Origin of the sequence: Collinsella sp. CLA-AP-H1, from assembly GCF_040092945.1 — a bacterium.
In the GTDB taxonomy this organism is placed as follows: domain Bacteria; phylum Actinomycetota; class Coriobacteriia; order Coriobacteriales; family Coriobacteriaceae; genus Collinsella.
The window spans coordinates 173,014-220,622 of record NZ_JBBNKO010000002.1 but is presented as its reverse complement, the minus strand read 5'-3'; the positions used below and the strand labels follow the sequence as shown (position 1 = coordinate 220,622).

Annotated in this window: 46 protein-coding genes and 1 other RNA gene (1 of these 47 running past the window's edge); 29 read left to right on the top strand and 18 right to left on the bottom strand. The window is 62.8% G+C overall.

The window, feature by feature from the left end; translation table 11 throughout:
• The first annotated feature begins 204 nt into the window (after nt 1-204).
• The 28 genes from AAAV44_RS02365 to AAAV44_RS02230 all read left to right on the top strand — a co-directional run bounded on the left by AAAV44_RS02365 (nt 205) and on the right by AAAV44_RS02230 (nt 22,754).
• Nucleotides 205-636: a hypothetical protein gene (locus tag AAAV44_RS02365; RefSeq protein WP_117765325.1), complete on the top strand. Its 432-nt coding sequence runs from the start codon at nt 205-207 to the stop codon at nt 634-636.
• A gap of 13 nt (nt 637-649) precedes the next feature.
• A complete protein-coding gene (locus tag AAAV44_RS02360) occupies nt 650-1,903 on the top strand; it encodes a phage terminase large subunit (RefSeq protein ID WP_349114384.1) in 1,254 nt (417 codons plus the stop codon).
• Nucleotides 1,903-3,417: a hypothetical protein gene (locus tag AAAV44_RS02355; RefSeq protein WP_349114382.1), complete on the top strand. Its 1,515-nt coding sequence runs from the start codon at nt 1,903-1,905 to the stop codon at nt 3,415-3,417. Before AAAV44_RS02360 ends, AAAV44_RS02355 begins: the two co-directional genes overlap by 1 nt.
• 50 nt (nt 3,418-3,467) lie before the next feature.
• A complete protein-coding gene (locus AAAV44_RS02350; protein WP_349114381.1) occupies nt 3,468-5,138 on the top strand; it encodes a phage minor capsid protein in 1,671 nt (556 codons plus the stop codon).
• Complete coding sequence (locus AAAV44_RS02345) at nt 5,111-5,275, top strand: hypothetical protein (RefSeq protein WP_349114380.1); 165 nt, start codon at nt 5,111-5,113, stop codon at nt 5,273-5,275. The genes AAAV44_RS02350 and AAAV44_RS02345 overlap by 28 nt, the downstream gene beginning before the upstream one ends.
• Before the next feature lie 202 nt (nt 5,276-5,477).
• A complete protein-coding gene (locus AAAV44_RS02340) occupies nt 5,478-6,035 on the top strand; it encodes a phage scaffolding protein (RefSeq protein ID WP_349114379.1) in 558 nt (185 codons plus the stop codon).
• A gap of 3 nt (nt 6,036-6,038) precedes the next feature.
• On the top strand, nt 6,039-6,920 hold the full coding sequence (locus tag AAAV44_RS02335; RefSeq protein WP_349114377.1) for a hypothetical protein: 882 nt from the start codon (nt 6,039-6,041) through the stop codon (nt 6,918-6,920).
• A gap of 17 nt (nt 6,921-6,937) precedes the next feature.
• The gene (locus AAAV44_RS02330) at nt 6,938-7,102 is read left to right on the top strand and encodes a hypothetical protein (RefSeq protein WP_349114375.1); all 165 of its coding nucleotides are present in this window, start codon (nt 6,938-6,940) and stop codon (nt 7,100-7,102) included.
• The gene (locus AAAV44_RS02325; RefSeq protein WP_281624141.1) at nt 7,092-7,451 is read left to right on the top strand and encodes a hypothetical protein; all 360 of its coding nucleotides are present in this window, start codon (nt 7,092-7,094) and stop codon (nt 7,449-7,451) included. Before AAAV44_RS02330 ends, AAAV44_RS02325 begins: the two co-directional genes overlap by 11 nt.
• A gap of 32 nt (nt 7,452-7,483) precedes the next feature.
• Entirely contained in the window at nt 7,484-7,777 is a 294-nt protein-coding gene (locus tag AAAV44_RS02320) for a putative minor capsid protein (RefSeq protein WP_349114373.1), read from the top strand.
• Between the two features lie 12 nt (nt 7,778-7,789).
• Nucleotides 7,790-8,128 carry a minor capsid protein gene (locus AAAV44_RS02315; RefSeq protein ID WP_349114371.1) on the top strand — a complete coding sequence of 113 codons (339 nt, stop codon included), beginning with the start codon at nt 7,790-7,792 and terminating at the stop codon, nt 8,126-8,128.
• A gap of 1 nt (nt 8,129) precedes the next feature.
• A complete protein-coding gene (locus AAAV44_RS02310) occupies nt 8,130-8,528 on the top strand; it encodes a minor capsid protein (RefSeq protein ID WP_349114369.1) in 399 nt (132 codons plus the stop codon).
• A gap of 2 nt (nt 8,529-8,530) precedes the next feature.
• Nucleotides 8,531-9,247 (top strand): Ig-like domain-containing protein, encoded by a 717-nt coding sequence (locus tag AAAV44_RS02305; protein WP_349114367.1) that lies wholly within the window; start codon nt 8,531-8,533, stop codon nt 9,245-9,247.
• Nucleotides 9,248-9,355: 108 nt separating this feature from the next.
• Nucleotides 9,356-9,859, top strand: coding sequence for a hypothetical protein (locus tag AAAV44_RS02300; RefSeq protein WP_349114366.1), 504 nt, complete (start codon nt 9,356-9,358; stop codon nt 9,857-9,859).
• Nucleotides 9,859-10,515, top strand: a complete 657-nt coding sequence (locus AAAV44_RS02295) for a Gp15 family bacteriophage protein (RefSeq protein WP_158551314.1) — start codon at nt 9,859-9,861, stop codon at nt 10,513-10,515. Before AAAV44_RS02300 ends, AAAV44_RS02295 begins: the two co-directional genes overlap by 1 nt.
• A 2-nt stretch (nt 10,516-10,517) precedes the next feature.
• The gene (locus tag AAAV44_RS02290; RefSeq protein WP_349114364.1) at nt 10,518-12,989 is read left to right on the top strand and encodes a phage tail tape measure protein; all 2,472 of its coding nucleotides are present in this window, start codon (nt 10,518-10,520) and stop codon (nt 12,987-12,989) included.
• On the top strand, nt 12,986-13,699 hold the full coding sequence (locus AAAV44_RS02285) for a distal tail protein Dit (RefSeq protein ID WP_349114363.1): 714 nt from the start codon (nt 12,986-12,988) through the stop codon (nt 13,697-13,699). Before AAAV44_RS02290 ends, AAAV44_RS02285 begins: the two co-directional genes overlap by 4 nt.
• Complete coding sequence (locus tag AAAV44_RS02280; protein WP_349114362.1) at nt 13,699-16,251, top strand: phage tail spike protein; 2,553 nt, start codon at nt 13,699-13,701, stop codon at nt 16,249-16,251. The genes AAAV44_RS02285 and AAAV44_RS02280 overlap by 1 nt, the downstream gene beginning before the upstream one ends.
• A 21-nt stretch (nt 16,252-16,272) precedes the next feature.
• Nucleotides 16,273-16,593: a hypothetical protein gene (locus tag AAAV44_RS02275; RefSeq protein ID WP_117637887.1), complete on the top strand. Its 321-nt coding sequence runs from the start codon at nt 16,273-16,275 to the stop codon at nt 16,591-16,593.
• Between the two features lie 3 nt (nt 16,594-16,596).
• Entirely contained in the window at nt 16,597-17,499 is a 903-nt protein-coding gene (locus AAAV44_RS02270; protein ID WP_349114361.1) for a BppU family phage baseplate upper protein, read from the top strand.
• 12 nt (nt 17,500-17,511) lie between these two features.
• Complete coding sequence (locus AAAV44_RS02265) at nt 17,512-18,420, top strand: DUF6273 domain-containing protein (protein ID WP_349114360.1); 909 nt, start codon at nt 17,512-17,514, stop codon at nt 18,418-18,420.
• 104 nt (nt 18,421-18,524) lie between these two features.
• Nucleotides 18,525-18,995: a hypothetical protein gene (locus AAAV44_RS02260; protein ID WP_229065309.1), complete on the top strand. Its 471-nt coding sequence runs from the start codon at nt 18,525-18,527 to the stop codon at nt 18,993-18,995.
• 364 nt (nt 18,996-19,359) lie between these two features.
• Complete coding sequence (locus tag AAAV44_RS02255) at nt 19,360-20,562, top strand: RNA-directed DNA polymerase (protein ID WP_349114358.1); 1,203 nt, start codon at nt 19,360-19,362, stop codon at nt 20,560-20,562.
• Nucleotides 20,559-20,804, top strand: a complete 246-nt coding sequence (locus AAAV44_RS02250) for a hypothetical protein (protein ID WP_117637890.1) — start codon at nt 20,559-20,561, stop codon at nt 20,802-20,804. Before AAAV44_RS02255 ends, AAAV44_RS02250 begins: the two co-directional genes overlap by 4 nt.
• Before the next feature lie 74 nt (nt 20,805-20,878).
• Nucleotides 20,879-21,304 (top strand): hypothetical protein, encoded by a 426-nt coding sequence (locus AAAV44_RS02245; protein ID WP_233514508.1) that lies wholly within the window; start codon nt 20,879-20,881, stop codon nt 21,302-21,304.
• A gap of 13 nt (nt 21,305-21,317) precedes the next feature.
• Complete coding sequence (locus AAAV44_RS02240) at nt 21,318-21,623, top strand: hypothetical protein (RefSeq protein ID WP_117637892.1); 306 nt, start codon at nt 21,318-21,320, stop codon at nt 21,621-21,623.
• A gap of 3 nt (nt 21,624-21,626) precedes the next feature.
• Entirely contained in the window at nt 21,627-22,439 is an 813-nt protein-coding gene (locus AAAV44_RS02235) for an N-acetylmuramoyl-L-alanine amidase (protein ID WP_349114356.1), read from the top strand.
• A gap of 3 nt (nt 22,440-22,442) precedes the next feature.
• Nucleotides 22,443-22,754 (top strand): hypothetical protein, encoded by a 312-nt coding sequence (locus AAAV44_RS02230; protein ID WP_346971874.1) that lies wholly within the window; start codon nt 22,443-22,445, stop codon nt 22,752-22,754.
• A gap of 104 nt (nt 22,755-22,858) precedes the next feature.
• On the opposite strand, the gene ssrA is transcribed toward AAAV44_RS02230, so the two are convergent.
• Nucleotides 22,859-23,222, bottom strand: a transfer-messenger RNA (tmRNA) gene (gene ssrA / locus AAAV44_RS02225).
• 238 nt (nt 23,223-23,460) lie between these two features.
• Between ssrA and AAAV44_RS02220 the strand changes: the two genes are divergently transcribed.
• Entirely contained in the window at nt 23,461-23,895 is a 435-nt protein-coding gene (locus AAAV44_RS02220) for a hypothetical protein (RefSeq protein WP_349114354.1), read from the top strand.
• A gap of 58 nt (nt 23,896-23,953) precedes the next feature.
• Here AAAV44_RS02220 and AAAV44_RS02215 read toward each other — a convergent pair whose 3' ends face one another.
• From AAAV44_RS02215 to moaA, 17 genes are all read right to left on the bottom strand, one after another.
• Nucleotides 23,954-24,469: a PIN domain-containing protein gene (locus AAAV44_RS02215; protein ID WP_349114352.1), complete on the bottom strand. Its 516-nt coding sequence runs from the start codon at nt 24,467-24,469 to the stop codon at nt 23,954-23,956.
• Entirely contained in the window at nt 24,466-24,819 is a 354-nt protein-coding gene (locus AAAV44_RS02210) for a hypothetical protein (RefSeq protein WP_349114351.1), read from the bottom strand. The genes AAAV44_RS02215 and AAAV44_RS02210 overlap by 4 nt, the downstream gene beginning before the upstream one ends.
• A gap of 143 nt (nt 24,820-24,962) precedes the next feature.
• Complete coding sequence (locus AAAV44_RS02205; RefSeq protein ID WP_349114349.1) at nt 24,963-26,978, bottom strand: heavy metal translocating P-type ATPase; 2,016 nt, start codon at nt 26,976-26,978, stop codon at nt 24,963-24,965.
• A 78-nt stretch (nt 26,979-27,056) separates the two neighbouring features.
• Nucleotides 27,057-27,302: a DUF6110 family protein gene (locus AAAV44_RS02200; protein ID WP_055250999.1), complete on the bottom strand. Its 246-nt coding sequence runs from the start codon at nt 27,300-27,302 to the stop codon at nt 27,057-27,059.
• A 780-nt stretch (nt 27,303-28,082) separates the two neighbouring features.
• On the bottom strand, nt 28,083-29,759 hold the full coding sequence (gatB, locus tag AAAV44_RS02195; protein WP_349073813.1) for an Asp-tRNA(Asn)/Glu-tRNA(Gln) amidotransferase subunit GatB: 1,677 nt from the start codon (nt 29,757-29,759) through the stop codon (nt 28,083-28,085).
• Complete coding sequence (gene gatA / locus AAAV44_RS02190; RefSeq protein ID WP_349114348.1) at nt 29,759-31,273, bottom strand: Asp-tRNA(Asn)/Glu-tRNA(Gln) amidotransferase subunit GatA; 1,515 nt, start codon at nt 31,271-31,273, stop codon at nt 29,759-29,761. Before gatA ends, gatB begins: the two co-directional genes overlap by 1 nt.
• Nucleotides 31,273-31,584 (bottom strand): Asp-tRNA(Asn)/Glu-tRNA(Gln) amidotransferase subunit GatC, encoded by a 312-nt coding sequence (gene gatC, locus AAAV44_RS02185; RefSeq protein WP_349114347.1) that lies wholly within the window; start codon nt 31,582-31,584, stop codon nt 31,273-31,275. Before gatC ends, gatA begins: the two co-directional genes overlap by 1 nt.
• A gap of 327 nt (nt 31,585-31,911) precedes the next feature.
• Entirely contained in the window at nt 31,912-32,829 is a 918-nt protein-coding gene (locus AAAV44_RS02180; RefSeq protein ID WP_157758027.1) for a class C sortase, read from the bottom strand.
• A 132-nt stretch (nt 32,830-32,961) separates the two neighbouring features.
• On the bottom strand, nt 32,962-33,735 hold the full coding sequence (locus AAAV44_RS02175; protein ID WP_349114346.1) for a hypothetical protein: 774 nt from the start codon (nt 33,733-33,735) through the stop codon (nt 32,962-32,964).
• On the bottom strand, nt 33,717-34,685 hold the full coding sequence (locus AAAV44_RS02170; RefSeq protein WP_349114344.1) for a hypothetical protein: 969 nt from the start codon (nt 34,683-34,685) through the stop codon (nt 33,717-33,719). The genes AAAV44_RS02175 and AAAV44_RS02170 overlap by 19 nt, the downstream gene beginning before the upstream one ends.
• A 512-nt stretch (nt 34,686-35,197) precedes the next feature.
• Nucleotides 35,198-36,958, bottom strand: coding sequence for a SpaA isopeptide-forming pilin-related protein (locus AAAV44_RS02165; RefSeq protein WP_349114342.1), 1,761 nt, complete (start codon nt 36,956-36,958; stop codon nt 35,198-35,200).
• A gap of 114 nt (nt 36,959-37,072) precedes the next feature.
• Nucleotides 37,073-38,737 carry an isopeptide-forming domain-containing fimbrial protein gene (locus AAAV44_RS02160; RefSeq protein ID WP_349114341.1) on the bottom strand — a complete coding sequence of 555 codons (1,665 nt, stop codon included), beginning with the start codon at nt 38,735-38,737 and terminating at the stop codon, nt 37,073-37,075.
• Nucleotides 38,730-42,254, bottom strand: a complete 3,525-nt coding sequence (locus AAAV44_RS02155; RefSeq protein ID WP_349114339.1) for an FctA domain-containing protein — start codon at nt 42,252-42,254, stop codon at nt 38,730-38,732. Before AAAV44_RS02155 ends, AAAV44_RS02160 begins: the two co-directional genes overlap by 8 nt.
• Before the next feature lie 504 nt (nt 42,255-42,758).
• On the bottom strand, nt 42,759-43,580 hold the full coding sequence (locus AAAV44_RS02150; RefSeq protein ID WP_349114337.1) for an HAD family hydrolase: 822 nt from the start codon (nt 43,578-43,580) through the stop codon (nt 42,759-42,761).
• 209 nt (nt 43,581-43,789) lie between these two features.
• Entirely contained in the window at nt 43,790-45,076 is a 1,287-nt protein-coding gene (locus tag AAAV44_RS02145) for an MFS transporter (protein ID WP_349114336.1), read from the bottom strand.
• 265 nt (nt 45,077-45,341) lie between these two features.
• Nucleotides 45,342-46,646, bottom strand: a complete 1,305-nt coding sequence (gene mobB, locus AAAV44_RS02140) for a molybdopterin-guanine dinucleotide biosynthesis protein B (RefSeq protein WP_349114334.1) — start codon at nt 46,644-46,646, stop codon at nt 45,342-45,344.
• 4 nt (nt 46,647-46,650) lie between these two features.
• Nucleotides 46,651-47,609 carry the 3' portion of a GTP 3',8-cyclase MoaA gene (moaA, locus tag AAAV44_RS02135; RefSeq protein WP_349114333.1) on the bottom strand. It continues 97 nt past the right edge of the window, so 959 of the gene's 1,056 nt are visible here — the last part of the coding sequence; its start codon lies off the right edge, out of view; it ends in the stop codon at nt 46,651-46,653.

Here is a 47,609-nt window from a genome sequence, read left to right as displayed (position 1 = left end):
AGAGCGTGCAGCCGCAGAGCGTGCAGCCGCAGAGCGTGCAGCCGCAGAGCGTGCAGCCGCAGAGCGTGCAGCCGCAGAGCGTGCAGCCGCAGAGCGTGCAGCCGCAGAGCGTGCAGCCGCAGAGCGTTTCGCGCTTTCGCCGCGCGAGCGCGATGTGATCGCGTCGCTTGGCTAGCGCGAAACTAATCAGGAAGGAGGCCGCAGGTGCCCAAGAAGGACAAGCCGCTCACGGCGAAGCAGGAGGCGTTCGCCCGCGAGATGGCCAAGCCCCGCGCCAAGCAGCAGGACGCGTACCGCGCGGCCTACGACTGCAAGCGCATGAACTACAACTCGATAAGCTGCGCCGCCTCCAAGCTGATGCGCGACCCACGAATCGCGCACAGAATCCAGGAAATCCGCGACGCGGCCGCCAAGGACTGCCGCTGGGAGCTGCAGGACGCGGCCGCCCCGCTGTTCGAGGTGCTGGACGGCGCGCTGCCCATCTTCCGCCGCCAGGCGGCCGAGGGCAGCATCAACGGCGACGCGCGCCTGGCCATAACCGAGAGCGTGAAGCTGCTCAACGACATGTTCGGCGTGGACGGCGCGAAGGCCGCCATGGCGGAGGCGGGGGTGACTATCGTTGACGACCTCGGTTAGGCTCTCGGACGTCGTGGCCTCCGTGTTCGCCGGCGTGTGGCGCTCCATCAAGGCGCACGAGTTCACGCACTACTGGTTCAAGGGCGGGCGCAACTCCACCAAGTCGTCGTTCATATCCATCGCCATCGTGCTGCTGATCATGCTCAACCCGGAGGCCAACGCCGTCGTGCTGCGCAAGGTCGGCAACACGCTGCGCACGTCCGTGTACGAGCAGATAGGCTGGGCGTGCGACGTGCTGGGCGTGGCGCACCTGTTCGACTTCGGCCTGTCCCCCATGGAGGTGACGTACCGCCCCACCGGGCAGGTCATACGCTTTGTGGGATGCGACAAGCCGAAGAAGCTGAAGTCCGCGAAGTTCCGCACCGGCTACTGCGCCGTGGTGTGGTTCGAGGAGGTAGACGAGTTCGACGGCATGGACGAGGTGCGCAGCGTGCTGGCCACGTTCCTGCGCGGCGGCGACGTGTTCTGGGTCTTCTACAGCTACAACCCCCCGCGCTCGGCGCGCAACTGGGTGAACAAGGAGGCGCGCGACCTGGAGGCCCACCCGGGCGAGGACGGGCGCTTCATATGCCACACCACGTACCTGGACGTCATAGACGAGCACCCCGAATGGATAAGCGCCACCGCGCTGGCGGAGGCAGAGCGCAGCCGCCGCAAGACGCCCGACTCGTACGCCTGGCAGTGGCTCGGCAAGGTGACGGGCACCGGCTCCGAGGTGTTTTCCGACGAGCTGCTGGAGATCAGGCCCATAACGGACGAGGAGCGCGCGTCCATCTCCCTGCGCTCGTTCGGCGTGGACGCGGGCAGCGTGCACCCGTGGGTGTTCGTCGAGGTCGGCTACGACGAGAACGAGCGCGTGCTGTACCTGCTCGACGAGGAGAGCCGCCAGGGCGTCGAGGCCGTCGACCCGAAGACCGCCGAGCTGGTGGCCTCGAAGCTGGAGGAAGCCGGCGACCCCGCCGCAGACGTGTGGTGCGACAGCGCGGCGCGCGGCATGATCCTCTACTACCAGGAGCAGGGCATCAGCGCCCAGAAGGCGTTCAAGCAGGGCCTCAACTCGCCCAAGAACCGCGTCAGGTGGATGCAGAACCTGACGCGCGTGGTCATCGACCCTGACCGCTGCCCGCTCGCCGCCAAGGAGTTCCCCGAGTTCGAGTACGTGTCGAACGGGCACGGCGACATAACCGAGACACTGCCGAAGGTGAACGACGACCCGATAGACGCGGCGGGCTACGCCGCAGGGCTTTGGATAAGGAGCAACCTCTGATGGAGAAACGAGGGAACACGGGCTACGCCGAGGCGTGGCTGCGCCGCATGGGATACCAGCCGGACACCCGCATGCAGGGCATGGTGGACGTCTGGTTCGGGTGGTTCGCGGCGAACAACGGCTGGTACCACTACAGCGAGCGGCGAGGCTTCCGCGTGTACAAGCGCGAGCGCGCGAGCCTTCACCCGGCCGCGCTGGTGGCCGACGAGTGGGCCAGCCTGATAATGAACGAGAGCACGATCATCTCCAGCACGAGCGACGAGCGCCGCGCGTGGATGGCGCGATACTTCGCCAACCCCACGGCGACCGGCGGGGACGGCCAGGAGGCGCCGGAGGACGACGCGCCGGCGCAGCAGCCCACGGAGGACGGCGACGCGCCCACATCGTTCGCCATGGACAACGCCGACTTCATAGCCCGAGCGTTCGCCATGGGGACCGGCGCGTGGGTCATCGAGCCGCGCGACGTGACGGACAGCGCCTACACCCCGGACGCCGACCTGCGCATCGTCCGATACGACGCCACCCAGATACTCCCGCTGACGTGGAGCGCCGACGACTGCACGCAGTGCGCGTTCGTGGGCCGCGTGGAGGTAGGCGGCCGCGACTACGACCAGTGCCAGGCGCACGTGCTCAAGGGCGGCACCTACCACATCCTCACGCAGCTGTTCGACACCAAGACGCACAAGCAGGTGGCGGTCGGGGGCATCAGCGCCGACATGGACACGCACTGCACCCGCCCGCTGTTCAGCCTGGTGCGCCCCGCCGTGTCGAACCGCTACTACGACTACTGCGCGATGGGCGCGAGCGTGTACTGCAACGCCGTGGGGGCCATGAAGGTGGTGGACGAGGCCGCCACCTCCCTGCTCGACCACATTCGCGTGGGCCGCCCGCGCACGTTCGTGGACAAGACCCTCATAGAGGCCAAGACCGACAAGGGGCCGGACGGCAGCCTCACGAAGACCTACTACGCCTTCGGCGAGGCCGACGACACCATCTTCAGCATGAACCCCGGCGACGAGGGGTCGGCCAAGATTCAGACCGTCCAGAGCGACCTCAAGGCCGACGAGAACGCCAGCGCCATCAACACGGGCCTGCGCCTGCTGTCGATGGCGTGCGGCTTCGGCAACGGCTACTTCTCCTGGGAGTCGCACACGGGCCTGAAGACCGCCAAGGAGGTGGCGGCCGACAACTCGCAGCTGATGCGATCCATCCACCGGCACGAGAACGCCCTGCGCAAGTCCATCGTGCGCCTCGTGAACGGCATGGCCGACGCGTGCCGCAGCATCAAGGGCGAGGCCGTGCCCTACGGCGACGTCACCGTGGACTTCGACGACTCCATCATCAGCGACACGCAGAGCGCACGCGAGATGGCCATGAGCGAGGTCGGCGCGGGCATCATGGCCCCGTGGGAGTACCGCCGCCGCTTCTACGGCGAGACCAGCAACGAGGCCAAGGCCAACGTGCCCGAGCAGCAGGGCGGCGCGTTCGACATGCTGGGCGACGGGCTCGCCTGATGCTGGGGCCGGACTACATAGAGCACTTCACCGACGCAGCGCAGGGGGCCATGGACGAATACACCCTGCGCCTGGTGTGCATCTACGCCGCGCTCATAGGCTCCATCGACTTCGAGGGCGACAGCGCCTACTCGCAGGCCGCCCGCAAGGCGGCGCTTGCCGCCAAGGACGTGCAGAAGGCTATGAGCGAGGAGGGCCGCAGAGCCGCGCGCGAGGCTGCCAAGGCTGCGGCCGAGGCCGTAGCCAAGAGCGCCGAGGCCGACCTGGCCACGCTGGGCACGGCCATGGGCGCGCTGTCCAAGACGATGCAGTGGAGGCTGCACAACTCAGCGCGGGCCACGGCGGCGGGAGTGCAGGACGTCGTGAGCCGCGACAACCTGAAGATGCCCGTCAACGTGCAGCGCGCCTACCTCGAAGTCGTGGCGCAGGCCGTGGCTCGGGTGAACTCGGGCATGGCGGGCTACGAGCAGGCCACCCGCGAGGCCGTGCTGAAGCTGGCGCGGCGCGGCGTGTCCGTCGTGGACTACAAGAGCGGGGCGTGGGCGCAGCCCGACGTGGCCATGCGCCGCCACATTCGCACGCAGGCGGTGCAGGCCGGCAGCCGCAACACGCTGGAGCTGCTTGAAGAGACCGGGCACGACCTCGTGCAGACCTCCTCGCACGGCGGGGCGCGCGAGAGCCACGCCAAGTGGCAGGGCCGCGTGTTCAGCCTGTCGGGCAAGTCCAAGAAGTACCCGCCGTTCTACCGCGAGACGGGCTACGGCTCTGTCGATGGCCTGTGCGGCGCGAACTGCAAGCACGACTTCGGCATCTACGTGGAGGGCCAGCAGCTGCGGTACGAGCGCGATCCCGATGGCGGCGACGAGAAGCGCGAGGAGCGATACCAGGCAGAGCAGAAGCAGCGCGAGCTTGAGCGCGGCATACGCGCCGCCAAGCGCGAGGCAACGGCCCTGGAGGCCGCCGGGCTCGACAACACCAAGGAGCGCCTGCGCCTGGGCAAGCTGCAGAAGCGCCAGCGCGAGCACATAGCCGCCCATCCCTACCTGTCCCGCGAGCGCACGCGCGAGGCTGCCGTGGAATCGAAGGATCGCATCTACCCGCTTGCCACGGACAAGACCTGGGTGCGCGAGAAGTTCATGCCGGGCAAGGGCGCGGGCACCGCCGCAGACGTGAGCCGCCGCGCCGTGAACGGCAGGGCCTACCACGACAAGGTGGCGTCCCTTCCCATCCCGAAGCGCGCAAGCGAGGCCGTGTACGCCGAGAGCCGCCGCATCCTGCGCGACCGCGACGGCACGGGCTACGAACGCATGTCCGTCGTGTCGTGGAAGAAGGGCGAGCGCGTCACCGATACCTTCGGGCACGGCCTGAAGAGCCAGGCGTGCGGCCTGACCGCCAAGCAGGTGGAGGCGTGCAGGCGCACCAAGGGCGGCGTGGTGCTGATCCACAACCACCCCATGAGCTCGCCGCCGTCGTGGACCGACATTCGAACGGTGGCGGAAAACGACTGGGTGCGCAGCTCGGTGGTGGCGTGCCACGATGGTACAATCTACGAAATCAAGGTGACCGACCCCGGCGTGGTGAAGGCGTACGAGAGAATGCGGGAACTGGCGAAGGCCAGGCACCCGAATGCCGACGGCAGGTTCATAGAGGACTGCGCAACCGAAATGCTCTACCAGGCGAACGAGGAGGAGAAATGGTTCAGGCTGACAAAAAAGAAGTGACGCCCGAGGACTGGGTGCTGGTCATCGACGACAGCGCCTCCGAATCGAATGCCGCCGAGAAGCTGACCAAAAAGGAACGCGAGGAGCTTTACGCCGAATGCCGCAAGGTCCTGCGCGAAGAGGGCCTGATGCACTAGGCACCGGCGACAACCGAATAGTGACACGGCTACCGGGCCGCCCACGAACGGGCGGCCTTTTCTTTTGCCTGGCGACACCTCGGGGAAGATGCGGTCACGCGATGGGGCGGCGACAACATGCCCCGCACGCGACCACGGCGACAACGGTGGGCCATCCAAGCGCGCAGGGAAGCGCGACAACCAAACACGGAAGGAGCAAGCGATGGCTGAAGACAACAAGCCCCAGGGAAACGAGGGCGGCGAAGGCCAGCAGACCGAGCCCCAGAAGGAGGTCGTGTCCTACGCGAAGTACAAGCGCGAAACCGACGAGTACCAGGAGCAGATGAAGGCCCTCAAGGCCGAGCTGGAGCAGCGCGACAAGCAGATCGAGGAGTTCACCTCCAAGGCGGGCAACGCCGAGGAGCTGCAGGCCGCGCTCGACAAGGCCAAGGCCGACAACGAGGCGTACAAGGCCGACGCCGAGAAGCGCGAGGCCGACATGCGCCGCGACTTCGCCATCGACACCAAGCTGGCGCAGATGGGGGTGCGCAACGCCAAGGCGGCACGCGCGATCATCCCGAACATCGCCGACGCGAAGCTGGACGAGCAGGGCAACCTAACGGGCATCGACTTCGAGGCCCTGAAGAAGGACAACGCCTACATGTTCACCGACCAGCCCCGCGAGAGCGCGGGCGGCGACCCCAAGGGCGGCGCAGGCTCCGACGGCCTGGCCGACTTCCGCGCAGCTTTCGGACTCACCGACGAATCTTCAAAGGAGTAAATCATGCCAAACAACATCGAACTGCCCAAGGGCTACGAGAACGTGCTCATGGAGGCGTACCGCAAGGAATCCCTGACCGCAGTGCTTGAGAGCGCCGCGCCGCAGGGCAACATCGCGCAGATGGAGCAGCTGGGCCAGTTCTACTACCCCGTCTACTCCATGGGCGGCCTGGGAGACGTGCAGGCCAACGGGCGACTGCCCCAGAACAGCGGCGTGTCCATGACCTGGAAGCCCATCAGCGCGAACTACGACCGAGGCACCATCCTGGAAATCGACGAGAAGGTGGACGCCCAGTCCTTCAACCTGGCGTTCGGCAACGCGGCCGCGCACTTCAACCGCGAAAAGGTGGTGCCGGAGGGCGATGCGTTCGTGTTCTCCACGCTGTGCGCCGGCACCGGCATCACCAAGGAGCAGAAGACCTACGCCGACGGCGCGGAAATGCTCAAGGGCCTCAACGCCGCCATGTGCGACATGAGCGAGAAGGAGGTGCCGAAAGAGGGCCGCGTGCTGTTCATCACCCCCACCCTGCTGGGAATGGTGAAGGACCTGGACACCACCAAGTCCCGCGAGGCGCTTGACGGCTTCTCCTCCATCGTGGAGGTGCCGCAGTCCCGCTTCTACAGCGCCATCGACCTTTTGGACGGCGCGACGAAGGACGAGGAGATCGGCCACTACAAGAAGGGCACCGGCGCGGTGGACATGAACTTCCTGATTGTCCACAAGGACGCCGTGGTGCTGCGCTGGAACTTCGCGAAGGGCAAGGTCATCCCAGCAGAGGACAACCAGCAGGGCTTCGGCCACCTGTTCAAGTACCGCAAGTACGGCGTGTGCGGCGTGCGCGAGAACATGTCGCACTACATCACCGCAAACATCAAGGCCGCGTAGAAGGAAGGGAGCGCGTTATGCGAACCGTTGGACTGACCTTCGAGAAGAAGGCCGCCGCCAAGAAGACGAGGCCCGCCAAGGGCAAGACCGAGAAGCCCGAGGCGGAAGCGGCGGAAGACCAGGCCGCCGAGAAGGCCGAGCCCGCAGAGAAGCCCGAGGCGGCCGAGGGCGATGGACGATAGCGCACCGGCCTACGAGGACTACCGGGCGGCAGGGCGCGGGGAGCTGACCGCAGAGGAGTACAAGGCGGCGCTCCCCCATGCGCTGGCCTGGGTGCGCGAGCTGACGTTCCCCAACGAGCCGGACGGCTCCGAGGAGTGGGCGCGCGCGGTCATGGCCGCCTGCGAGGTGGACGCCGCGTACGGATGCTCCGGCGGGGCCATGGAGGGCGGCGGCTTCACCGTCGGCTCGTTCACGTGGTCGCCGGGCACGGGCGACGCGAGCACCTACCGCAGCGACATGGAGGCCGCGATACGCCGCGAGCTGCTGGGCACGCCGCTCCTGTTCTCCGGCATCGGGGGCGCGAGATGATGCGGGTGCCGCGCTCGGCGCGGCCCTCCACCATGTTCGTCAAGGTGCCCAGGGAGGGCGGCTACGGCGGCGAGTTCGAGAATCCCGTCGAGGTGCGCCGCGTGCGCTTCGAGCCCGTCTCGGCGTGGCTCGTTCGCGAGTACGCCCTGGGCGACGGGGCGCAGGGCCTCGTGATAGCAGACGGCGCGGACAGCCCGGGCATGTTCGACGTGCCAGTGGGCAGCCGCGTGAGCATCGACGGGGGCGAGTGGATGAACGTGGCGAGGTGCACGCCCCGCCGCGCGTTCGGTACGCGCCCCCACCACTGGGAACTGGAGGTGAGGTAGATGCCGGCGGCGGTGACTGTCGACCTGACCAAGCTCATGAAGCGTTTCAGCGCGAAGGAGCTGGAGGCCAAGCAGGTGAAGTTCGCCATGAGCGTGGCCGAGGACATGAACGTGTACACGCCCGAGGACTCCCAAGACTTGCACAACTCCATGAAGGCGGCCTCCGACTTCAGGCAGGGCCTCGTGATATGGGACCCCGACTACGCCGCATACGTTCGAGACCTGCCCGATTCGAGAATCAAGCACGGCAAGAACCCGAGGGCGCGGGCGGACTGGCCGAAGGCCGCGAAGGATGCGCACGGCGAGGACTGGAGGCGCCTGGCGGTCGACCTCCTGACCGAGGGGGCGTGACATGGCCCCGGACGTGATGGAGGCGGCGAAGGCCGCCATAGAGGCCCTGGGCTACGGACCCGTGCTCCTCACCCGCCTGGCCGCCTCGCGCGGCCACGACGACGCGGTGGTGCTGCGGCCCATGCCCACGGCCGACGTGGTGCGCCACATGGACGGCACCCGCCGCGTGGGCTACGTGTTTCAGGTCATCGTGAAGGCGGCCTCGGAGATCAAGGCCATGACCGACGCCTACGACCTGGCCGACGCGCTGGACGGGGCCGACCTGTCCTCGCCCACGGGCTCCTACGGGTTCACGAGCGCGGCGCTGTACACCGAGCCGCAGGAGATAACGCCCCCGGAGGGCGGGCCGTACCTGTGGGAGTTCCGAATCAAAGCGATCATAACCATAGAGAAGGGATAACGATGGCAAAGAACCAAGACCTGGGCTTCGCGCCCAACTACATGAGCGCGCTGGAGATCGACACCACGCCAGACGCGGCCAGCCCCACGTGGGCCATCTTCTCGCGCGGCATCACCGAGGTGAAGCCGACCACCAACGAGACCACCGAGACCAAGGACTACTACGACGGCTACGGCACTCCCACCGACAAGGTGAAGAGCGTGCAGCCGCAGTACGAGGTCACAGGCGACCGCTGCTACGGCGACCCCGCGCAGGACTTCGTTGCCAGCCTGGCGCTTGAGACCGGCGAGGGCCGCACGGGCCACTTCCGCCACACCGACCCCAACGGCGACGTGGTGGAGGGCGACTGCACCTACCTGGGCCTGACCGTCGGCTCGCAGCAGGGCGCGGCGTCCGACCCCGGCGCGTTCTCCTGCACAATCTCGGGCGCTGGCGCTATGCGCTACATCCCCGCCAACAAGCTCAAGCAGCCCACGGGCGTCACCTGCACCGCGCCGACCGGCCCGGCCGTGGGCAAGTCCATGAAGCTCGCGCCGACCGTCACGCCCGCCGAGGCGAACGCCAAGTGCTTCTTCGCATCGGGCAACACCGACGTGGCCACCGTCGACAGCGACGGCAACGTGACGGGCGTGGCCGCAGGCGAGGCGGTCATCACCGTGCGCTGCGCGTCCAAGCCGAGCATCTGCACGCAGGTGAAGGTCACCGTGGCGTCGAAGTAGCCGCAGGCGACACCAGACATAACCTCCTGGACATGGGGGCGCGGGCTAGTGAGCGGCCCGCGCCCCTTTTCTATGCCCGACGCTCACCGCTCACGAAAGGGGCAGCAAATGGAACTTCTGAAAAACATCCGCGAGTACGAGGACGTGTTCTTCGAGGACCCCGAGGAGAACCCCGACACGCCGCGCTTCCGCGTGTGGTTCGACGACAAGCACATCGAGGAGTACCTGGCCAAGGTCGGCAACGCCATCGACCGCGCGCAGGCCAACGAGCAGATGGCCCGCGAGGCCGACACCCCCGAGAAGGCGGCCGAGGCCAACGCCGCGCAGGCCCGCCTCATGAAGCGTACCATCTCGACGTTCATCGGCACCGAGGGCTGGGAGCAGCTGCTCGCGTGGATGGGCGGCGACGAGGGCCCCATCGCGCCCGAGGAGAACATCCGCATCCTGGGCGAGGTCTTCGCCACGTTCCTCAACATGTTGGCGCGCCACGCGACCAGCGAGCAGCTGATGGCGTGCGGCCTTGCATACAGCGAGCGCGCCGATCAGGTCCAGGCGCTCAACCGCGCCCAGCGCCGCGCCAAGGCCAAGCGCAAGAAGAAGGGCGGCAAGTAATGCTGCCAGCCGCGCTCACGGCCGAGCGGGTGCGGCTGCCCGATGGCACGAGCGCCACGCGCTACCCGTGGAACGGCGAGGAGGTGCTGGTGCGCGACGACGCGCTCACGATCATCCGCGTCATCGAGGTGCTGACCGATGAGGGCAAGTCCGACGACCAGCGCCGGGACGAGTTCCTGGCGCTGTTCTTCGTGGACTGGGCGGACGCGTGGTGCGCATGCGACTACGACGCCGCCGAGTTCGTGCGGATGCGCGACGCGGCGGTATGGGACATGTGCGGACTCGACCTGAGCGGCGACCGCCCGCACGAGACCCCGCTGTGGGACTTGGAGGAGGACGCGGCGCGCATACGCACCAGCTTCCGCCAGGCCTACGGCATCGAGTGGGACGAGGTGCGCGGTCGCATCAGCTTCGCCGAGTTCGTGGCACTCGTGGGCGGCTGCCCGCAGGACACGCCGCTCGGCGCGGCCATCCACTACCGCAACCCGGCGACCAAGCCGAAGCCAACCAAATACAACAGGCAGGAGGTCGAGGCCTGGAACGCCGCCCACAAGGCGTTCGAACTCGGCAAAGGCCGCAGCTCACACGGCTCTGAGGAAGGAAGCGACGCGGCGATGCGCGATGTGTTCGCCGCGCTCAAGAGAGCGACGAGGTGAGCATGGACGGCAACGTCATCATCAAAGCGGTGCTCGACACCGTTGACGTATCCAAGAACATCAAGGCCCTGGAGCGCGACCTCCAGGGCATCTCCTGGAAGAACATAACCGAGGGCGACGAGAAGGCCGCGAAGCTGTCGTCCTCGTTCAAGAAGGCCGGCACGGCCGCCACGGTGACGCTGACCGCGCCCGTGGTGGCCGCCGGCAAGGCCGTATTCGGCGTGGCCAGCGACTACGAGCAGGCCAACGCCCGCATAGCCGCCGCGTTCGGCGTGTCCGGCGAGGAGGCCGAGCGTTTCAGCGGCATAGGCAAGCGCATATACGAGGGTGGCTGGGGCCAGTCCCTGGACGAGGTCAACGATGCGCTGATCCAGTGCAAGTCCACCCTTCGCGACGTGTCCGACGAGGACCTGCAGACCGTCACCACCAACGCACTCATGCTGTCGGACACCTTCGGCGCAGACGTGAACGAGTCCATACGCGGCACCAACGCCCTCATGGAGGGCTTCGGGCTGTCCGCCACCGAGGCCAGCGACCTGCTGACGGCGGGCATGCAGCGCGGCCTGAACTACACCGACGAGCTGGGCGACAACCTGAGCGAATACTCTGTGCGATGGGGCGAGGCGGGAATGAGCGCCAGCGAGTACTTCTCGCTGCTAGAAGCGGGCACGTCCAACGGCGCGTACAACCTGGACAAGGTGGGCGACTACCTCAACGAGTTCCTGACGGCGCTGTCCGACGGCCGCATGGAGGAATCCATCGGCTCGTTCAGCGAGGGCACGCAGGAGGTCTTCGAGAACTTCAAGAACGGCAGCGCCACCGCCGAGGACATGCTGCAGGCGGTGCTGGGCGACCTCACGCAGATGCCAAACGAGTACGACAAGGCCGCGCTGGCCTCCACCCTGTGGTCCTCGCTGGGCGAGGACAATGCCATGGGCATGATCGAGTCCCTGGCGGGCGTGCAGGACAGCTTCGGCGACGTGGCGGGCGCTGCGCAGCAGGCCCAGGAGGCCGCCTCCGACAGCTTCGCCGTGAAATCGCAGGAGGCCATGCGCGAGCTGCAGGGCTCCATCGAGCCTCTGGGGCAGCCTCTCCTCAACATCGCGACCGGCGTTGCCGGCGTCGTGCGCTCGTTCTCCGAGTGGTTCGCCGGCATCGGCGAGGGCGGCCAGACAGCCGTGCTGGCCATAGCGACCATAGTGGCGGCCATCGGGCCGGTGCTGTCCACCGTCGGCACCATCATCAGCGTGGTGCCGCAAATCGGTGCTGCCTTCTCCGCCGTGGGCAAGGCGGGCACCGCCGCGCTGGGGCTTATAGCCGCGCACCCCGTGATAGCGGCAATAGCGGCCATCATCGCCGCAGTGGTGCTGCTGTGGAACAACTGCGAGGAGTTCCGCGACGCCGTGACCGCCGTGTGGGATGCCGTGTGCGCCGCGTTCAAGGTGGTCGTCGGCGTTGCCGGCGGGGTCGCCGAGTCGATAGGCGCGTTCTTCTCCGGGCTGGGCGCGACGCTCGCGGGCGTGTGGGACGGCATCTGCAACGTTGTGCAGGTGGCCGTGATGCTGCTCGCGGAAATACTCAACCTAGCCATCGAGACGCTGCTCATACCCTGGAACTTCGTCTGGGAGAACTTCGGCGGCGTGCTCACGGCGGCGTGGGACCTCATATGCGGCGCGGTCGGCACGTACATCCAATACGTGAGCGACGTGATAAGCGCGGCCCTTGAGGTGATTCAGGGCGTGTGGGACACGGTGTGGGGTGCCGTCAGCTCAACCGCTTCCAGCGTGTGGGATGCCATCACCTCGGCGATAGGCGCGGCCATCGACGCCATCAGCTCCACCATATCGGCGGTGCTGTCGGCGATACAGGCCGTGTGGGACTCCGTTTGGGGTGCCGTGAGCACCACGGCGTCGAATGTGTGGAACGGCATCAGCTCGACCATATCCGGCATCGTCAACGGCATCCGCGACACCATCTCCAGCGTGTTCAACGCCGCCCGCGACACCGTGGCCGGCATATGGAACTCCATCAAGAGCGCCATCGAGACGCCGATAAACAGCGCCCGCGACACTGTGCGAAACGTAATCGACTCCATCAAGGGGTTCTTCAACTTCTCGTGGTCGCTTCCCCACCTGAAGCTGCCGCACCTGTCCATCTCCGGCGGGTTCAGCATCAACCCGCCGAGCGTTCCGCACTTCGGAATCGACTGGTACGCGAAGGGCGGCGTGTTCAACGGCCCCAGCGTCATCGGCGTAGGCGAGGCCGGTCCAGAGGGTGTCGTGCCGTTCAACGAACGCGGCGCGCGCCCGCTGGCCGAGGGCATCGCCAAGCTGCTCGACGGCAAGGGCGGCGCGGGCCACGGCGACACGAACGTGACAATCAACGTGTACGCGACCGTGCGGGAGGAGGCCGACATAGAGAAAATCTCCCGCCAGATAGCCAAGGAAATCAAACGGCAGGAGTGCTTCGCATGATATACAACGGCTTCGACTTCGCGCCGTGGTTCGACACCCGGCTCGTGACCCGCTCGCTGCTGCCCGAGTACGAAATCGCCACGCGCGACGTGCCCGGGCAGCCCGGCTCGCGCTTCATGCGCGCAGAGCTGAAACCCCTGACGATAGACGTGGCGGCGGCCTGGAGGGCACGCCCCGCCGACGATATGGCGGCCCTTCGCCGCCTCATGGCCTCGCGCCTGCTGTGCCTCAAGGAGGCCGAGCTGTGGCTGGACGACGAGAGGCACCTGGGCCTGCGCTACATGGCCGTGCTGACCTCGCCGGGCGCGCTCGACACGTTGTGGCACACCGGCGAGGCCACGCTGACATTCACGGCATACGACCCCGTGGCCTACGGGGCCGAGGGGCGCGCAACCGTGTCGGACACCTCGGGCGTGCAGGTGGGCGGGACGTTCCGCACCTACCCCACCGTGACCGTCAGGCCCGGCGGCAGCACGTCGGCGCTGCGGCTGACGAACATGGGCACGGGCGAGTTCGTGCAGATCGACAAGGCGGTGACGGCATCGAGCGCGGTGGTCATCGACATGGCCGCCCCGCAGGCCACGGTGGACGGCAGCCCCGCGCCCGTGACCTTCGAGAGTGACTTCTTCCCGCTGGAGCCGGGGGCCAACAGCCTCAAGCTGTCCAGCGGCACCGCGACGGTACAGTGGACGGAAAGGTACGTAGGCTGATGATTCTGTGGGCATGCGACCGCTGGGAGGCGTACAAGGGACCCATCAAGACGCTGTTCGAGTGCGAGGACACGCGCGAGGTCAACGGCGAGAACGCCCTGAGCATCACAACGCTGGCGCGCCTGGACAAGGGCGACCGCCTGGTGTGGCGCGACCTCAAGGGCCGCTGGCACGAGAACATCGTGGACGGCGTGGAGGAGGAGCGCGCAAGCGCGGGCATCCTCTACACGTACTACTGCCCGACCTCGGCGCAAATCGAGCTCCTGGGCGACTACCTGGAGGACAAGCGCCCCTATGACGTGAGCGCCTACGCCGCGCTGGCCTCGGCGCTGTCCTCCTCGCGCTGGCAGGTCGGAACCGTGGCTGACCTCGGGCAGGCCGGCACGAACTTCTACCACACCAACGCATGGGCGGCCATCCACGACGTGGCAGACACTTGGGGCGGCGAGCTGTCGTTCGAAATCCAGGTGAGCGGCACCAAGGTGACCGCACGCCGCGTGTGCATGGCCAAGCAGGTCGGCGAGGACAACGGCAAGCGTTTCACCTACGCCAAGGACCTCGTGAGCGTCAAGCGCAGCGTGGACGAGGGCAACGTGTGTACCGCCCTGTACGGCTACGGCAAGTCCCTGCAGACCGCCGACGAGGACGGCAACCTGACGGGCAGCTACGATCGCAAGCTGACCTTCGGCGGCGTGAACGGCGGGCAGAACTGGGTGGGGTCGGCCGACGCGCTGGCGCGCTGGGGACGGCCCGACGGCAAGGGCGGCAAGGCGCACGTGTTCGGCGACGTGGAGTTCTCCGACTGCGAGGACGCCGCCGAGCTGAAGAAGCTCACCGAGGCGCAGCTGGCGAAGTCGTGCGTGCCCACCGTGTCCTACACTGTGGACGCCGTGGCGCTTGCGCGCGCCGGCGAGGGCTTCGAGGGCGCGGACGAGGGCGACCTGGTGACCGTGGTGGACAAGGTGTACGACCCGCCGCTGCGCGTGCGCACGCGCATCACCAAGGTGGTGGAGGACCAGCTGCGCCCCGGCGAGGTCACCTACACGTTCGGCAACTACCAGACGGTCGCCGAGCTGATGGCCGCGCAGAAGTCGGCCGCCAAGTCCACCGCCTCGACCATCCGGGCGACCGTGACCGAGGCCGTGAACGCCTCGAACAAGGCATCGACCGGCAAATGGGGCGAGAGCCTGGCGGCCGCCGAGGAGCGCCAGAAGGCGTACACCAAGGAGGTCGGCGGCGCCGCCCAGGACTACACCGACCAGATAAGGGACGAGCTGGACAAGGCCCTCAAGGAGTACGCCGACAACGGGGACACCACGCTGGAGGAGGCGCTGAAGAAGTACTCCGACGACGGCAACCTGGCCCTGGACGAGGTGCTGCGCCTGTACACCGACACGTCGATAGAGCAAAGCGAGAGCGTGCTCAAGCAGATAGACGAGGCCAACAAGAAGTACCTGGAAGGCGTCACGGGCAAGTTGAACGAACGGCTGACGAGCGCCGAGGGCGAGGTGGATGGGCTGCAGAAACAGCTCGACCAGCTGCCGACTGATATCCGCAAGAAGATCGTTGACATGCTCAACAGCGAGGTGAACACCACGGGTGGCTGGGTGTACGAGGAGCCCGGCCAAGGCATCCTGGTGTACGACAAAAAGCCCGAGAGCGCCACCAAGTGCGTCAAGATAGGCGGCGGAATCATCGGCGTGGCCAACTCCAAGTACTCCAGCGGCGCGTGGAAGTGGCGCACGGCCATAACCGGCGACGGCGTGACCGCCGACGAGCTGACCACGGGCCGCATCAAAGGCGGGAACTCGTACTGGGACCTCGACAGCGGGGCCTTCTACCTGCGCGACGGCTCCATCTTCATGACCGACAGCAACGGCAACAGGGTCTATATCAACGCCACCAACGGCTTCCAGATATACGACAAGAACGGCTCCATCATCGCGGGCACCGTGCTGGTTGGCAGCACCTCCATGTTCCGCTGCAACATGGTCGGCACGTCGTCAACCAACTACATCACCACCGGCACGACGACGAACAACCACCCGGGAGCGTCGTTCGTGAACGGCTCGACCGAGTACTGCACCATCGAGGCCGTCCACGCGAAGGACAGCCCCACGGCGAGCTCGACCGACGGCGTGGGCATATCCGCCTGCGGCTACGGCTTCCTGGCAGTCAACCGCTACTACCGCCAGACGTGGCTGACGACCCCCTACTACGCGGGCTACATGAGCCATCCCGACGAGCAGCTGTACATGAGGAGCGGCAACAGCAACGCGGGCGGCTCGGCGTACGTGAAGCTGCAGGAGAACTCCAACAACTACGTGTACCTGGATAGCAGCCGCGCAGACATTGGGTCGTCGGGCACCGCCAGGATACTCGCCCCGAAGTTCGCCATAGGAACCAGTCCGAGCAGCGGCGGCACCTACGGGTACACGGGCTCCACGCAGTTCATCGGGTGCATCACCAACAACGGCAACAACTGGACGTGGGGCACCATCAACGTGGTGAACGGAATCATCACCGGCATGAGCAGCATCACGGGAAACTAGACCAGCGAGAGAGGAAACGGAATGTTCTACCACCTTGTGCAGCAGCCCGAAGCGCCGCAGGCGCTCGACGGTGCGCCGAAGCCGCCCGAGGCGCTTCCGGTGTTCGAGTGCATCAGCGACCCGGCCACGGCGCGGGCCATCGTGGAATCGGAAGACGTGTTCGAGTTCGACGGCAAGGGCGGCTTCACGCTCGTGTCCAGCCCCGTGGCCGTCATGGACGCGGAAGGCGGCGAGGCTAACGCCGTGGACTTCTCGGCGCTCACCGACGAGGAGATATGCGGGGTCCACAGAGCGCAGCCCGGCGACATATCGCGGACACTTGCGGCCGAAGGAAAGGAATGAGGCATGGCAACGCACGAGCTTACGCTCAACCTCAAGAAGACCAACATAGCGCCGCCCGTCATCACCGTGCACCAGGGCGACAGCGCCGAGGTCCTGAAGGCCGCCATCTACGACGGCGACAAGAAGGCGGCCCTGACGGGCTGCAAGGTGCACCTCATGGCTGCGAAGCCCGACCACACCTACGTGGAGCAGCAGTTCACTGGCATCAGCGACAACGTGGCCACCGTGACGGTCGACCCCGCCGTCTTCGGCGTGGCCGGGCTGCTCAAGGTGTGCTACGTGCGCGTGCGGAACGCGGCAGGGCTGGACGCCACCACCGAGAACGTCCTGGTGAATGTGTTGCCCTCGGCAAGCGCGTCGGGCGAGATATCCGGCCCGTACGTCGATGCGGTGGAGGCGATCATCGCGAACCTCGAAGGGCAGCTAGCCGACGTGAGCGCGCTGAACGCGCAGATGCAGAAGGCCGAGGCCTCCCGCGCGAGCGCGGAAAACCAGCGCGCCACGAACGAGAAGGCACGCCAGACCGCCGAAACCAAGCGCGCAGAGGCCGAGAAGAAGCGAGCCAAGGCGGAAAGCGACCGCGTGACCGAGGCGTCGCAGCTGAAGACGGCCTCGCAAGCCGCCACGGCTGCGGCAAACGGCGCGGCCTCGAACGCCGACGCGGCGGCAAACATCGCCCTGCAGATAGCCAACAGCGTGGCGCAGGGCAGCGCGGGCAGCTCGGACATGGCCAAGCAGAAGCAGCAGATAGCCGACCTGTACGGCAAGCTGGCCGACGCCACGGACGCGTTCATCTACGACGACGGCACCGTGTACTGCCCCGCCTCCAAGGCCAGTGCATCTGGCAGCACCATCACGTTCGGGAGCACCTGCACGGCGTCCGGCACAACCCTCAACCTCAAGTAGAAAGGCAACGAAATGGCACAAGCGAAAACCCTGTCGGTGGGCGGCATCGGCTACGAGGTCATCGACGATACCGCGCGCAGCAACGCGCAGACGGCGCTCAACAACGCCGAGTACAACCGCCAGGGCCAAATCGGCAAGTACGGCGGGCAGAACATCGCCACCATCCTGGCGGGAGAGATCGGCAGCGGCAGCGTGTACGACGCGCTGCACAGGCGAGCCGCCAACGGCAACTTCGCGGGCCTGCGCGTGGGGGACTACATCGACGTGCCGCTGGTAAGCGCGTCGGGCGTGGCGGCCCAGCAGTCCGTGCGCTTCCTCCTGGCGCACTTCGACCCGTACTACTGCTGCGGCGACAGCTCCAAAGGCCACCACATCGCCTTCGTGGCCTCCGCGCCCATCGCCGTGGCCAAGACCGTGACCGGCGTTGCCAACGACAGCTTCCTGATGTGGAACACGACCAACACGAACCAGGGCACCGCCGACCAGAAATGCCCTTACCCCAACAGCAACCTCAAGGCGTGGGAGACGGCCTTCGAGGCGTGCCTGCCCGAGAGCCTGACCAAGTACCTGCTGACCCAGCGCGTCCTGCTTGAGGAGCGTTACAGCGCCAGCGGCGCGCTCAACGACTCCAACTCGTGGAGCTGGCAGGATATCGGCAAGGTGTTCTCGCTGTCCGAGATGGAGGTGTACGGCTGCCCAGTGTGGGGCACCAAGGGCTACAGCGTCGGCTTTGACTGCCAGTGGGACTTGTTCAGGGACACGGCGCACCGAGTCAACGGAAGTCGGTGCGATTGGTGGCTGCGTTCCGTTACGTCGGGCTCCGCGTCCAACGTGTGCTGTGTCACCACCACCGGCTCTGCCAACTACACCTCGGCGACGTACGTCTGGGTTCGCCCCCGCCCCGGCTTCCTCGTCGGCTAGCCAGCCGAGTGCTCTATACTCTGCTTTTAGGCGACCGCCTTGCGCGGTCGCCTCCTGCCCGCGAAGCGGGCCGTTTTTTTCGCCAGTTTCCCCAGGAGGTGCACGTGAGCGGCGTCTACCAGCGCAACCGTGAGGTGTCCGAGTACAAGTTCTTCACACAGGCCATCGCCATCCGCGTGGAGGTTAATAAGCTGATGGCGTCCTCCTCAGTAGTGCCCAAGGCCTACAGGCTGCTGAACGCGGTGCCGACCGTGGAGACGGCGCGCAGCATCGTGTACAACGTCAACCGCGCCGACTGCTTCTATCCCAACAGCTCGTTCAACGCGCTGGAGAGGAAACGCTACCTGACGCTGGCCATAGCGGACTGCGAGCAGCTTATGCTGGACATGCAGTGCCTCATGGATATCGGCCTGCCCGTGAACGCCAACCGCTTCGAGGAGCTGGCGGCCATGGTCGAGGAGGAGATCAGGCTGCTGAAGGGCGCGCGCAAGAACGTGCGCGTCACCGGCAAGAAGTCCACCGAGGAGCGCATAGCCGAGGCCGAGGCCGAGCTAGAGCGCCTGCGTTCGCTATAATGGACGGCGGTCGCGCCTTGTTTATCGGTACAATTGGTGGCTGCGTTCCGTTACGTCGGGCTCCGCGTCCAACGTGTGCTATGTCAACAACAACGGCAATGCCAACTACAACTCGGCGACGAACGTCTGGGTTCGCCCCCGCCCCGGATTCCCTTATTGCCAGACCGAGTAGGCCCCAGGGCCGAAAGCAGAGCGCGAAGAGGAAGGAAGGCGCGACCGTCGGGCATGCGCCCGTAAATACGCACCCCGCGAGGGTGGCCGGACGCTGCTTGCATGGCGCGGCGCTCCGTGGCTTCGCCGCGTTTCATGGCCATACCTCAAGCGGCTGCCAGAGCCACATTGCAAGCCGCGCGGGGTGCCTCCTGTGAACTCCGAGCAAAGGCGGGCGGCGCGCCGCAAGCGCCGCGAGGAGAGGCGCGCGCAGGCCAAGGCCGAGCGCGTCAAGGCGTGCACGCTTGATACCGTGGCCGACCTCAACAGCCTGTGCAAGGCATCGAAGCAGGCCGCACGAGGCGTGATGTGGAAGGCATCCACGCAGCGATACATGAAAAGCTACCTGCGCAACGCCGTCCTGTCCCGCCGCGACCTTTTGGAGGGGCGCGACATATGCCGGGGCTTCATACGGTTCGACCTGTGGGAGCGCGGAAAGCTGCGCCATATCAGCGCCGTGCACTTCCCCGAGCGCGTTGTGCAGAAGTCGCTGTCGCAGAACGCGCTCGTGCCCGCGATCGTGCCCACCCTCATAGCCGCGAACTCCGCGAACATCAAGGGGCGCGCCACCGACTACGCCCTGAAGCTGCTCAAGCGCCACCTGGCCGACCACTGGAGGCGGCACGGCCGCGAGGGCTACATCCTCCTGGGCGACTTCTCCGACTACTTCGCGCGCATAGCGCACCAACCCGTCAAAGACCAGGTGGCTGCCGCGCTGCTAGATCCGCGCGTGGTCGCCTTGGAGCACCGCCTGATAGACGCGCAGGGCGATGTGGGCCTGGGGCTGGGCAGCGAGCCGAACCAGATATGCGCGGTGGCGCACCCCAACCGCATCGACCACTATGTGACCGAGATGCTGCGCCCCGAGTCTTACGGGCGCTACATGGACGACTTCTACCTGATACACGAGTCCAAGGACTACTTGCAGGTGTGCCTGCTGCTGATAGAGGGCAAATGCGCCGAGCTGGGCATCGAGCTGAACCCGCGCAAGACGCGCGTGGTGAAGCTCACGCGCGGGTTCACGTGGCTGAAGAAGCGCATCTTCTACACGGAGACGGGCCGCATAGTCGTGAAGCCGTGCCGAGACTCCATAACGCGGGAGCGCCGCAAGCTCAAGAAGATGGCCCGCATGGTCGCCGATGGCATCATGACCCCCGAGCAGGTGGAGCAGAGCTACCAGAGCTGGCGCGGAGGCATGAAGCGGCTGGACGCGCACCGCAGCGTGCGGGCCATGGACGCGCTGTACCGCAGCCTGTTCGGAAATCCCGCGGGGGGGGTTGCTCAATGCAATCCAAACCTGGAGGCGACACGGATGGGAACATGCCCCTACCCTAGCAACGGAAGGAGCGACCCATGACGGAACAGGAAATCGCCGGGGAGATCAACGGCTACAAACAGCAGCTTGAGCAGAGCGACTACAAGGTCATGAAGGCGGTGGAGCGCATCTTCTCCGCATCGTCCATCACCGACCTGCTCTCGGCCATCGCCGCAGCTGCCAAGGAGGTGGCCGAGATCATCTCGCAGCGCCAGACGTGGCGCGACCGCATCAACGAGCTGGAAGCCATGGAGCCCGACCAGCCGGAAGCGCCGCAGGAGTAGCGAGCGCCCCTTCGGGGGCGCTTTTCTTTTGCCCGGCGACACCTCGCGGACAATCGCGGCAGCGATTCGAGGAGGTGAGAAAACGAATGACCGACGTGCTGGAAATCTTCGCGCCGTACGGCCCCGGGTCGCTTTTCGGCGCACTGCTCGTCCTAGTGGTCCTGTACTTCGGCAAGCAGTTCCTCGAAGAGTTCAAGGCCCAGAACGAGCGCAAAGCGAACATCGACCTCAAGCGCGAAGAGCGAAAGCAGGACGAGGTGAACGAGCGGGCGCAGCGCGACCGCGAGCGCAGCCAGATGGAGGGCCGCATCGCCGCGCAGATGGAGCGCAGCAACGCGCTGATGGAGGCTATGAAGGCGCTCATGGAGTCCGTCGTGACCTCCAACGAGGTGCTGCACGCCGACCTGGCGAACAGCCAGGCGCGTAGCCAGGGCATGGCGGCGAAGGTCGACCACATCGCCGACCGCGTCGACCTGCTCTACAAGGAATCGGCTCGATAGAAAGGAATCCGAAATGACAGAAATGCAAGCAATCGCAGCCATCGTGCTGTCTTTCGCCGTGCCGTTCGCGGTGCAGCTGATCAAGACCGAGGCCATGACCGGCAAGGCCGCGCGCATCCTGGCGCTGGGCTGCTCGCTCCTGGCGGGCGTCGTGACCGGCTTCGTGGGCGGCGTGCCCGCAGACCCGGGCGCATGGGTCACGTGCGCCTTCGCCGTGGTAGGCGGCGTGCAGGCGGCCTACACGCTGTTCAAGTCGGTAGGCATCACATCCAAGTGGCTCGACGCCCTGCTGGGCGTGACCGTAGGCGGGAAGGAGTAGGCAATGGCTAAACTGTTCATCATCTGCGGCCACGGCGCTGGCGACCCCGGCTGCTGCGCAGGCGGCTGCACCGAGGCCGAGCGCGTTCGCGCCCTGGGCCAGCGAATCAAAGAACTGGGCGGTTCCGAGGTCGAGCTGGGCGATACGTCCCGCAACTGGTACGCCGACGGCGGGCTTAACCGCCTGAGCACCGACGCGCCAGTGGTGGAGCTGCACATGGACGCCAGCGGCATCGCCACGGCCCACGGCGCGCACGTCATCATCAAGGAGGGCTTCGAGCCTGACGAGTACGACAATGCGCTGGCCGACAAGCTGGCGGCGTTCATGCCCGGGCGCTCCGAGAAGCTGGTGCGCCGTTCCGACTTCGCGAACCCGAACCGAGCCGCCGCGCGCGGCATCAACTACCGCCTGTGCGAGAACGGCTTCATCGACAACGACGGCGACCGCGAGAAGTTCAACGGCAACCTGGACGAGCTGGCGCGCATCTACCTGGAATGCTTCGGCATCACTGCTGGAAGCGCCCCCGCAGCCGTCCCGCAGCCGCAGCCTGCGCAGCAGGAAACGACCGAGAACTTCGGCGGCACCTACCGCTGCACTGTGGACTACCTGCGCGTGCGCGACGCCCCCGGCCTGGGCGGCACCGAGGTGGCGCACTATTCCAGCGGCGAGACCGTGACGCTGGATAACTGGTACAAGATCGCCGACGGCTACGTGTGGGGCCGATACACGGGCTACAGCGGCGCAACGCGCTACATCGCCGTGGGCAAGGCCACGGGCAAGCCAGAGGCCGACGACTATCTGGTGAAGGTGGGATAGGCCATGCCGTACCCGAGCCCCGCAGACGAGGAGCGCAACGGCGGGTGCGGCCCCATCCTCGCGGCGGTCGTCCTGCTGTTCATCGTTCTGGCCGCCGCCAGCTGCGCGTCGCAGGCCATGGGAGCGCAGGACATGACCGTGAGGCCAGCCCGCACGGACGGCCCCATATACGACCTGCCCGAGGGCATCGGCCAGGAAATCGTGTGCGACGAGCACAACCGCGAGTACCTGCTGCTTACCACCGAGCAGGGCGGCGTGTTCCTCATGCCGTATATGGACGAGGACGGCGAGCAGGAGATCATGCCGCAGGCCTAAAACGCAAAGAAGCCGCCCCGTATGGAGCGGCTTCTTCTATTCGACGAGCAATACGAACGCCCGCCTAACGACGAACACCTGCATATGTTCGCCTACTGAACAGTTGGTGGAGGCGCGGAGAATCGAACTCCGGTCCACGAAAGCCCCCTGATTGGCATCTCCAAGCTCAGTCGCTGGTTTAGTCTCGGACGCTTTGCGCGCAGCGACACGCTCGCGGCGTCCTAACCGGTTCGGTCTTAGCCTGCGCCATACCGATTACGTGCGCAGGAGCATTCCCCTAACATGACGTCGCGCCGGTGTCGGGGAAATCACCGGGTTGACGCGCCGCTATAAACTAAGCAGCGAGAGCCATAGGCTCAAAAGAAGAGTTATTGTCAATTCAATTTGACGGTACCCCTGTTTAACGAGGCGAGGAGACCTCGGCTTGCTTCCTCTCTCAGAGCTATCGTGTCGAAACCAGTCGCCCCCGAATGTCGGGAAAGTCTGGATGGTATCGGGTCTGCAAACACCCGATAACCGTCGACTTTTCAAGGAACACGCGGGTGAACCCCGCTCGTGGATAGCTATCTTACCACGTTCTAAAGGCAGGCAGCTGTTCTATGCACGAGCTGTGAAGACCCCAATGTGCGCCGCACTTCGCACTTTTGCTACCGATCGCGTCACGTATATTTTCGCCAAGCAAAATTGCCCCGTCGAAAGGACCGTTATGGATACCAAGCAGCAACTCGTCAATGCCCTCGCAGGCCTGGGCTCAACCATTACCGAAGCTATGGATGTCATCGAGGGCTTTGTTCCCTGCGGACATCCCGCCCTCACGGTATCGAACGCCCTTGTTGCGCTGGACGCCGACGATAATGTAGCTCTCGCCCAGCAGCTTGAGACCGTCGAGGGCTTTATCGACCACGTGAGCGAGAACCGCGGCGTGGCCGCCTACCACGGCATCGAGGTCGAGCTCGCGGGTCCCAAAGCCGATCTGTTCGCAGCAATCCGCGAGGTAGGCGCCCTTATGCAGACCGCAGGCGTCAAGAACACCCAGGTCAACGAGTGGGTCTACCGCAGTCTGGCAGCACTAAACGATTCCGACGAAAAGGTTGTCGAAAAGTTCGCCGAGGCTCCCGTTATTAAGGCCGAGCTTTTGTAAATAGCAGACGCGGGCCCCTTGGCGCATCGTCGTCCAAGAGGCCCGCAAACAGTTCGCGTCAACCGATAGCCGCGCCGCCGCGTTCGGCCAAAGCAAGAATCGGCATCATTTGGCGCGGGGTCTTCGCTGCAAGATCGGCATGTTCGAGCAGCTTGAGATCGTTAGTCACCAAGTAATCGACCTGTGCGCGCTTGCACGCGGCGAGCACCAAGTTGTCCTCGTAATCGCGATGGAGCGTTAAGTATTTGTCGGCCAGCCAAAGATCCGACGCATCTGCACCCACGGCCGTGGCGTTTTCGGTCATGTTCCGAACAAACGCCAACGCCGCATCGCCAATCGCGCGGGCAGAAGCCTCGTCGAGCGCTCCCCCGCTGGCAAAAACGCTACGCTTCAGCTCGTGTTGGACAACGTACAGCACGTCCTTGGCGATATGCACCGGAAAGAACAGCAATGCCCCCATCTCCGCCGCCTGCCCAATAAACGCACGCGCGGCAAGCGACTCGGCATGGTCGACGCAAAACGAATCAACCCATACGTTAGCGTCCACCATAATCTTGAGAGGCGCCCCGCTCACAGGATCATCCCCTTTTGGCGATAGCGCTCGTCCATGGCTTCGGAATAGATTGTGTCCCAATCGCGATCGTCGGATACGGGCGACGCAGCGATGCCCAGGTCCGCGTAAAGCTGATCCGCCGCCGCCCATGATGCGGCGAACAGCGAGGTGGCACCAGCACTAGGCAGTTGGTCGTCAACGGCCGACAGCACCTCTTCGCACGAACCGCCGCCCTGTGCAACCTTTGCCACGACCTTTTTGATAAGCTCGGGCAGCGAGGCGCCCGAAAGCCGCAGCGCTTCCTCGGCACGGTTCTTGACCTGGCGATCCACGCGAACGTTCACCTGCGCCATGCCGCTAACAGCACCCACGTCGATCCCGCTCCCTTCAATTGCTAGCCTTGCTAGCAACAAGATATAAAGAAGCTAGCAAATGGTCAAATGCAAAAGGCCTGCGCCTGGACGACACCGATGCCGTCCAGGCGCAGGCCAGATAACGTGGGCGGACACGTCTGCTAACGCAGGTACGCCTTTGCGTTGCCCAGGCTGTAGGCGATCGTTGAGCCGTTGTGCAGCAGTGACGAAGTCTGCGGAGTGATCATGCCGGTAATACCCAATGCCAACAGCGCCGAGTTGGTGAGCATCACCTTGGAATACGAACTCGTCAGACGGTCGATAAGCCCCTGACTCATGCGGCGCAGGCGCACGATTGCGGCCAGATCCGTGTCGGTCAGGATGATATCGGCGACCTCCTTGGCGATGTCGCTGCCGCCGCCCATTGCCAGGCCCACGTCGGCCAGGCCCAGCGCCGGTGAGTCGTTGACGCCGTCGCCCACCATGGCAACGTGGCGTCCCTCGCGCTTAATCCGCTCCACATACGCGTACTTGTCCTCGGGCAGCAGCTCGGCCTTAAACTCGTCGACACCTGCCTCGCGAGCAATGCGCTCGGCCGTGCGCTCCGAGTCGCCCGTGAGCATGACCACGTGCTTAACGCCCAACGCGTGCAGGTCGGCAATGGCCTCGCGGACCCCGGGCTTAAGCGGGTCCTCGATGCCGAGCACGCCCACAACGGTGCCATCGACCGCCAGATACAGCGGCGACAAGCCCTGCATCTGGGACTCAATTTGCTCTTGCGTCTCTGCCTCTAGCTGGGCATGCTCGTCCTCAAACACAAAGTGTGCCGAGCCGATAATCGCGCGACGTCCTTCGATGGACGAAGCGATGCCGTGCGCCACGATGTACTCGACAGCAGCGTGACGCTCGCGGTGCTCGAGCCCGCGCTCGCGTGCCGCATTGACCACGGCGCGCGCTACCGGGTGGGGAAAATGCTCCTCCAAGCAAGCGGAAAGACGCAGGACCTCGTCCTCGCTCCAGCCGTCGGTCGTGAGCACGCAAGCCAGGCGCGGCTGCGCCTCGGTCAGCGTGCCGGTCTTATCAAAAACGATGGTGTCTGCCTTGGCAAACGACTCAAAGTACTTCGCGCCCTTGACCATGACGCCCATCTTGGCAGCATCGCTCATGGCGGTCATGACGGCAACGGAACCCGTGAGCTTGAGTGCACACGAGTAGTCGACCATCAGCGCCGCGGAGGTCTTAATGAGGCTACGTGTGGTGAGCGCGACAAGGCCCGCGAGCAGGAAGTTCCACGGGACGATCTTGTTGGCAAGGTCTTCCATGTGCGACTGGCCCTCGGACTTGAGCGAGTCGGCCGTCTGCACGAGCGAGACGATCGAGCGCAGCTTGGTCTGCGCCGTGTTGGCGCGCACGCGCACCAAGATGCTGCCGTCTTCCACGACGGTGCCGGCGAACACGTCGTCGCCTGCGCTGCGCTCGACGGCCAACGGCTCGCCGGTCAGGGTCGCCTGGTTGACCATGGCGCTCCCCTGCTCAACCACGCCGTCGATGCAGATGGACATGCCAGTGCGCACGGCGACCAGATCGCCGGGCTCGAGCTCGGTCGCGGCAACGCTTACCTCGGTGTCGCCGACGACCTTTTGCGCCTTGTCGGGCACATCGAGCAGCGAGTTGATGAGCTCGTTTTCGCTCATGGCGCGGGTGTAGTCCTCGAGCAGCTCCCCCACGTTGAGCAGGAACATCGTCTGGCCCGCGGTGTCGACATCACGTTTGACGAACGAAATGCCGATGGCCGAAGCGTCGAGCACGGGAACGGTCAGGCGCGGCTGCGCCAGCTCATGAAGGGCAGCGCGCAAAAATGCCATGTAACCGGCCACGACAAACACCGCACGCAGAGGCGTCGGCAAGAACCATCGGCGCGCGTAGTGGGCGCCGATAAGTGTGGCGAGATCCATGACGAGCTTGTGCTTGCGTGGCTCAAGCTGCATCACGTAACCCGTCTTTGCGTCGGCAATGGCCTGGGCATCGAGCGCACCCAAGGCGTCGAGCACGCCCGCACGACACCGCTCGTCGTATTCGAGCGCCATCTGGCCAATACGGCCATAAACGCGCACCTTGTGCACGCCGTCGATATCGCCGCCAAGCTTAAGAAGTGCATCGAGATCGCTCTCTGGCACAGGACCCGCCAATTGAAGACGGGTCCTGCCGGGGATCTCGCTAATAATCGAGAATCTCATAGTTTGTGCCTGGGAGCGTTACTCGGCTGCCTCGTCAGCAGCGGCCTCGCTCTGGGTGATGTAGGCAGCCTCGGCAACCATGTCGTCGACATTGGCCTTGGCCTGCTCGACCATGTCCTGGTAGCCGTTCTTGATGCGCATGCCGCACGCGATACCCTGCACGCAGGCATTCTTGACCGGAGCGCTGGTAAGCAGCTTGATGCCGGCCGTGCCAAGCAGAAAACCGCCACCGACAAGTAGGGTATTAAACGTCGACTTCTTCATGTTGCTTCTCCCTTTTGCCGCATTGGACGCGGCACGGTGCCTCAGCACCCGAGTAAACAAGTTTGCTCGAGCACACTTTTGGAAAATAGTTTAGTTTATCTAACTATTAAGTTCAACAAAGGTTAACTTTTTGGAAATCTTGAGGAGCGGAACAGCCGACTTCTGGCGATCCGCCTGCCGCAACGTACATCTCCGGCATCCAAGAAAGGCTCTCCCCCGACCCAACAAATCGAGGTCTAATACTTTTCCGCGAAGTGAACGAGTGAAATCGGGCCCCCGAAACATCTGCATTTTTCGCCAGCAAAACCGCAGGAAAAACTCGACAAAACCGCAGGAAACAGAGCCAGAAAAGTGTTGATGTTTCAGGGGTCCAAAATAGGTCGTTCACTTCGCGGAAAAGTATTCACCTTCGTTTTCAACATCCATAAAGAATGAGGGCGCCAACGGCGCCCTCATCACCAAATTCCATTCAGCCCGCCTGACCCGAACGGCCGAGTCGTCACGGAACCGAGGGGCCGGGCGCAGGGCCTTGCCTCTCAATGAGTTCCCCTCAAAACAATGGGCGTGCCGACGGCACGCCCATTCACTCTATTCCATTCAGCCCCGCCTGACCCGAACGGCCGAGTCGTCTGGCCGGGGAAGCCCCGAGTCGCCGGGGTGTTTGCTCCAAATGAGTTCCGCATGCAAAGAAGGCCACTAAATGTGGCCTTCGTCTTGCATAGGACTGTTTGAAATTTGGAGGAAATACCCCGGCGACTCGGGGCTTCCCCGGCCTCGCAGCTACGAGAGCGACGTTCTCAGCAACTCGTTGAAGAGCTTCGGATTGCCCTTGCCGCGACTCGCCTTCATGCACTGGCCCACCAAAAAGCCGATAACCTTCTGGTTGCCGTCACGATATTGCTGCGCCTGATCGGCACAGTTTGCCAGCACCTCGTCCACAATCGGCTGCAGCGCACCAGCATCGCTCACCTGACGCATACCGCGCTCGTCGACGATCTTGTTGGGATCGTCGCCGGTCTGGGCCATGGCCTCAAAGACCTCGTGTGCCTGGTTGGAGCTAATGGCATCGGTCGCGAGCAACTTGGCAAGCGCTGCCACCTGAGCCGGTGCAATACCGGACTCGGTCAGCGACACACCCGCACCCTTAAGGTAGGCGATCATCTCGTTCACCAGCAGGTTTGCGACCGTCTGGGCCTCCTTGCCAGCCATACCGGCAGCGGCAGCCTCAAAGAACTCGGCAAACTCCGGGTCGCCAGCAATCTGCTCGGCATCGGCCGCCTTAATGCCAAAGTCGGCCTCAAAACGGGCGCGCTTGGCATCGGGCAGCTCGGGGATCTCGCCTCGGCAGCGGTCGATGAACTCGTCGTCCAGATCGAAGGGCGCCAGGTCGGGATCGGGGAACAGGCGATAGTCGTCGGCCGTCTCCTTCACACGCATGACCACGGTGCGCTTGCGGCTGGGCTCCCAGTGGCGGGTCTCCTGATAGATGATGCCGCCTTCCTCGAGCACCTCGGCCTGGCGGCAGATCTCGTAGGCAAGGCCGTCATGCAGACTCTTAAACGAGTTGAGGTTCTTGAGCTCGGTCTTGGTGCCCAGCTTGGTCTCGCCGCGGCGGCGCAGCGACACATTGCCGTCGCAGCGCATGGAACCCTTCTCCATGGAGCAGTCCGAAATGCCCAGCGTCACAAAAATGCGACGGAGCTTCTCCATAAACAGGCGAGCCTCCTCAGGCGTGCGCAGGTCGGGCTCGGTGACGAGCTCAATCAGCGGCGTGCCGCAGCGGTTGTAGTCGACGAGCGACTCGGCAGCAGCGGTAATGCGGCCCTCGGCACCGCCCACGTGCACCATCTTGGCGGCATCCTCCTCCATGTGGATGCGCAGAATGCGGATGGGCACCGTGTAGGAACCGTCCTCGCGACGCTCGGGCATCTGCAGGTTGGACGCGTCGTAGCTGGCCAGGTGACCGGCGCGCTGGTTGCCTTCGCGCATGGTCGACGTCATGGACGTGGACAGGCCCTCGGCGTTGGCCGAGGCGCTCGCCAGGCTCTGGGCCTCGGCCTCGCCAAACGCGCAGTCGGGGCGCTCGGCGGCACCGCGACCGGTCACGTCCAGATCCAGGTGACCGTACATGGCAAAAGCAACCGGACCCTGCGTAGTCTGGAAGTTCTTGGCCATATCGGGATAGAAATAGTGCTTGCGGTAGAACATCGAGTGGCGCTGGATCTCGCAATTGGTGGCGAGACCGGCCTTAACAATGCTCTCAATTGCCTTCTTGTTAGGCACCGGCAGGGCGCCGGGCAGGCCCAGGCACACCGGGCACACGTTGGCGTTGGGCTCGTCATCGTGGCTGAGCTTGCAGTTGCAGAACATCTTGGTATCGAGTGCGGTGAGCTCGGTATGGATCTCCAGGCCGATCACGGCCTCCCAATCCTGCAGGACCTCGGAAAGCTCCTTCATTACAGCTCGCCTCCCTTCCCGGCAAAATCGGGCGCAACGGAAAGCGCGGGCGCACCCGTGGCGGCATCGGCAAAGCCGCGCTCCAGGGCGCGGGCAAACGTGAGCAGCTGACGGTCCTTAAAGGCCGGACCAACCAGCTGGGCAGAAACGGGCAGTTTGCTGTCCTCGCCCAGGCCCAGCGGCACCGAGATACCACCGTTGCCGCAAATGTTGAGCGAGATGGTGTACAGGTCGGAGAGGTACATCTGCGTGGGGTCGCTGATCTCGCCAAACTTAAAGGCCGTGCGCGGCGAGGCGGGCATGAGGATGGTGTCCACCTTGGCATACGCGGCGTCGTAGTCCTGCGTGATGAGCGTGCGGGCTTTTTGCGCAGCGTAATAGTACTTGTCGTACACGCCCGAGCTCAGCAGGTAGGCGCCGAGCATCTGACGGCGCTTGGCCTCGGCGCCAAAGCCGCGGGCGCGCGAGAGCGAGCTCTGGTCGGACAGGTTGGCGCAGCCCTCCTCCTGATAGCCGTAGCGAATGCCGTCAAAACGGGCCAGGTTGGAGAACGCCTCGGCAGGGCCGATGACGTAGTAGGCGGCGATGGCGGCGTCCAGGTGCGGCAGGTCGACCTCGACCAGCTCGGCGCCCTGGTTCTGCAGCTCCTGGGCGGCGCGCTGAACAGCGGCCTTGACCTCGGGCGTCAGGCCCTCGGCCTCCATAAACGCAGGGATAATGCCCACGCGCTTGCCCTCGATGCTGTCGTTGAGGTGCTCGGTAAAGTCGACGGCGCAATCCTGGCTGGTGCAGTCGTACGGATCGTGGCCCGCGCCGGTAAGCGCGTTCATGGCCAGCGCGACATCCTCGACCGTGCGGCCGAAGGGTCCCACCTGGTCGAGCGACGAGCCAAAGGCAACCACACCGTAACGGCTCACGGCGCCATACGTGGGCTTAAAGCCCACCACGCCGCACAGCGACGCCGGCTGGCGGATGGAGCCGCCGGTGTCCGAGCCCAGCGAGAGCGCGACCTCGCCCGCGGCGACGGCGGCAGCGGAGCCGCCCGAGGAGCCGCCGGGCACGCGCTCGGTATCCCAGGGGTTATTGGTGCGGTGGAACGCCGAGCTCTCGGTAGAGCTACCAAAGGCAAACTCGTCCATGTTGACCTTGCCCATGGGCAGGCAGCCGGCATCGAGCATGCGCTGGACGCAGGTGGCGGTGTAGACGCTCTGGTAGTTCTCGAGCATGCGGGAAGCACAGGTGGTGCGCGTGCCCACGAGGTTCATGTTGTCCTTGATGGCCAGCGGCACGCCCGCGAGCGGGGGCAGCGGCTTGCCTGCGGCACGGTCGGCATCCACGCGCGCAGCGGCCTCGAGCGCGAGCTCGGGCGCCACCTGCAGGAATGCCTGGACCCCGCCCTCGCGCGCCTCGATGGCGGCAAGGGAGGCCTTGGCCACCTCGGTAGCGGTAAAGTCGCCGGCAGCAACGCCCGCGGCGATCTGGGCGGCGGTAAGGGAATCGAAGCTTAGCGCCATTACTCGCTCTCCCCCTCTCCCAAAATGGACGGCACGCGGAAGTAGCGGTCGCGCGCGCTGCCGGCGTTTTCGAGCGCAACGTCGAGCGGCAGGTCGCGCTCGGGCTCGCGCAGGTCGTCGCCCATCACGTTGGACAGGCTTCCGATGGGACGGAACGTGGGCTCCACGTCGGGCAAGTCATATTGCAGGACGGGCTCGAGCATCTGGACGGCGTCGTTCAGGTAGGACGTCATCTGGGTGAGCTCGTCATCGGTCAGTGCGATCTTTGCGTACTCGGCGATGCCGCGCACATCTTTCTCGCTGAGTGCCATAGGCGCTCCCTTCCGCATAACAGATAAACCGCTCTAGTATACAAGGCAACGCCACTTGGAGCAGGTGCTTTACCTAAATGCAGCGAAAACGTAACGAGGGCGGCGGGCTGGCAGGCGGCAGGCTGGCGGTTCTGCAGCGAAACCGCACCGTCCATAGCGAAAACCGTACTGTCCGCAACGAAAGCCGTCGCGCCCATAACGAAGACCATCACAACATTCGACGTTTATCGTCAAAATCGAGATTTTCATCGAATGTTGTGATGGTTTGGAAGTCCCCGACCGCCACAAAGGTGCCTGTCCCCCATTGCGGTGCTTCTGAACGATGTCCTATGCCGAGGCCTTGGCCTTGCGGCGCTTGCGGACCGCGTGGATCACGATGTCCAGCAGCAACAGCACAATGGCCACGACCACGATGAGCACGGCGAACTCGCGCTTGCCCCAGTGGCGGCCGGCCAGCGACTTTTGCTTGTCGACGTCCTTCTTGTTGTACTTGGTGCGCACGCAGTGCACCAGCAGGCGATGGTCGTTCACGCCGTAGGGCGTGCAGGTGACGAGCGTCACCTTGTCGGCGCCGGGCTCGATGGTCAGCGACTCCATCTCCTCGGGCAGCACCACCTCGGAGTCCACCATCTTGTAGGCGAGCGTCTTGTTCATGGTGTGCAGCAGCACCAGGTCGCCGGGCTCCAGCGAATGGATGTCGTCGAACATGCTCAGGTTGCGCATGCCCGAGTGCGCGGTGAGCACGCAGTGCGTCGAGGTGCCACCCACCGGCAGGCTCGTGCCCTCCAGGTGGCCGACGCCCGCCATAAGGACTTCCTCACTCGTGCCGTGGTAGATGGGCATGCTCACGTCGATGGAGGGGATCTCGACCCAGCTCATCATGGGGTCGCGGTCAAAGATGAGCTGCTGGGCGTAGGGCTCGATCTGGTCGGCGGGAAGCTCGGTGGCCTCGCCCGCCAGTTGCTCGTTAAAGGAGCGCGCCTGGAGCAGGATGCGCTCGCGCTCCTCGGCAGACAGCGCGTCCACGGTGCTGGACACGGTGCTGATTTGGTTGAACACGCCCGAGGCCTCGAGCCGGTCCAAGATCCACGGCCAGGTCATAAGGCCCACGCCAATGAGGATGATGACGATGGTGATGAGCCGGTCGGCCCAGCGCGGCAGCCGCTTGCGACGGCGCTTGGGCTTTGGTTGAGGTTTGGGCTGAGGGCTTGAGCCGCCATTGGCCGCGGCGTTATTGCTCTTCATATGTTTGGCGCCCTGCACCATCGCCGGTCACTCCTCTACAGCTCAGGTTGTCTAAACAAATAATAGCCGATTAGCGAGCTCATGCGCCGGACAACGAAGCTTGGCTGCACCGTCCGGGCCACGTAACCCCACTCAACCAATCAAGCCATATGTTGCTTTCATCGTCTCGAGCAATTGCGCCATCGTTACGCCCGCAACCCCAATCTGTTTCAGATTGACGTCGCCCACCTCACAATCTTTGACAAACGCAAGCATATCGTCCTTCAGTTCTCCGCGCAGATCGACACCTTCCGACTCGCCAAGCAGCTGAGCAAGTCTCAGCGCATCGCGTTTATGCTTTTTTACCTTCCTCGAATCAACGTTCTCCCCCGCTTCCCTTCTAGCTTTTAGGTCGAGATACGCCTTCGCTTTGAACGGGACAATGTATTCCGTCCCCAGGACCGAAACGCCGCCTACGGTTCGAATTCCCTGAAGGAACAAGCTGTAGTAAGCATCGTCCAACAAAATTGCCGAAAGACTGCTTATGTTTTCATCAACGTGAATTGGCGCCACATCAATCCCCTCACGACCCTTTAGAAAGTCGGGGCACTTCGCGAAGAGTTCAATCATATGGGGGTAACCCGGCATCTTAGGCTCTGTAAACCGATAAAAACATGAGCCTTTGCCTTCGCCCCAGCCGCAGCGGTAACCGCCATCACGCACCAAAGTCCATATAGCTTCTGCCGTCTGAGGCAACCGGTCATCGGCGACAATTACCACATCAAAATCGTGAGTCGCCCTAAACGGAAGTCCCGCCTCCGCGAGCAAAATGTCGCATGCCGTGCCGCCGATAAGGGCATACGATCCTGCGGCTTCTTGCATATGCTGCTGAAATTCTTGGAGACCTTCTACAGCGCTTCTTGCCATGGATATTCCTTTCCAAACATGCGATCGACTTCGAGCTGAATTCGTTCATCGTCGATTGCCGCCAAAGATAGCGCAAGCGAAATGTCGTCGACACGGGAGGAGCCGGCAAACACGGGCGCATAGCGCCACACTTGGATCATCGCCGTCTCGTTATCCGGCAACTCCCCGTCTGCGACTTCGAGGTCGCTCAGTTGACGCCATGTACTTCTTAAGACGGCCTTTTGTTCCATGCCCGGTGCAGCGAGCATCGAACGCGCGGCGAGCGCCGTCTCCCCGGCGTCAACAAGATAGTCGATCTTCGGCGTCTTCCTTGCAAAAAAGACCTTCGAGACAGGCGAGGAGAGCTCTGACATGTGCTCACTGAGCAGAAGATCAACGGCAACAGGGAACACGACGACACGTCGCTCGCGACGCTCGCGCCTCGCGAGCCCCCTGTCGACAAGCTCGGTTATGGCCTCACTCGCACGGCTTGCCGAGATCCCAAGCGCACGACAAAGGTCATAGGGACGATATGGCTCCTGGGTTGCTCCCCAGATTGCGGCAGCCTGCGCGTTGGGCGACATCTTGGTCGCGTGATTGCGAAACCGGACACCGCCCCTCTCCGTGCAGGCTGTACCCATAAATGGAAGAAAAGCCTGTCTACCGGGGCAGACAAAGGGAATCCCTTGTGAGACCAATGCTTTGCGCTGACGTGCATCGGCATCAGGAAACGAAACGACAACAGGAGTTTCCGCGCGCAAGGCTAGCTGACTATAGACTCTCTTAGCCTCGGGAAGCCCGACGCCAGTAGGCAAACTTGCAAGCAAAAACGAAAAACCGTTTGCGTCAACAGCGCGGACCTCAATCGCCCGCAGATGCAGCGGCAAGCGTGCGGATCCAGGCCAATTTTTGGTCTTGGCAGAGAGGCCTAGTGCTTCTTGTAAGTAGATTAGCGCTTCGTTCATTTCCATCGTTTTCGTTTGATTCCATTTTTAATTGGAATTATACATAATTTTCGGAATTAACGAGATTCCTTTCGTGCGTAGGCCAGCATTTGAGTTTTCAAAATGTTCCGAATCGGTGGGGCGATTCGGGATACAATATCAATAGAAAACGACGCACCCCGCGTAAATGTTTGGGAGCGCGGGCGGCCTAGTTTTCTGGTTTTGTTAAATGCCCGGGCCTCTAACCCCGGGCATTCTTATTTGCGCTTGTTGCGGCGCAAATGCCTTCCACCGTCCGCACCGCGCGAGCGCCTACGGACCTTAAACCGAACCTCATACGAGTCAAGAAACGCGATGACGGATGAGTCCGCATCGGACGGTGGAGGCTGCCTGTGTTGTCCAAAAAACGGGGCAGACTCCAGTGCGGAGTCTGCCCCGAAAAAAAGAATGGCAAAGCAAGAACGTGGATGGACGAGAAAAGTGTCCGCAAGTCTCATGGCCATCACATCCCACCTGCCAAAGGGATGGGTGAGCGAGCGTTACTCCTGCTCGGACTCCTCAGCCTGCTTACGGCTGCGGATGAGGTGCGCCACGCCGATGCACAGCACCGCGCCACCAGCGATCCAGGTGAAGGTCACGCCGTTGAGACCGGTCAGCGGGAGGTTGGAGCCCTTCTTATCGGTAACGGTGAGGTGCACCATGCCGTCAGTGGAGTTTTCGACTTTGACGAGCGCCTGATTGTCTCCATCAGTTACCTTAGCCTTAGGGGTAACCACGGTGGTGTCGTTCTCGGAAAGCTCACCGCTTGTAATGGTGAACGTGATGCCTTTGTCGCCGTGAGAGTTATCGTAGCCAGGTGCGGGCGTGACCTCTGTGAGGACATAAGTGCCCTCATCGAGACCGACAACGTTAATCTTGCCGCTGGAATCCGTGGTAAGCTTGGCTTTCTCGGCGTTCGTCTGTTTTACACCGGTGCAATCGATGAACATATTCTCGAGTTCGCCCTCGTCGTTCTTCTCCTGCAGCTTGAACACAACACCGGAGAGCTTCTTAGGGGTTTCCTCATTACCAACCTTGGTGACGTCAATGCCGTAGGTGTAGTCGTAGGCGGGATGCACGACTGTTGTACCTGTTTCGTTAGAGTGGGGGTTATTGGAATAGGTCAGAGTAACGGTATTCTTCTGGCCTTTACCGAGTATATCGGCGTTAACCTTAGTAGGGTTGAGCTTTGCCTTATAGTTCACATAGATTTTGGAGCTACCACTAACGGTAATATCCTTATCCTTGTCAGATTTAATTTCTCCCTTAAGGTTGTCAAAAGAAACAACAAGCTCGTTCTTTCCTTGATCAGTGACGTAGTTCGCAGTGTAGTAGCCTTCCTTGACCTTAGCATTGTCAATCTTGACCTCAACAACAGGTTTACCGTCGGAGAGGTTGGGAACCATCGTAGAAGGCAGATCATCAGTAAAGGTATAGCTGTACTTTTCGTAAGTATTGATATTGCTGGCCACGGTACCTGCAAGCTGGTACTCAATCAGCTGGTCGGATGCAGAGTCCGCAACCCTATTGGGCGCCTCGAAAACGTCCCTGTTCCCATCTGTCACAAAACTACCGTTGTTATCGTCCTTGACTGCCTTGGTAACGCTGGGGACATCCTTCTTGGGCTCCACCTTTACATCTTCGCCACCGACGACAGCGAAGATCGGTGAGGTGTAAGCGTCTTTATTGCGATCTGCTCCAGTAGTTGCACCGACCGACTTCGTTTCAAAGAGCCAGTAGCCGGCATCGATGCCCTCAAATGTTCCCGGGGTACCACTCTTCGCATCTGTCCACGTCTGGCCTTCAAGCGACTTAGCAATCATGTCGAGCACACTTCCGGCATTGACGTTATTGCCCACAACTTCAGAACTGTGGTTATTGATGAAGTTGACCCATGCCTGAGCGGAATTATCGTTAGGCAAATCACTAGGTTTAGAGCCATTATCAACATTATCAAACGCCGTAGTCACTGCAGCCTTCACGGAATTATTTGCCCAATCAATATCGGAAAGGGTCTTATCGCCAGTGGAATCCCAGACTCCCTCGCTCTTCTGGTCCTGCGTAACCTTAGCCTTGAAAATCTGAATACCCTTAAAGGTCGTATCCTTGTAGGTCTCCTCATTAATCGTCACGTTGCCACTCGTCGTAGCCACCGGCGTACCCTCAGCAAACGCCATCGTCACCGGTGCCATAACCCCGCCGAAGCTCAACGCTGCGGTGAGGCCTGCCGTCACTGCCAGGCGTGCAATGTTCTTGCTCATGCTCATCTTCTTTTCCTCTGCTTTCTGCTTGAATTTCATTTGATCTAAAAACATCTGTCTGTTTCTAAGCATCTGCTTCGTTACGTCTAGCCCCGCTCTCTGTGGGGCTGCCAGCTACTCTTTATGGCTGCCACCTCCCCGCTTGACCAGGAGCGCGGCCACGATGAGCGCGGCTCCGACGACCGCAACGGCGGCCGCGGCGTACATTGCCATATCGCCAGTCGAGGGCATAAAGCCTCCGGTGAAGATGCTAGGGGGCGTGCCGGCGGGCGAGTTGATGAGCGACGCCTCCAGGCTGCCCGTCGACCCGTCCGCGCCGTCGGCGCGCAGGGGCGACTCGGCCGTGATGGTGAGCTTGGGCTTGGAAGCGGCCACCTGGTCGACGTCCAGGCCCTCGGCCTTGACCGTCACAGAGCGCGTACCCTCAAAGGCGGTGTAGCCCTTGGGCGCCTTGAGCTCGCGGACCTCCAGCTTGCCCGAGTCCACGCCCGAGACGGCCACACGGCCGTCCTCGCCCGTGGTGACGGTGGCCTTGCCCTCCGCATCCCACGTGCCGTCGGCCGCTAGCGTGCGGCCGCGGTCGTCGGCGATGCTCAGGACCGCCCCAGCAAGCGGCTTGTCACCGTCGCTGCCGCGCTTGGTGAGCGCGAGATCCCAGGTGTAGGCGCACGCATCGTCGCTCGGCGTGCAGGTGAAGCCGGCGTCGCCCGACTGGTCGGCAAAGGGAGAGCGCGGGTAGCGCAGGTAGACCTCGTTGGGGTTGCCCTTCGCGATACCGTGATTGCATGCGCTGTTGAGCGGCGCGTTGTACACGGCGACAACGCGGGCGCCCGCGGTAAAGGCGTCGGCCCCGCCGAGCGCGGCGATCAGGTCGCCGGTGCGCACGGTGAAGGTCTTACCGTCGACCGAGACCCTGCACTGGGCCGTGATGTCGGTCCAGCCCTTCGCGGGCTCGGTGCCGGCGCGGCCGTCCTTGCCGGCCGAGACGGCGTCGAAGCCGCCGTCCGCGCCCGCCGCCACGTACACGCGCATGCTCGCGGCGAACTTGGAGAGGTCGAGCCCCGCGCTCATGGTGTCGACGAACTGCACCGTATAGGTGTCGTAGGCGGTAAGACCCGCCGGGACCGTGGCCGAGAGGCGCCAGTACAGGTCGTCGGCGACCGTGGCGTCGGCGGCCTTCTGCCAGGCGGCGGTGCTGTCCTCCAGCACGTGCTTAGCGACCTTGGGGGTCGCGGCCTTGGGCTTGACGGTGACGGCGCTGCCGCCCACAAGAGTCATGATCGGCGCGGTGCCGGCCTCGCCCTCGGCGATGGCGTCGTCGTCGGCGACGATGAGCCAGTAGCCACAGGACAGCTCGGCCGTCGTGCCCGCGTTAAGGGGCACGGACTCGGCATCAGAGCTCTGGAGGGAACGAGCGAGCTGTGCGCTCAGCGCGCTCGTAAGGTGGGAATCGGTGTTGAGCCACTCGGCAGCTTCCTGCGCGGTGGTCTGGGAATTGGACATGCCGGCGCTGTGCAGAACGGGCAACGCAGCGTCGCGCACGGCGTCGCTTGCCCAGGCGAGGTCGGTGGCGATCTTGGCGTCGCTGTCGCCGTCGACGACGTTGGCGCTAAAGATCTGGTAGGCGTCGTAGCTGCTCGCCACGGTGCCGCTCACCGTGATGGAACCGGTCGAGGTCGGCGCGGCCTGCGCGGAAGCGGGGAACACAACCGCGCAGGTGCCGATCAGGAGGGCAAGCAGCGCAAACAAGATCGGGAAGGAGCAAACTTTCTTATTCACGACGCTTACCTCCCTTCACATTCGCCTTGCGACGAATGTGCATCCAGGCCGCAGCAGCGCAAAGCACCGCCGCGCCGGCAAGGTACGTCAGAGTGACGCCCGACATACCAGAAAGGGGCAAAGAGGTGGAGTAGGTGTTGGTGAAGGTGGGGATGGAGGTGTCGGTGAGGTCGTGGTCTTCGCTATTAACGTCTTCCACCCACTTGCCATCGGAGTCGACGGTTCCCTTCCTGTAGGTCACCTTGCAGTTGATGGTTCCCTCGGTATTGTCCGTTGCAACAACCGTGAACTTATAGACCGACTGATCGAACTTGTAATGCGAGGAAATCGAGCTATCGTTCTTCTCACGCACGTAGTACGTGAAGGTCTTGGAAGCACCGTGTTTGGTGGTATCCCCACCCTCGAGTTTGCTCAAGTCATAGCTGATGGGATCAAAGATCAACGTTTGAGGATTCGTGCCCGTCGCAGAGGTCGTCACAGTCTTGAGACTATCTCCTTTGAACTTTGTATTATCCGCAAACTCGAGCGTAAACCCCTTCATCTCGCCGCCCTCAACGACCTTGGTCGCCATGGGCTTCCAAGAGCCGCTGGAGGTGTACGGAGTGTACTTGTTGGTGAAGGTCTTTGATCCATCGGAGCAACCAATTGAATAGTAGCCGTCTTCACCCGGCTGCACCCCACCCAGCGGGCTGCTTTGATCCTCGGAGTGCCTGGTCACGCTCACGCTTGCGATCGTGCAGTTATGAACGTAAAGCTCCACGTTATCGTTCGGATCATCCTTTTTCGGCACCTTCATGAGCAAAGTTTTGTTGTCCGTGAGCTGCACCTCGATCTCGTACACAGTGTGGTCGTACTCAATGCCAGAGACTCCACCGGTCTGTTCGACCAAGTAGTATGTAATCTTGTTAGCCTCAACAGTCTTATCAATGAACTGTTCGCCAAGGTCAAACGTGATGTTGCCGTCAGCTTCATTCTTGGCAGTTCCGACCAAGGTGCAGCCGCCATTGTTGAATTCATCTTTGTTCCAAGAGGGCATCGTCGCAGTGGCCGAATCCCTACGATAGACAGCGAAGGAGAACTGATCTTTGGCGAGCGTTTCTTCTACTCCGGTTTGCTTATTTTTCAGCGCCTTTGACGCCTTCAGTTTAAGGCTCGGATAGACGTATGTATCCGCAGGCTGACCCAGGTACAGGTCGCCATTCGACATGATGCCACCGCCATGGTCCCAGGAATAGTTGCCCGTGATGAAAGTTGTAGCGGCATCCTGTGCTTTATTCGCTTCATCACTTCCAACTTCGACATCCGAAGTCAGACCGACGCTCCGATAAATCTTCACGCCGCCATTGGCAGGGATAGTGATAGCCTCATAGAGTTCGTCGTTATCACTGGGTTCTTTGTTATCACTGCGTTCTTTGCTTCCCCGATACTTGGCATCTTCGCCGCCGAGCATCTTGCCGATTATTGCCGCAAGCGGTTCCTTATGGCCAGCCTTTGCCACAAGGAAGAAATCGGCATGGCCGTTCTCGCGAAACACCTTCGAATTGTATGCATCTTGATCTTCAGTCTTATCAAAACCCTCAGCACCACCAGCTGAAAGATGGGGCGTACCATTATTATACTTTCCATCTGCCGGCTTATAATCGATGGCATTTTGCTCACTGCCAGCAGACGAATTGCCAAAGATTGCCGTGCCGTTAGTGTTCGTTACCAACGTCTTGCCCGTGGGGCAGACTGCTACGCCGCCGCCATAGCCACCAGCGGTATTGCTGCTAATGTACGAGTTGTATACAAATAATCTACCAGCGGTCTTTTCCTTACCCGCATCCGAGTTTCCCTGGACGAAGATACCGCCACCGCCCCAGTCAAAGCGAGACATGCAATGGTTATTCGTAATGTAGACCTTGCTGCTCGTAGCGTCGCCAATCATCGCGTCAACCATCTGGCCCACGCGAATGCCGGCACCTTCAGATTGATAGCTTACATTAGAGGCAATAATCCCTCCCGTGATATGCAGCCACGCCATTCCCGTACGAGGCTTGTCATTTCGACCCACATCGGTAACGTAAACGCCGCCACCGGCTTCCTCGGAATAATTGCCAGTAATCTGGCCACCGAAAATGCTGACATGGGCGCCGTTATTGGCAGCAAGCCCGCCGCCGCCATGGCAACCCCAGCCATCATTACCGCAGAACTTAGCCATTCTATTATTCGTGATATAGCCGCCCGAAACGGTTACGCTGCCGCCTACGGCCATAATGCCGCCACCATAGCCAGGCTGGTCGCTTTCCCCATTGAACGTCGCATTACCCGAAATAACCGCGTCCTTCGAAATGGAAACGTTCGAGCCATTCGAGTACACGCCGGCACCTTTGGGAGCGTAGTTTGCAGCGATAACACCGCCGATCAGACTGAGGGTCGATACATTGCCGTTTGTATTAACCATAATGCCCGCACCGGTACCCGAAGTTCCCGTAGAGGCACCGCATACGTAGCCACCGCTCATATTGACGGTAGAACCGTTCTCGGCATAGATGAGGCTGCCGACATTGCAGTCCTCTTTCTGCGTAAGCGTACCGCCCTGAAGGTTAAACGTGCCGCCCTGGTAAACGTTAATGAGCTTCATCGTGGAGTTCTTGGTGACTCCAACGATTGCGCCCTGAATAGTCGCTTTGTGCTCATAGATCTTCTCAGTGGTACCTACACCACTTGCAGTCGATTCGGTTACGTAATAGATAAGGCCAGTCGGAATGCCATTCTTGTCATAAGTCATCTTTGCCGTCTTGCCATAATTTTCAGGTGTCAGATGCTCGTCCTTATCTTGCAGCTGCTGGCCGTCGTCAACATCCTCCTGAATGTGCCCAGAGTCCACGTCGTCCACGACCGTAAGCGTCGCGCCCTTAGCAATATCAAACAGAGGCTTGCCATTACTATCATCGTGCTTAATCTTGTGACCATTTAAGTTCAAGGTGATATTGATGAGATTGTCGCTGGACTGTTCGAGCCTAATCTCATCGTCATAGTCGATATCGGCCATAAGCTTAAAAGTAGCAGCGCCGGCTCCATCACGCAGTTTATTGTTAAGGAGCTTTGAGCTCAGCTCTGCCCCGTTGCGAATTTCATAATCTGATTCATTCTCCGCAGCAGGCGCGATTGCGTCTTCACCATTAGTGTCGTCTTCGGCAGGCTGCTCAGCACTTTTTGCTTCCGTGTCATCGGGCGACAGGCCCGTCGCGACAGCGCCACCAGAGGTCTCGTCGCCCTCGGTCTCGACACTAATGTGGTTTTCGGTATCCCCGTTGTTGGTGTTGTCTACATCAGTAGACTCACTTGAGGAACCCCCCCCCATCACAGTTTCCTCGGCAGAAACCGTCTGGACATCGTTGGCAATGGCCTGCGAGATTGGAGGCATGACGAGCGACAGTACCAGGCTCAACACGGAGGCTCCGCACAAAACGCCTGCCAGTACACGGCGCGTCGCTTTTTTACTCTGCTTAGTTTTTTCTGAATTCGCTTTCATCGATGTCTCCTCCCCAAGAGACCGCGATCTTGCTCTTTCACCATCAAACGTATCTGCGCAATCTGTAATTGCGCTCGCTTAGTAATACTATTGTAACTATTGTTTAAACATCCGAGCAACAAAACCGACATTTTTGTAGCCAGTTCTCAATTCTCTTGACATTTACTCAGATTTGCTTTCGTTTATTCGCTATCTGTTTTTTGTTTCTGCTGGTAATTTAGTTGCCTATTATTTTTTAATGGCATTAGATTTATTTGCACAACATTTTGCTCAAGAGTAAACATCCTGTGAACGGTTGAAAATCGACCGTGAACGGTAGGTCATTAACCGGGAGGAATAGACTACCAAATTGATGGGAATATCTTTAGCTCATCGGTGGTTAGAAGCGTAATGTTCAGACAACCATATCTGAATTTGCGCGCAGATTTTAGGCATCAATTCGCCCAAATCGCCTGAGGACACCGCAAAGGTGTCTGTTCCCTTTGCGGTGACTCTCCCCCGGCGCTACAGCAGATGTTCCTCGATAAAGATCGCGATGCCGTCTTTGTCGTTGCTCGCGGTCACAAAGTCGGCGGCGGCACGGGTGGCGTCGCTGCCGTTTGCCATGGCCACGCCCACGCCGACGTCGGCCACCATGCAGGTGTCGTTATCGGCATCGCCAAACACGCAGATGTCCTCGAGCTCCATGTCGTTGAGCTCCGCCACGCGCACAAGGCCGCGCGTCTTGGACACGCGCGGATCCATGAACTCGTAGAGCCGCTGCGTGGTTTGCAGAGCCGCCGCCTTAACAGTGTCATCGGCAAACGTCGACGCCCGCTCAATCACCCGCGGCATCACCTCGGGCGCCATGGTAAACATCACCTTGGGCTGCGGCTCGCGCAACAACTCGGCAAAATCGACCACCTGGTAGGGCACACCGTCGACGCGCGACAGGTGCTCGACGCACGCGTTGCTCTCGGGCACGTAGAACACGCCGTCTCGGGGGCAGACGGGCGTTGCCGGAAGGTCCGCCATGTGCTTGCAGATGCGCGCGATGGTCTCGCCCGGTAGCGGATAGCTCAGCTCGTTGATGTCGTGCGCGCGGTCGATGACCTCGGCGCCACCGCAGCCCACGAGCACGTCCACCAGGCCTTCGATGCCCCAGAGCTCGTACATGGCCTCGGTCGCGTGGGCGTCGCGCCCGGTGCACAGGCCAAAGAGCACGCCGCGCTCGCGCAGGGCGCGGATCGCCGCCACGGTGCGCGGGGACACCGTGTGCTGGCTCGTGAGCAGCGTGCCGTCGATATCGCAGAACACGGCTTTGATATGGCTGAAGGTGGTGTCCATGGGGGCCTTTCTGGGTTGTGCGGCGGTGTGGGGTGTATTCGTAAACGGCGTACATGGTATACCAAGGCACGGGCCGTTGGGGCCCGATCACCACAAAGGTGCCTGGCCCCTTTATGGTGGCTTGTGGCGCTCGGGCCTCAGCGCAATCCATCACAACATTCGACTTTTTTCGGCAAAATCGCGATTTTCATCGAATGTTGTGATGGTTTTTACTGCTTTGCGGCACGATCCAAATGCCGGCGACCAAATAGCAGCAACGCCGCGGGAACCGCCGTCACGACCATGCCCGCCCCTACGAGCGTCTGCTGCACGCCAAACGTCGCCGCCAGCCACGGGGCAATCGCCAGCGGGGCCACGCCGGCAAACATGTTGCCAAAGCCCATGACCGAGTTCACGCGACCGAGCTGCTCGAGCGGGGCCGTCGTTTGCACGATAGTGTTGTGGAGCGGATTGACGACACCCCAGGCCACGCCCAGGGCAATCTGGCCGACGAGGGCCACGCCTACGTACGGCGTCCCCACATAGAGCAAACTTCCCAGGCCCACGGACATAAGCGCCACGAGCAGCGATTTAAGGTTGACCAGGTGCGGTGGCAAGCGGAGCGCGACCACGGCGCCCAGCACCGCGCCCAAACCGCTGGCCGACGAGAGCCAGCCCATCCATTCGACACCGACGCGCAGGACATCGCGGTAGAAGAACGACTCCAGCGGATCGAAGGCACCGTAGCCAAAGTTTGAAAGGAAGATGATGCAGAACAGCAGGGCGAGGACGCTGTTGGTAAAGACTGTCTTGATGCTGGTCGCGAAGGTTGCACGGGTGGATTTACTGGAGTCGGAGCTTTGACTGGCGGTACTTGCCGTTGTGCTGCTATCCGCGGGAGTACTTTCGCGCGCGGCGACGCGACCTGCTTGCGGCCTAAAGCCCCAACCGGCAACAAGTGCCAGCACTGTAAAGAGCATCATGAGCACGAACACCGCGCGCGACGACGCAGCCGCCGCGACAAAGCCGCCCAGCGTGGGACCAACGATGATGCTCACGTTTGAAAACATGGCGATGGCAGAGTTGATGTCTTTGAGCTCGACAGGATCGTCGGTGAGATACGCCGGATAGGACGTGGCGATGGGCTGGGCGAATCCCATCACGAAGCCCAGGAGCACCGCACCGAGCAGGACGATGCCGGTCGCGCTGCCAAAGGCGATAATCGCCGCGCCGGTTGTCAGCGCGCCGACGATGCTCAGCAAAAAATGGCGGCGCGGGCCCAAAGCGTCGAGCGCCGCTCCACCCGCAAAGGACCCCAGGATCACGAAAACGTTCATAAACAGAACGGCCAGCGATGTCGCCACGACCGAGGCATCGTCTGCATAGGTGAGCGTTCCGATGACGCCGATAAAGTAGCTGGTCTGAAAACCGGTGTAGATGAGAAAGCGCATCGCCACCAGGCGCCTGGCCTGCACGGACAGCGATGGTTGAGGCTTTGAGAAAAGAGAGGCGAGCATGGAGACTCCTTGTTTCATACGAATGCAGACGGCGGGCATTCGCCACCGTCTGTCAAATCAATCTATCCGCATGAAACATTAAGGACGCATCAAGCCCCTTCTCTCCGTTTTTCGCCCGTCATGAACTACTTGGTAGATTGTAAGGCATGTCCCAACCATCTACCAAAGCAAAAACCACCACAAAGGTGCCTGGCCCCTTTGTGGTGGAAGTGACGTTTGCCCAGATAAAACCTGCCAAAATAAGCCTGTCCCTTTTTGGCAGGTTTTAGGCCAGATGATCTTGGATAAGATCGCAGATGGCTCGGGCGTCGTTGATGTTGATGGCTCGAGTCGCAAAGCCAGCATCGAAGGCCTGACGCGCCAGGGCCTCGTTGCAGGCAAGGGCCAGCGTGTGACCGTCGACCAGGTCGAGCGAGCTCTTGCCGCGCAGACGGTCGACACCGGAGCGCGCGACCACGATGTTGTCGAAGCCCTCGGTCTTGTAGCCCTCGATGATCACCACGTCGACATCGTTGTAGCGCGACAGCAGCTCGCGCGCGGGCATCTCGTCCTCCTCGCGCGTGTCGGCGTACTCCGCCCAGCGCGTGGCGCAGATGAGGCCCACGTGCTTGGATCCAGCCTGGTGATGGCGCCAGGTGTCCTTAGCGGGCACGTCGATATCAAAGCCGTGATGTCCATGATGCTTGAGCGAACCCACGCGCAGGCCGCGGCGGGTGAGCTCGGCGATAACCTTCTCGACGAGCGTGGTCTTGCCCGAGTTCTGGTAGCCGATAAACGCGATCGCGGGGACGGCCGCTGCCGGAGCTGCGGGGGCGACGGCGACGGGTGCGCTCGCGGGCACATTGCTCGCGGCACCCACGGCCTCAACAGCAGCGGCCTGACGCTCTGCGCGATCCCACGCGCCCGAGCGGCCGCCCTCCTTGTGCAGCAGGCGCACGTCGACGATCTCCATGCCGCGATCGACGGCCTTGCACATGTCGTAGATGGTTAAGCACGCGGCACTCGCGCCGGTCAACGCCTCCATCTCGATACCCGTCTTGCCCGTCACGCCCGCCGTAACCAGCACGTGAAAGCCAACCTGCCCGTCCGTGCGCGCCGGTGCCCAGCCCTCGGGCACGTCCTCGGCCGGCGTCCCCGCCGGAGCGATGGGCGCAATGTCGCACTTGCTCTTGGTAATGAGCAACGGATGGCACATGGGAATAATATCGCTCGTGCGCTTGATGGCCATGATGCCCGCCACACGCGCGCAGGCAAGCACGTCGCCCTTTTTGGCGCGGTCCTGCAGCACCATGGCCTGCGTCTCGGGATGCATGAGGATGGTGCCCTCGGCGATGGCAATGCGATGGGTCTCGGCCTTGTCGGACACGTCGACCATGCGTACCTCGCCCTTGGCGTCCACGTGCGTCAGCTCGTCGCGACGGGCGTCACGGGCGGGCTCGGTGGCAGCGCTGGCAGTCGGCTGCGCGGACGCGTCGACGTTGCCAGCATTCGCCGCGGCCGTGGCTTTGTGGGCAGACATCGCGGCCCTGCGAGCGGCCTTGGTGGCATCGGCGTACCTGCTCTTGGCCATATGATCATCCTCCGATTTGGGACATAAATCGTTGCGTGCCCTCAATTATCGCGTGTTCCTGCGGTTTGTGGGCCACAGCATCGCGCCAAATCGAAAGTACCTGCATATCATCACCACGGCGCAGCGCCTCACGCACCGAATACTCGGCATCGCTGAACAGGCACGGACGCACGTTGCCATCGGCCGTCAAGCGCAGACGGTTGCAATTCGCACAAAAATGGTTGGACATGGCGCTGATAAAGCCAACCGTTCCCGCCGCGCCCGGAAAGTGCCAATAGCGCGCAGGGCCCGCGCCGGCAGGAGCGTCGTTGATGTCGAGCGGCTCGAGCTCGCCCAGTCCCGCCGCGGCGGCCCCGGCATTGATGCGCGCCCGCAGCTCGTCGCTCGGCACGGTATCGCTCGCGTCCCACAGCTCGGGATTGAGCGCGGGCGCATGCGGGTCCACAGCGCAATGCGAGCTCGTGTGTTCGTCGCCAATGGGCATGTATTCGATAAAGCGCAGGTGGATGGGGCGGTCGAGCGTGAGCCGCGCGAGGGCCGCCACATCTTGGTTGAGTCGGCGCACAACAACGCAGTTGACCTTAACGGGCTCAAAGCCCCAGGCCAGCGCCGCGTCGATGCCAGCCATGGTCTGCTCGAGCCGGCCCAGGCGCGTGATCTTTCCAAACAGCTCGGGGTCGAGTGTGTCGAGCGAAATGTTGACGCGGTTAAGCCCGGCATCTTTAAGCTGCGGCGCCAGCTTGGGCAGCAGGGCGCCGTTGGTGGTAAGCGAGATGTCCTCGATCTGCGGAATCGCGCGGATGTCGCGAATGAGCGGGATGATACGGCGGCTGACCAGCGGCTCGCCGCCCGTCAGGCGTACGCGGCGAATGTCCTCCCCCGCCACCAGGCGCACAAAGCGGGCGATTTCCTCGGCGCTGAGCAGCTCGTCGTGCGCGCGGGGCGCCACGCCATCGGCCGGCA

Bases quoted from the DNA above. Each gene is read 5' to 3' on its own strand.
- AAAV44_RS02355 (WP_349114382.1), top strand. From the start codon at position 1,903: ATGGAGAAACGAGGGAACACGGGCTACGCCGAGGCGTGGCTGCGCCGC.
- AAAV44_RS02350 (WP_349114381.1), top strand. From the start codon at position 3,468: ATGGACGAATACACCCTGCGCCTGGTGTGCATCTACGCCGCGCTCATA.
- AAAV44_RS02345 (WP_349114380.1), top strand. From the start codon at position 5,111: ATGGTTCAGGCTGACAAAAAAGAAGTGACGCCCGAGGACTGGGTGCTG.
- AAAV44_RS02340 (WP_349114379.1), top strand. From the start codon at position 5,478: ATGGCTGAAGACAACAAGCCCCAGGGAAACGAGGGCGGCGAAGGCCAG.
- AAAV44_RS02335 (WP_349114377.1), top strand. From the start codon at position 6,039: ATGCCAAACAACATCGAACTGCCCAAGGGCTACGAGAACGTGCTCATG.
- AAAV44_RS02330 (WP_349114375.1), top strand. From the start codon at position 6,938: ATGCGAACCGTTGGACTGACCTTCGAGAAGAAGGCCGCCGCCAAGAAG.
- AAAV44_RS02325 (WP_281624141.1), top strand. From the start codon at position 7,092: ATGGACGATAGCGCACCGGCCTACGAGGACTACCGGGCGGCAGGGCGC.
- AAAV44_RS02320 (WP_349114373.1), top strand. From the start codon at position 7,484: ATGTTCGTCAAGGTGCCCAGGGAGGGCGGCTACGGCGGCGAGTTCGAG.
- AAAV44_RS02310 (WP_349114369.1), top strand. From the start codon at position 8,130: ATGGCCCCGGACGTGATGGAGGCGGCGAAGGCCGCCATAGAGGCCCTG.
- AAAV44_RS02305 (WP_349114367.1), top strand. From the start codon at position 8,531: ATGGCAAAGAACCAAGACCTGGGCTTCGCGCCCAACTACATGAGCGCG.
- AAAV44_RS02300 (WP_349114366.1), top strand. From the start codon at position 9,356: ATGGAACTTCTGAAAAACATCCGCGAGTACGAGGACGTGTTCTTCGAG.
- AAAV44_RS02295 (WP_158551314.1), top strand. From the start codon at position 9,859: ATGCTGCCAGCCGCGCTCACGGCCGAGCGGGTGCGGCTGCCCGATGGC.
- AAAV44_RS02290 (WP_349114364.1), top strand. From the start codon at position 10,518: ATGGACGGCAACGTCATCATCAAAGCGGTGCTCGACACCGTTGACGTA.
- AAAV44_RS02285 (WP_349114363.1), top strand. From the start codon at position 12,986: ATGATATACAACGGCTTCGACTTCGCGCCGTGGTTCGACACCCGGCTC.
- AAAV44_RS02280 (WP_349114362.1), top strand. From the start codon at position 13,699: ATGATTCTGTGGGCATGCGACCGCTGGGAGGCGTACAAGGGACCCATC.
- AAAV44_RS02275 (WP_117637887.1), top strand. From the start codon at position 16,273: ATGTTCTACCACCTTGTGCAGCAGCCCGAAGCGCCGCAGGCGCTCGAC.
- AAAV44_RS02270 (WP_349114361.1), top strand. From the start codon at position 16,597: ATGGCAACGCACGAGCTTACGCTCAACCTCAAGAAGACCAACATAGCG.
- AAAV44_RS02265 (WP_349114360.1), top strand. From the start codon at position 17,512: ATGGCACAAGCGAAAACCCTGTCGGTGGGCGGCATCGGCTACGAGGTC.
- AAAV44_RS02250 (WP_117637890.1), top strand. From the start codon at position 20,559: ATGACGGAACAGGAAATCGCCGGGGAGATCAACGGCTACAAACAGCAG.
- AAAV44_RS02240 (WP_117637892.1), top strand. From the start codon at position 21,318: ATGACAGAAATGCAAGCAATCGCAGCCATCGTGCTGTCTTTCGCCGTG.
- AAAV44_RS02235 (WP_349114356.1), top strand. From the start codon at position 21,627: ATGGCTAAACTGTTCATCATCTGCGGCCACGGCGCTGGCGACCCCGGC.
- AAAV44_RS02230 (WP_346971874.1), top strand. From the start codon at position 22,443: ATGCCGTACCCGAGCCCCGCAGACGAGGAGCGCAACGGCGGGTGCGGC.
- AAAV44_RS02220 (WP_349114354.1), top strand. From the start codon at position 23,461: ATGGATACCAAGCAGCAACTCGTCAATGCCCTCGCAGGCCTGGGCTCA.
- AAAV44_RS02200 (WP_055250999.1), bottom strand. From the start codon at position 27,302: ATGAAGAAGTCGACGTTTAATACCCTACTTGTCGGTGGCGGTTTTCTG.
- gatB (WP_349073813.1), bottom strand. From the start codon at position 29,759: ATGAAGGAGCTTTCCGAGGTCCTGCAGGATTGGGAGGCCGTGATCGGC.
- gatA (WP_349114348.1), bottom strand. From the start codon at position 31,273: ATGGCGCTAAGCTTCGATTCCCTTACCGCCGCCCAGATCGCCGCGGGC.
- gatC (WP_349114347.1), bottom strand. From the start codon at position 31,584: ATGGCACTCAGCGAGAAAGATGTGCGCGGCATCGCCGAGTACGCAAAG.
- AAAV44_RS02180 (WP_157758027.1), bottom strand. From the start codon at position 32,829: ATGAAGAGCAATAACGCCGCGGCCAATGGCGGCTCAAGCCCTCAGCCC.
- AAAV44_RS02175 (WP_349114346.1), bottom strand. From the start codon at position 33,735: ATGGCAAGAAGCGCTGTAGAAGGTCTCCAAGAATTTCAGCAGCATATG.
- AAAV44_RS02170 (WP_349114344.1), bottom strand. From the start codon at position 34,685: ATGGAAATGAACGAAGCGCTAATCTACTTACAAGAAGCACTAGGCCTC.
- AAAV44_RS02165 (WP_349114342.1), bottom strand. From the start codon at position 36,958: ATGAGCAAGAACATTGCACGCCTGGCAGTGACGGCAGGCCTCACCGCA.
- AAAV44_RS02155 (WP_349114339.1), bottom strand. From the start codon at position 42,254: ATGAAAGCGAATTCAGAAAAAACTAAGCAGAGTAAAAAAGCGACGCGC.
- AAAV44_RS02150 (WP_349114337.1), bottom strand. From the start codon at position 43,580: ATGGACACCACCTTCAGCCATATCAAAGCCGTGTTCTGCGATATCGAC.
- AAAV44_RS02145 (WP_349114336.1), bottom strand. From the start codon at position 45,076: ATGCTCGCCTCTCTTTTCTCAAAGCCTCAACCATCGCTGTCCGTGCAG.
- mobB (WP_349114334.1), bottom strand. From the start codon at position 46,646: ATGGCCAAGAGCAGGTACGCCGATGCCACCAAGGCCGCTCGCAGGGCC.